Annotated in this window: 51 protein-coding genes and 8 pseudogenes (1 of these 59 running past the window's edge); 33 read left to right on the forward strand and 26 right to left on the reverse strand. The window is 58.3% G+C overall.

Features of this window, described 5'->3' with window-relative positions:
• The coding region (exaA, locus tag GUY40_RS10875) for a quinoprotein ethanol dehydrogenase (protein ID WP_166568963.1) at nt 1–1,510 on the forward strand (1,510 nt) is incomplete at its 5' end.
• Nucleotides 1,511–1,569: 59 nt separating this feature from the next.
• On the forward strand, nt 1,570–2,220 hold the full coding sequence (locus tag GUY40_RS10880; RefSeq protein WP_166568964.1) for a pentapeptide repeat-containing protein: 651 nt from the start codon (nt 1,570–1,572) through the stop codon (nt 2,218–2,220).
• Between the two features lie 49 nt (nt 2,221–2,269).
• Here the strand turns inward: GUY40_RS10880 and GUY40_RS10885 are convergent, their stop codons facing one another.
• From GUY40_RS10885 to GUY40_RS28240, 3 genes are read right to left on the reverse strand one after another with little or no spacing between them, the layout of a single operon-like run.
• Complete coding sequence (locus GUY40_RS10885) at nt 2,270–2,914, reverse strand: response regulator transcription factor (RefSeq protein ID WP_166568965.1); 645 nt, start codon at nt 2,912–2,914, stop codon at nt 2,270–2,272.
• The gene (locus tag GUY40_RS10890; RefSeq protein ID WP_166568966.1) at nt 2,914–4,173 is read right to left on the reverse strand and encodes a HAMP domain-containing sensor histidine kinase; all 1,260 of its coding nucleotides are present in this window, start codon (nt 4,171–4,173) and stop codon (nt 2,914–2,916) included. The genes GUY40_RS10885 and GUY40_RS10890 overlap by 1 nt, the downstream gene beginning before the upstream one ends.
• A 1-nt stretch (nt 4,174) precedes the next feature.
• Nucleotides 4,175–4,297 (reverse strand): hypothetical protein, encoded by a 123-nt coding sequence (locus GUY40_RS28240; RefSeq protein WP_256675701.1) that lies wholly within the window; start codon nt 4,295–4,297, stop codon nt 4,175–4,177.
• 149 nt (nt 4,298–4,446) lie between these two features.
• Between GUY40_RS28240 and GUY40_RS10895 the strand changes: the two are divergent.
• Nucleotides 4,447–4,789, forward strand: a pseudogene (locus GUY40_RS10895) (branched-chain amino acid ABC transporter substrate-binding protein); the annotation flags it as partial.
• A gap of 97 nt (nt 4,790–4,886) precedes the next feature.
• Nucleotides 4,887–5,915 carry an alcohol dehydrogenase AdhP gene (gene adhP, locus GUY40_RS10900; protein WP_166568967.1) on the forward strand — a complete coding sequence of 343 codons (1,029 nt, stop codon included), beginning with the start codon at nt 4,887–4,889 and terminating at the stop codon, nt 5,913–5,915.
• 114 nt (nt 5,916–6,029) lie between these two features.
• Here the strand turns inward: adhP and GUY40_RS10905 are convergent, their stop codons facing one another.
• Nucleotides 6,030–6,170: a hypothetical protein gene (locus tag GUY40_RS10905; protein ID WP_166568968.1), complete on the reverse strand. Its 141-nt coding sequence runs from the start codon at nt 6,168–6,170 to the stop codon at nt 6,030–6,032.
• Nucleotides 6,171–6,439: 269 nt separating this feature from the next.
• Between GUY40_RS10905 and ilvD the strand changes: the two genes are divergently transcribed.
• Nucleotides 6,440–8,122: a dihydroxy-acid dehydratase gene (ilvD, locus tag GUY40_RS10910; RefSeq protein ID WP_166568969.1), complete on the forward strand. Its 1,683-nt coding sequence runs from the start codon at nt 6,440–6,442 to the stop codon at nt 8,120–8,122.
• Nucleotides 8,123–8,207: 85 nt separating this feature from the next.
• On the opposite strand, the gene GUY40_RS10915 is transcribed toward ilvD, so the two are convergent.
• Both GUY40_RS10915 and GUY40_RS10920 read right to left on the reverse strand, forming a co-directional pair.
• Complete coding sequence (locus GUY40_RS10915; RefSeq protein ID WP_166569080.1) at nt 8,208–8,540, reverse strand: YegP family protein; 333 nt, start codon at nt 8,538–8,540, stop codon at nt 8,208–8,210.
• A gap of 96 nt (nt 8,541–8,636) precedes the next feature.
• A pseudogene (locus GUY40_RS10920) lies at nt 8,637–9,005 on the reverse strand (IS630 family transposase); the annotation flags it as partial.
• Nucleotides 9,006–9,766: 761 nt separating this feature from the next.
• Here GUY40_RS10920 and GUY40_RS10925 point away from each other — a divergent pair.
• The 5 genes and pseudogenes from GUY40_RS10925 to GUY40_RS10945 all read left to right on the forward strand — a co-directional run bounded on the left by GUY40_RS10925 (nt 9,767) and on the right by GUY40_RS10945 (nt 13,733).
• Nucleotides 9,767–11,194: an MFS transporter gene (locus tag GUY40_RS10925; RefSeq protein WP_371924786.1), complete on the forward strand. Its 1,428-nt coding sequence runs from the start codon at nt 9,767–9,769 to the stop codon at nt 11,192–11,194.
• Between the two features lie 347 nt (nt 11,195–11,541).
• Nucleotides 11,542–11,844: pseudogene (locus tag GUY40_RS10930) on the forward strand (EamA family transporter); the annotation flags it as partial.
• Nucleotides 11,845–11,869: 25 nt separating this feature from the next.
• Entirely contained in the window at nt 11,870–12,754 is an 885-nt protein-coding gene (locus tag GUY40_RS10935; protein WP_166568971.1) for an aldose 1-epimerase, read from the forward strand.
• Nucleotides 12,738–12,968 (forward strand): hypothetical protein, encoded by a 231-nt coding sequence (locus GUY40_RS10940; RefSeq protein WP_166568972.1) that lies wholly within the window; start codon nt 12,738–12,740, stop codon nt 12,966–12,968. Before GUY40_RS10935 ends, GUY40_RS10940 begins: the two co-directional genes overlap by 17 nt.
• Nucleotides 12,969–13,385: 417 nt before the next feature.
• Nucleotides 13,386–13,733 carry a hypothetical protein gene (locus tag GUY40_RS10945; RefSeq protein WP_166568973.1) on the forward strand — a complete coding sequence of 116 codons (348 nt, stop codon included), beginning with the start codon at nt 13,386–13,388 and terminating at the stop codon, nt 13,731–13,733.
• Nucleotides 13,734–13,778: 45 nt separating this feature from the next.
• On the opposite strand, the gene GUY40_RS10950 is transcribed toward GUY40_RS10945, so the two are convergent.
• Nucleotides 13,779–14,516, reverse strand: a complete 738-nt coding sequence (locus GUY40_RS10950) for a FadR/GntR family transcriptional regulator (RefSeq protein ID WP_166569081.1) — start codon at nt 14,514–14,516, stop codon at nt 13,779–13,781.
• Between the two features lie 607 nt (nt 14,517–15,123).
• Here GUY40_RS10950 and GUY40_RS10955 point away from each other — a divergent pair.
• A complete protein-coding gene (locus GUY40_RS10955) occupies nt 15,124–16,263 on the forward strand; it encodes a lactonase family protein (protein WP_166568974.1) in 1,140 nt (379 codons plus the stop codon).
• Between the two features lie 198 nt (nt 16,264–16,461).
• Here GUY40_RS10955 and GUY40_RS10960 read toward each other — a convergent pair whose 3' ends face one another.
• A complete protein-coding gene (locus GUY40_RS10960) occupies nt 16,462–17,178 on the reverse strand; it encodes a FadR/GntR family transcriptional regulator (protein WP_166568975.1) in 717 nt (238 codons plus the stop codon).
• A gap of 354 nt (nt 17,179–17,532) precedes the next feature.
• Between GUY40_RS10960 and kdgD the strand changes: the two genes are divergently transcribed.
• From kdgD to GUY40_RS11010, 10 genes and pseudogenes are all read left to right on the forward strand, one after another.
• The gene (kdgD, locus tag GUY40_RS10965) at nt 17,533–18,444 is read left to right on the forward strand and encodes a 5-dehydro-4-deoxyglucarate dehydratase (RefSeq protein ID WP_166568976.1); all 912 of its coding nucleotides are present in this window, start codon (nt 17,533–17,535) and stop codon (nt 18,442–18,444) included.
• 80 nt (nt 18,445–18,524) lie between these two features.
• Entirely contained in the window at nt 18,525–19,892 is a 1,368-nt protein-coding gene (locus GUY40_RS10970; RefSeq protein ID WP_166568977.1) for an MFS transporter, read from the forward strand.
• A gap of 41 nt (nt 19,893–19,933) precedes the next feature.
• Nucleotides 19,934–21,286 (forward strand): glucarate dehydratase, encoded by a 1,353-nt coding sequence (gene gudD, locus GUY40_RS10975; RefSeq protein ID WP_166568978.1) that lies wholly within the window; start codon nt 19,934–19,936, stop codon nt 21,284–21,286.
• 164 nt (nt 21,287–21,450) lie between these two features.
• Nucleotides 21,451–23,034, forward strand: a complete 1,584-nt coding sequence (locus GUY40_RS10980; protein WP_166568979.1) for an aldehyde dehydrogenase (NADP(+)) — start codon at nt 21,451–21,453, stop codon at nt 23,032–23,034.
• Nucleotides 23,035–23,158: 124 nt separating this feature from the next.
• Nucleotides 23,159–23,545 (forward strand): hypothetical protein, encoded by a 387-nt coding sequence (locus GUY40_RS27985; protein ID WP_178117770.1) that lies wholly within the window; start codon nt 23,159–23,161, stop codon nt 23,543–23,545.
• Between the two features lie 302 nt (nt 23,546–23,847).
• Entirely contained in the window at nt 23,848–25,098 is a 1,251-nt protein-coding gene (locus GUY40_RS10990; protein ID WP_166568980.1) for an OprD family porin, read from the forward strand.
• Nucleotides 25,099–25,169: 71 nt separating this feature from the next.
• Nucleotides 25,170–25,991 carry an NAD(P)-dependent oxidoreductase gene (locus tag GUY40_RS10995; protein ID WP_166568981.1) on the forward strand — a complete coding sequence of 274 codons (822 nt, stop codon included), beginning with the start codon at nt 25,170–25,172 and terminating at the stop codon, nt 25,989–25,991.
• A gap of 49 nt (nt 25,992–26,040) precedes the next feature.
• On the forward strand, nt 26,041–26,928 hold the full coding sequence (locus GUY40_RS11000) for an SMP-30/gluconolactonase/LRE family protein (protein WP_166568982.1): 888 nt from the start codon (nt 26,041–26,043) through the stop codon (nt 26,926–26,928).
• A 119-nt stretch (nt 26,929–27,047) separates the two neighbouring features.
• Nucleotides 27,048–27,971, forward strand: a complete 924-nt coding sequence (locus GUY40_RS11005; RefSeq protein ID WP_256675703.1) for a TRAP transporter substrate-binding protein — start codon at nt 27,048–27,050, stop codon at nt 27,969–27,971.
• Between the two features lie 62 nt (nt 27,972–28,033).
• Nucleotides 28,034–28,174: pseudogene (locus tag GUY40_RS11010) on the forward strand (TRAP transporter small permease); the annotation flags it as partial.
• A 525-nt stretch (nt 28,175–28,699) separates the two neighbouring features.
• Here GUY40_RS11010 and GUY40_RS11015 read toward each other — a convergent pair.
• Nucleotides 28,700–30,316, reverse strand: a complete 1,617-nt coding sequence (locus GUY40_RS11015; protein WP_166568983.1) for an FAD-dependent monooxygenase — start codon at nt 30,314–30,316, stop codon at nt 28,700–28,702.
• A 266-nt stretch (nt 30,317–30,582) separates the two neighbouring features.
• Between GUY40_RS11015 and GUY40_RS11020 the strand changes: the two genes are divergently transcribed.
• From GUY40_RS11020 to GUY40_RS11040, 7 genes and pseudogenes are all read left to right on the forward strand, one after another.
• The gene (locus GUY40_RS11020; protein ID WP_218585445.1) at nt 30,583–31,509 is read left to right on the forward strand and encodes a LysR family transcriptional regulator; all 927 of its coding nucleotides are present in this window, start codon (nt 30,583–30,585) and stop codon (nt 31,507–31,509) included.
• A gap of 89 nt (nt 31,510–31,598) precedes the next feature.
• A pseudogene (locus tag GUY40_RS11025) lies at nt 31,599–31,799 on the forward strand (MFS transporter); the annotation flags it as partial.
• A 4-nt stretch (nt 31,800–31,803) separates the two neighbouring features.
• On the forward strand, nt 31,804–32,826 hold the full coding sequence (locus tag GUY40_RS11030) for an IS630 family transposase (protein WP_256675717.1): 1,023 nt from the start codon (nt 31,804–31,806) through the stop codon (nt 32,824–32,826).
• A gap of 333 nt (nt 32,827–33,159) precedes the next feature.
• Nucleotides 33,160–33,300: pseudogene (locus GUY40_RS28245) on the forward strand (hypothetical protein); the annotation flags it as partial.
• Nucleotides 33,301–33,651: 351 nt separating this feature from the next.
• Nucleotides 33,652–33,762 carry a CBS domain-containing protein gene (locus GUY40_RS28250; RefSeq protein WP_256675705.1) on the forward strand — a complete coding sequence of 37 codons (111 nt, stop codon included), beginning with the start codon at nt 33,652–33,654 and terminating at the stop codon, nt 33,760–33,762.
• A 54-nt stretch (nt 33,763–33,816) separates the two neighbouring features.
• Nucleotides 33,817–33,996, forward strand: coding sequence for a CBS domain-containing protein (locus GUY40_RS28255; protein WP_256675706.1), 180 nt, complete (start codon nt 33,817–33,819; stop codon nt 33,994–33,996).
• A 123-nt stretch (nt 33,997–34,119) separates the two neighbouring features.
• Complete coding sequence (locus GUY40_RS11040; RefSeq protein WP_166569083.1) at nt 34,120–34,980, forward strand: LysR family transcriptional regulator; 861 nt, start codon at nt 34,120–34,122, stop codon at nt 34,978–34,980.
• 346 nt (nt 34,981–35,326) lie between these two features.
• Here the strand turns inward: GUY40_RS11040 and GUY40_RS11045 are convergent, their stop codons facing one another.
• Complete coding sequence (locus GUY40_RS11045; RefSeq protein ID WP_166568985.1) at nt 35,327–36,187, reverse strand: LysR family transcriptional regulator; 861 nt, start codon at nt 36,185–36,187, stop codon at nt 35,327–35,329.
• A 789-nt stretch (nt 36,188–36,976) separates the two neighbouring features.
• On the opposite strand from GUY40_RS11045, the gene GUY40_RS11050 reads away from it, so the two are divergent.
• Nucleotides 36,977–38,491 (forward strand): FAD-dependent oxidoreductase, encoded by a 1,515-nt coding sequence (locus GUY40_RS11050; protein WP_166568986.1) that lies wholly within the window; start codon nt 36,977–36,979, stop codon nt 38,489–38,491.
• 41 nt (nt 38,492–38,532) lie between these two features.
• The gene (locus tag GUY40_RS11055) at nt 38,533–39,405 is read left to right on the forward strand and encodes a patatin-like phospholipase family protein (protein WP_166568987.1); all 873 of its coding nucleotides are present in this window, start codon (nt 38,533–38,535) and stop codon (nt 39,403–39,405) included.
• A gap of 93 nt (nt 39,406–39,498) precedes the next feature.
• Here the strand turns inward: GUY40_RS11055 and GUY40_RS11060 are convergent, their stop codons facing one another.
• From GUY40_RS11060 to GUY40_RS11070, 3 genes are all read right to left on the reverse strand, one after another.
• Nucleotides 39,499–40,482 (reverse strand): ornithine cyclodeaminase, encoded by a 984-nt coding sequence (locus GUY40_RS11060; RefSeq protein WP_166568988.1) that lies wholly within the window; start codon nt 40,480–40,482, stop codon nt 39,499–39,501.
• Between the two features lie 13 nt (nt 40,483–40,495).
• Nucleotides 40,496–41,908, reverse strand: coding sequence for an amino acid permease (locus GUY40_RS11065; protein ID WP_166568989.1), 1,413 nt, complete (start codon nt 41,906–41,908; stop codon nt 40,496–40,498).
• A gap of 96 nt (nt 41,909–42,004) precedes the next feature.
• Nucleotides 42,005–43,036, reverse strand: a complete 1,032-nt coding sequence (locus tag GUY40_RS11070; RefSeq protein ID WP_166568990.1) for a histone deacetylase family protein — start codon at nt 43,034–43,036, stop codon at nt 42,005–42,007.
• A gap of 124 nt (nt 43,037–43,160) precedes the next feature.
• Here GUY40_RS11070 and GUY40_RS11075 point away from each other — a divergent pair, with 124 nt between their 5' ends.
• On the forward strand, nt 43,161–43,646 hold the full coding sequence (locus tag GUY40_RS11075; RefSeq protein WP_166568991.1) for an Lrp/AsnC family transcriptional regulator: 486 nt from the start codon (nt 43,161–43,163) through the stop codon (nt 43,644–43,646).
• 36 nt (nt 43,647–43,682) lie between these two features.
• Here the strand turns inward: GUY40_RS11075 and GUY40_RS11080 are convergent.
• The 3 genes and pseudogenes from GUY40_RS11080 to GUY40_RS11090 form a co-directional block, all read right to left on the reverse strand.
• Nucleotides 43,683–43,871: pseudogene (locus GUY40_RS11080) on the reverse strand (IS5/IS1182 family transposase); the annotation flags it as partial.
• Nucleotides 43,872–44,111: 240 nt separating this feature from the next.
• Nucleotides 44,112–45,089, reverse strand: coding sequence for a hypothetical protein (locus GUY40_RS11085; protein ID WP_166568992.1), 978 nt, complete (start codon nt 45,087–45,089; stop codon nt 44,112–44,114).
• A 242-nt stretch (nt 45,090–45,331) separates the two neighbouring features.
• Nucleotides 45,332–45,948 (reverse strand): annotated as a pseudogene (locus GUY40_RS11090) (recombinase family protein).
• Between the two features lie 1,178 nt (nt 45,949–47,126).
• Between GUY40_RS11090 and GUY40_RS11095 the strand changes: the two are divergent.
• Nucleotides 47,127–47,483 (forward strand): hypothetical protein, encoded by a 357-nt coding sequence (locus tag GUY40_RS11095; protein ID WP_166568993.1) that lies wholly within the window; start codon nt 47,127–47,129, stop codon nt 47,481–47,483.
• A 140-nt stretch (nt 47,484–47,623) separates the two neighbouring features.
• A complete protein-coding gene (locus tag GUY40_RS11100) occupies nt 47,624–47,944 on the forward strand; it encodes an SOS response-associated peptidase family protein (protein WP_166569084.1) in 321 nt (106 codons plus the stop codon).
• On the opposite strand, the gene GUY40_RS11105 is transcribed toward GUY40_RS11100, so the two are convergent.
• The 10 genes from GUY40_RS11105 to GUY40_RS11150 form a co-directional block, all read right to left on the reverse strand.
• Nucleotides 47,938–48,141: a hypothetical protein gene (locus GUY40_RS11105; protein WP_166568994.1), complete on the reverse strand. Its 204-nt coding sequence runs from the start codon at nt 48,139–48,141 to the stop codon at nt 47,938–47,940. The two genes, GUY40_RS11100 and GUY40_RS11105, sit on opposite strands and share 7 nt — an antisense overlap.
• A gap of 23 nt (nt 48,142–48,164) precedes the next feature.
• The gene (locus tag GUY40_RS11110; protein ID WP_166568995.1) at nt 48,165–48,602 is read right to left on the reverse strand and encodes a DUF2514 family protein; all 438 of its coding nucleotides are present in this window, start codon (nt 48,600–48,602) and stop codon (nt 48,165–48,167) included.
• Entirely contained in the window at nt 48,599–49,237 is a 639-nt protein-coding gene (locus GUY40_RS11115; RefSeq protein WP_166568996.1) for a glycoside hydrolase family 19 protein, read from the reverse strand. Before GUY40_RS11115 ends, GUY40_RS11110 begins: the two co-directional genes overlap by 4 nt.
• 639 nt (nt 49,238–49,876) lie before the next feature.
• Entirely contained in the window at nt 49,877–50,248 is a 372-nt protein-coding gene (locus GUY40_RS11120) for a hypothetical protein (protein ID WP_166568997.1), read from the reverse strand.
• Nucleotides 50,249–50,278: 30 nt separating this feature from the next.
• Complete coding sequence (locus tag GUY40_RS11125) at nt 50,279–52,240, reverse strand: hypothetical protein (protein ID WP_166568998.1); 1,962 nt, start codon at nt 52,238–52,240, stop codon at nt 50,279–50,281.
• A 224-nt stretch (nt 52,241–52,464) separates the two neighbouring features.
• Entirely contained in the window at nt 52,465–52,920 is a 456-nt protein-coding gene (locus tag GUY40_RS11130) for a hypothetical protein (RefSeq protein WP_166568999.1), read from the reverse strand.
• Between the two features lie 27 nt (nt 52,921–52,947).
• Nucleotides 52,948–56,013: a host specificity factor TipJ family phage tail protein gene (locus tag GUY40_RS11135; RefSeq protein ID WP_166569000.1), complete on the reverse strand. Its 3,066-nt coding sequence runs from the start codon at nt 56,011–56,013 to the stop codon at nt 52,948–52,950.
• Nucleotides 55,979–56,392 (reverse strand): hypothetical protein, encoded by a 414-nt coding sequence (locus tag GUY40_RS11140; RefSeq protein ID WP_166569001.1) that lies wholly within the window; start codon nt 56,390–56,392, stop codon nt 55,979–55,981. Before GUY40_RS11140 ends, GUY40_RS11135 begins: the two co-directional genes overlap by 35 nt.
• Complete coding sequence (locus GUY40_RS11145; RefSeq protein WP_166569002.1) at nt 56,385–56,870, reverse strand: DUF1833 family protein; 486 nt, start codon at nt 56,868–56,870, stop codon at nt 56,385–56,387. The genes GUY40_RS11140 and GUY40_RS11145 overlap by 8 nt, the downstream gene beginning before the upstream one ends.
• A gap of 11 nt (nt 56,871–56,881) precedes the next feature.
• Nucleotides 56,882–57,671, reverse strand: the 3' portion of a protein-coding gene (locus tag GUY40_RS11150) for a phage tail tape measure C-terminal domain-containing protein (protein WP_166569003.1). It continues 1,664 nt past the right edge of the window; the window shows 790 of its 2,454 coding nt (coding positions 1,665–2,454); the start codon falls outside the window, past its right edge; its stop codon occupies nt 56,882–56,884.

Raw genomic sequence — 57,671 nt, forward strand, 5'->3', positions numbered from 1 at the left:
CGGCAAACGCCTCTGGACCTACAACCATCGCCTGCCCGACAACATTCGCCCATGCTGCGACGTGGTCAACCGGGGCGCGGCGATCTACGGCGACAAGATCTACTTCGGCACCCTCGATGCCCGGCTCATCGCCCTCGACAAAAACACCGGCAAAGTGGTGTGGAACAAGAAATTCGGCGACCACGGCGCCGGCTACACCATGACCGGCGCGCCGGTGCTGATCAAGGACAAGACCAGCGGCAAGGTGCTGTTGATCCACGGCAGTTCCGGTGATGAGTTCGGCGTGGTCGGGCAACTGTATGCACGTGATCCAGACACCGGCGAAGAAGTCTGGATGCGGCCCTTCGTCGAAGGCCACATGGGCCGCTTGAACGGCAAGGACAGCACTCCGACCGGCGACGTCAAGGCGCCCTCCTGGCCGGATGACACTACCACCGCTACCGGCAAGGTCGAGGCCTGGAGCCACGGCGGCGGCGCCCCGTGGCAGAGCGCCAGCTTCGATCCCGAAAGCAATACCATCATCGTCGGGGCCGGCAACCCGGGCCCCTGGAACACTTGGGCCAGGACCTCCAAGGACGGCAACCCGCAGGACTATGACAGCCTCTACACCTCAGGCCAGGTCGGCGTCGACCCGAGCACCGGTGAAGTGAAATGGTTCTATCAACACACTCCGAACGATGCCTGGGACTTCTCCGGCAACAATGAACTGGTGCTGTTCGACTACAAGGACAAGGACGGCAAGGTGGTTAAGGCTACTGCCCATGCCGACCGCAACGGGTTCTTCTACGTGGTCGACCGTAACAACGGCAAACTGCAGAACGCCTTCCCCTTCGTCGACAACATCAGCTGGGCCAGCCACATCGACCTGAAAACCGGACGCCCGGTGGAAAACCCCGGGCAACGCCCGGCCAAGCCGCTACCCGGCGAAACCAAGGGCAAGCCGGTGGAAGTATCCCCGCCATTCCTCGGTGGCAAGAACTGGAACCCCATGGCCTACAGCCAGGACACCGGTTTGTTCTATGTACCAGGCAACCAATGGAAAGAGGAATACTGGACCGAAGAAGTGAACTACAAGAAGGGCTCGGCCTACCTGGGCATGGGCTTTCGCATCAAGCGCATGTATGACGACCATGTCGGCACACTGCGGGCGATGAACCCCACCACCGGCAAAGTGGTCTGGGAGCACAAAGAACACCTGCCGCTCTGGGCCGGGGTGCTGGCGACCAAGGGCAACCTGGTGTTCACCGGGACCGGCGATGGCTTCTTCAAGGCCTTCGATGCGAAAACCGGCAAGGAGCTATGGAAGTTCCAGACCGGCAGCGGCATCGTCTCGCCGCCCATCACCTGGGAGCAGGATGGCGAACAGTACATCGGCGTGACCGTCGGCTATGGCGGTGCGGTGCCGTTGTGGGGCGGCGACATGGCCGAGCTGACCAAGCCGGTGGCGCAAGGCGGCTCGTTCTGGGTGTTCAAGATTCCGAGCTGGGATAAGGCGACGGCGCAGAAGTAAATGCTGCGGGGGGACGCCATGGCGTCCCTTTCGATGAATTTCCAAGAGAGAGCCCGGCCATGAACTACTTGCCTTTGCTGCTTGCGCTACCTGTGTCGTTGGCGTTTGCCGCCGATGAAACAGGCGATACCCCACTGACCATCAATAGCTGCATCATCGCGCCGGACAGCCAATGCCCCGGCGCGAACCTGCGTGGTGCCGACCTGCGCAACCAGGACTTGCGCAAGATGAACCTCAGTGGCGCCGACTTGCGCGATGCCGACCTGCGCCATAGCCGGCTCGATCTGGCCAACCTGGAAAAAGCCCGATTGCAGGGAGCCAACCTGGCCCGCGCCAGCCTGCAGCAGACCAACCTGCGCCAGGCGGACTTCACCGGCGCCAGGCTCGTCGCGATTCAGGGCTGGGGTTTGTTCGCCCAGGGTGCGCAGTTCGAAAACGCCGACCTGAGTGCCGCTTACCTGCAGTTCGCCCGCCTCTCCGGGGCCAGTCTGCATAACGCCAACCTGCAGGCCGCCGACCTGGAAATGACCTGGCTGAACAAGGCTGATCTCAAGAGTGCGAACCTTGGCGACGCCAACCTGCAGGAAGCCAAGTTAAGCGAAAGCAACTTGGAGCAAGCCAACCTGATTGGCTCGCGTCAGCATTACGCGAACTTTCAGGGTAGCAACATAGAGGGATGCAGCGGCTGTCCGCAGAACTGGGGCAACTGATTCGCCGAGGAGCCCCTGCGGGGCTCCTCGGCAATCTTGAACGCTTGCGCTACGATAACGCCACCCGCACCACGCCCATATCGATCCCCAGATGCACCAGTTCGGCATGGGAACTGACCTGCAGTTTGCTCTTGAGCAAGGTCAGGTAATTGGAAACGGTCTTGGCGCTGATGCACAACTGCTCGGCAATCTGCCGCGCCGGCGTGCCTTTGGCCAGCATCACGAAAATCTCCAGCTCCCGCTGGGTCATGCTCTGCAACCGCGGATCGCTGGCGTCCTGCTGCCGGGGAGTGCACGCCAATTGGGTGGCTAGCGGTTGCTCGATATAAGCGTGGCCGGCGAGGATCCGCCGTACGGCTTCGATCAGCACCTGGGGCGCCGAGTTCTTTGTCAGGTAGCCCGACGCACCGGCATCCAGAGCCTGGCGTACCAAGGGCAGTTCATCGTGCATGCTGAAGAACAACACCCGCAGCTGCGGCAAGCGCTGGCGCAGGCGGCGTGTAGTTTCAAGGCCACTGATACCGGAAAGCCCAAAATCCATGATCACCAGATTGGGCAGTTCTTCCTGGACCCTGCTGATAGCCTCTTCACCGGTTGCCGCCTCGCGCACCGACACCTGGGGCAATACGGCGCGCAACAAACTGGCATAGCCCTGCCGAACCACCGCATGATCGTCGACCAGCAAAATATTCATCATCCCTCCGCCGGAATGCTCAAGGCCAGCGCCCAACCGGCGCCAGGCTGGCTGATGACCCGCAATTGGCCATCGAGGCTGCGGGCCCGTTCGAACATTGAATACAGACCCACGCCGGGACGCTGGGGTTGCGGCGCACCGCAGCCGTTATCGCGGATCAGCAGCCACAGGCGCCCGCCCCGTCGCTGCAGGCGTATCCGCACCTGACTGGCCTGGGCATGCCGGGCAACATTCGTCAGGGCCTCCTGCAGCAACCGATACAGATGGGTTTTGCTCGCCACCGGCAACGCCGGCAGGTGTTTGCCGATCCGCAGCTGGCAGTCGATGCCATGACTGCTGCGCCACTGTTCCACCAGCACCGCGAAGGCTTCGGACAGCGGCAAGTGTTGCACCACCACCGGATACAGATCACGGACTAGCGCCCGAAAACCTTGTTGCAGGTGTTCGCAATCGCGCTCCAGAGCGCACACCGTCTGCTCCAGCACCTGCGGCCGGTCAGCCAGCATGCGCAGCAGGCAGGACTGGGCGCGGATCCCCGCCACGTACTGGCCAAGGTCATCGTGCAGGGTCTGCGCGAGCTGCGTGCGCTCCTGCTCCTGCACCGCCAGCAAGGTCCGGGTCAATTGCCCATTGTCGGCCTGCACTTGTTCGAGCGTCGCGGTCATTCGGTTGAAATGCCCGGCCAGTTGCCGGGATTCGGGCCCTCCTTCGCTGCGCAGTCGCACCTGGAGCTGCCCCCGGGACACCTGCTGCAAGGCCGCAAGCAACGCATCGAGCACGCGCAGCCCGCGACGCAGCGCCCAGCGAATGCTCAACAGGCTGAGCAGCAGTGTCAGGGCGCACAGGCCCAACAGTTGCTGCAAGGAATCCCAGACTTCATCGATTTCATCGCGTGGGTCGACAGCGATCAGCACGCGCCGGCCATCCTGCAGTTCCAGCACCCGGCCGGGATGCCTGGCCTGGGCGAACATTTGCCGGCCGAACCAGGCATCCAGGCTGTGTGGCATCGGCTGGCTGCCGGTCTCGCCGTCGGCCAGCCAGCTCACCCGGACATGCCGCAAGCTGCCCGTCAGGTGCGGTTGCAGGCTGGCCGGGTCACGTTCGGCAGCTTCACCGAGGTAATGGACCACTGCGTCGGCGGCCTGCATTTCCCGTTCGACATCGGTGACGGCCTGATGCAGCAACACGAACATGTAGCCCAGGGTGACCAGTGTAAAAAACCCTGTCACCCATAGATTGATCCGCCACAGCGCCGACACGCTAGCGCCCCCAGCCGGCAGGCAGGGTGGCCGTTGGCTGGGCGAGCGGCCCGTGAAGCCCGTCCACGCCAATCAGGCTCAGGATCAACAGCAACGGCAACAACAGGGCTTTGAAGATGCGCATGGCCAATCCTCTCCCGTCTCATGCCTCCATGCTAAAACCCCCGCGCACGGGCCGGGTTACTACCTTGGTACTGGCCCCACTGGTACTTTCTGCATATTTCCCAGGGCCCCGTCGCTTCCTATGCTGGCGCGACTGCAGTGGAGGGACTTATGCGCCAACTTTTCGGTTACGCCCTGTTCTACCTGCTAGCCATTGCCAGCGCTGCGTTGCTGGCCAGCCAGAGCCAGGCGGCGGAGTTGGTGTTGCAGGTGCGCATTGGTGATCTGGCCTATCGTCCCGATCCAGGGCCGCTGTTGTCCAATGTCATCCCCGAGCCCGTCGACGCCGGGTTGCGCGGTGCCAAGCTGGCGATTGTCGACAGCAACAGTACCGGGCGAGAGCTTGCGCCAGCTCAGCGCCGCCCTGCCCGACAGCCTGTTGTTCAATGCCGGCAGTGCCGATGACAGCCTGCGCAGCAGCAATTGCCTCGCCAATGTGCTGCACACCCTGCCGAGGTGCTGTGGCCTGCCACAACACCCCATTCTCTGTGGCGAATTGGCAAAAACTGGCCTTTACTGATTACCCCGCCCTATATCCTGAGGGACGCGCCATGTCTAAAAAAATGAAGGCCGCTGTCGTTCTTGAGTTTGGCAAACCACTGCAAATCCAGGAAGTGGAGGTACCCACCCCCGGTCCAGGCCAAATCCTGGTCAAGATTGCCGCTTCCGGCGTATGCCACACCGACCTTCATGCCGCCGAAGGCGACTGGCCGGTCAAACCCAACCCGCCCTTCATTCCAGGCCACGAGGGCGTGGGCCACGTCGTCGGCGTGGGTACCGGCGTCAAGCATGTCAAGGAAGGCGACCGGGTCGGCATCCCCTGGTTGCATTCCGCCTGCGGCCATTGCGAGCACTGCCTGGGCGGCTGGGAAACACTCTGCGAAGCCCAACAGAATACCGGCTACTCGGTAAATGGTGGCTTTGCCGAATATGCCCTGGCGAATGCCAACTTCGTCGGTCACTTGCCAGACAACATCGGCTTCATCGAGATCGCCCCCATATTGTGTGCCGGCGTGACCGTCTACAAGGGCTTGAAAATGACCGATACCCGCCCCGGACAGTGGGTGGCGATCTCCGGCATCGGCGGCCTCGGCCACATGGCGGTGCAGTACGCCAAGGCCATGGGCCTGAATGTTGCCGCCATCGATGTGAATGATCAGAAACTGGAACTCGCGCGGCACTTCGGCGCCACGCTCACCGTCAACGCCCTGAACCAGGACCCGGCAGCCTACTTGAAGAAGGAAATCGGAGGAACCCATGGTGTGCTGGTTACCGCCGTCTCGCCAACGGCCTTTACACAAGCCCTGGGCATGACTCGCCGCGGCGGAACCATCGTCCTCAACGGCCTGCCGCCGGGCGAGTTCTCCCTGTCAATCTTCGACATGGTGCTCAATGGCACCACAGTGCGTGGCTCCATCGTCGGCACCCGACTGGACCTGCAGGACGCGTTGAATTTCGCTGCCGAAGGCAAGGTCAAGGCGACGGTCCACAGCGAGCCCCTGGAAAACATCAATGACATCTTCACCCGTATGCGCAAAGGCCAGATCGAAGGCCGCATAGTGCTCGATCTCACAGCCTGATGCCGAAGGCCAGGAGCAGTTCCAAGTGCGGACAGCGGAGGCCGGTGGACTTGCTCAAAGTGTAGAACCTGGCACAACGCCAGCGAGCATGATTCAGCGCCAACCCGCTTCCGCTCAGGTGCGCACGACTTCGCGCCGCGAGCGCACAGGCAACCAGCGCGGGCCGATGCCGCTCAGTCGGATGGCCAAGCCCCACTGGTCGCCGTGGCGGCTGACCAGGACTTCGCGCCCGGCGCCGCCCTCGAGCATCCTCATGAATGCCCTGCCGTATTGATGACCAGGGAAAGGGTAAGACTTGGATGTCCGCATTTTATTCAGTTATCTGATTCTGTATTTCGAAGGAAGCCCGCTTGATGGGTGCAGGTGCCATACGTCACCTTGAAGGGGGAGGAGTCGAGCCCCGCTATACTCAACCAGATCAGCCCTGCGGGGCCCTGACATCCTGGAAAAAATGGAGCAATGCCTGCGTCTGGAAGCGCGGTCCGCAAACGGTCTGCCGATGGTTTGGAGGGGAGGTAAAAGTCATGAGCGACAATGACGATCTGCGTAAATATTCCTCGCAAGTGGTGGACGGTGTGGAGGCCGCGCCCGCCCGCGCCATGCTGCGCGCCGTGGGCTTCACGGATGAAGATTTCAAGAAGCCGCAAATCGGCATCGCCTCCACCTGGGCCATGGTCACGCCCTGCAACATGCATATCGACAAGCTGGCTGTCGAAGCCGAAAAAGGCGCCAATGCCGCCGGCGCCAAGGGCGTCATTTTCAACACCATCACCATTTCCGACGGCATCGCCAACGGTACCGAAGGCATGAAGTACTCGTTGGTGTCGCGTGAAGTCATCGCCGACTCCATTGAAGTGGTCGCAGGCTGCGAAGGCTTTGACGGCCTCGTGGCCGTGGGCGGCTGCGACAAGAATATGCCGGGTTGCCTCATCGGCATGGCCCGCCTGAATCGCCCCTCCATCTTCGTTTATGGCGGCACCATCAAGCCGGGCGCCGGCCGCACCGACATCATTTCCGTGTTCGAGGCCGTGGGCCAGCACGCGCGTGGTGATATCAGCGAGATCCAGGTCAAGCAGATCGAGGAAGTGGCCATCCCCGGCCCCGGCTCCTGCGGTGGCATGTACACGGCCAATACCATGGCTTCGGCCATTGAGGCCCTGGGTATGAGCCTGCCCGGCTCCAGCGCCCAGGACGCCATCAGCAGCGACAAGGCTTCGGATTGCTTCCGTGCAGGGGAGCAGGTCATGGAGTTGCTCAAGCGTGACATCAAGCCGCGCGACATCATGACCAAGAAGGCCTTTGAAAACGCCATTCGAGTCGTGATCGCACTGGCCGGCTCCACCAATGCCGTGCTGCATCTCCTGGCCATGGCCAATGCCGTCGATGTCGAGCTGACCCTGGACGATTTCGTGCGCCTGGGCAAGGTTACCCCGGTGGTGGCCGACCTGCGTCCCAGCGGCAAATACATGATGAGCGAGCTGGTCGCCATCGGCGGCATCCAGCCGCTCATGAAGCGCATGCTGGCCGCCGGCATGTTGCACGGCGACGTGCTCACGGTCACCGGCAAGACCCTGGCCGAAAATCTGGAAAGCGTCATCGACTACCCCGCAGACCAGGACGTGATCCTGCCCTTCGACCAGCCCATCAAGAAGGACTCCCACCTGGTGGTGCTCAACGGCAACCTCTCGCCCACGGGCGCCGTGGCCAAGATCACCGGCAAGGAAGGTCTGCGCTTCGAAGGCAAGGCCCGTGTCTACCACGGCGAAGAGGACGCACTTGCAGGCATCCTCAGCGGCGAAGTCCAAGCCGGCGACGTCATCGTGATCCGCTACGAGGGCCCCAAGGGCGGCCCGGGCATGCGCGAAATGCTCTCACCGACTTCTGCCGTCATGGGCAAGGGGCTGGGCAAGGAAGTCGCACTCATCACCGACGGGCGCTTCTCCGGCGGCTCCCACGGTTTCGTGGTGGGTCATATCACCCCCGAAGCCTTTGATGGCGGCCCCATCGCGCTGATTGAAAACGGCGACACGATCACCATCGATGCCGAAACCCGTCAGATCACGCTCGATGTTTGCGACGCCGATCTGGCCGAGCGCAAGCTCCGCTGGCAACGGCCACAATCCAAATACAAGCGTGGGGTACTGGCCAAATACGCCAGGACCGTGTCCAGCGCATCGGAAGGTGCCGTCACGGATAAATACCTCTAAGACTTTCGGCCCTCCATCAAGCCGCCAGCGGGCGGATGATACCCGCGGACAACGAGCGGGGCTCGTCGTCCGCTGGACACATTGATCAGGCGTTGTCTTTCACTGTCCTGGATGTTCCATTTGCTTTGACCGAGGAGATTCCTGCGTCTCGAGACTGCGAGGATGAATACATCTGGCTTGTGCCGATCACCTGATGGTTGGCTGCCTTCAGGTTGAAGTAGAACTTGCCATTGGAAGATTCCTTCTTTTCGTAGCGATCATCTGAAGAGCAGTTCGCTTGAACGGAGGCGATTCCATTCTCGGCAGAGCTCTTGGACTTGTACAGTTCGCTGGCAAGAATGGTCTCGGCGTTACCAGCCTTGAGAACAAACCTTACCTGACCATCGGTGCTATTGCTCAACTCAAACCAACCTGCCATGTGAACTCCTTTGAAGCAAGTAGATGGCGCGGATGCGCCGTTGGACAAGGTGCGGTATCGAACCAGTATGGTGGAAAATGCCGTTTTTACTACGCGGGCCTGTAGCCAGGACGCACTGGTCGGTGTGAAATGCAATTTGAAGCGCGGATGCTTTTCCAGCCACTGCTTGATTGCAGCCGTCTTGTGAGTCGAACTGTTATCCAGGATCACATGCAGATCCAGTCCAGCGGGTGTGCTCCGCTCAATCTGTTGCAGAAAAGCCAGAAACTCCTTGGCTCGATGACGTTGGGTAATCCGTCCGATAACCTGGCCGGTCATGATGTCGAAAGCCGCATACAGACTCGCCGTTCCATGGCGCTTGTAATCATGTGTCCGACGCTCGACCTGACCTGGGCGCAGCGGCAACATCGGTTGAGTGCGATCCAATGCCTGAATCTGGGTTTTCTCGTCAACTGACAACACCAGACGTGGTCACTTGGTGTGCAGCTTCCCAATACGACTGCGACCTGCACGGGCGTTGAGTCGTGCCTGAATTAGCTTGCGAAGTGATTCACGAAATCTATTGCGATGGCGTCAACGCTATACGGAGCGAAAGACCGCTTTGGCGCCGGTGAGAGGAAGGGGGATGAGGTGGGGGATTCGTCATGAAAGGTCCTGTTTTTATTTTTATTTAAGACATATGTTGTCGTACAACAGTGCTCGATTATCAAAACATCCATACCCTGCTGTCAACACTCGAAAAATCAAAACGGTGACAGCCCCGATCAGCGCTGCTCGTACGAAGCTGGAATGTGGACGGGCGGTCCTTGTCGAGATGAGCGGTCATTAGTCCGATTGACAGCCAGGTGTCGAACTGGGTATAAAGTGGGCAGTTGTACGACGACAGACAACACCTCAATCCTTCAACCCTAAAAATAAAAAAGAGTGTCGGCCCCAGCATGAATTCAATCTGCTTACTCACACCCCTGAATGCCCTCCCTTATGGTTCGACCTTGACGGCCTGCCCGCCCGCACGGTCGGGCCCGTTGTATGCGACTGCCCCACCAGGCGCCTGATCGCACTTGCTACAAGGCCAACTCCAGCCGCTGGGCATGGAGAGCGTACGCCTCCAATAAGTTGATCGGGAGCCGCGCCGGAATCTGACTTGCCTCGCCGCAGACTTATCGCGCTTGGGCGATGGCCTATGGCCAATTGATTTCGGTGGAAACCGAGAGATCATCACCACAATCCAACAAAAAAGTGATGCCATGAATCTGAACGAGTCCATCAACCCGCAACGCGTTGGCCAGGCCGTCGGCAAACATCGCTGGACTATCTGCGCGCTGTTGTTTTTTGCCACCACCGTCAATTACCTGGACCGCCAAGTGCTCAGTCTGTTGGCGCCGGATCTGTCGACGCAATTCGGTTGGAGTAATACCGATTACGCCAACATCGCCGCCGTCTTCCAATTCGTGTACGCGATTTCCATGCTGTTCGCTGGCCGCGTGGTCGACAAGATCGGCACCAAGACCGGCTTTGTAGTGGCGATCTGCATCTGGTCGATCGGCGCGATGATGCACGCCTTTTCGGTGCCGATGGGCGAGGGCATCGCCGCCGTGTGCGGTGCGTTCGGCATTGCCGCCATCCCGGTCTCGATCGCCGGCTTCATGCTGTCGCGCGCCGTGCTGGCGGTAGGCGAATCGGGACATTTCCCGGCCGCGATCAAGGTCACCGCCGAATACTTCCCGAAGAAGGAGCGCTCCTTAGCCACTGGCATCTTCAATTCCGGTGCCAATGTGGGCGCGATCCTGGCGCCGCTCTGCGTGCCGCTGATCGCTGGCATATGGGGCTGGGAAGCGGCTTTCATCGTGATCGGTCTGTTGGGCTTCGTTTGGGCGGGGGTATGGATTGCGTTGTACCAAAAGCCGGAGCAGCAAAAACGCCTGTCGCCGCAGGAACTGGCCCACATCCGTAGCGATCAGATCGCGCAGGTGGTCACCAACCCGGAAGTGTCGGGTGTTGCCGCCAAAAAAGTATCGTGGTCCCAGCTGCTGAAATACCGTCAGACCTGGGCCTTTGTCTTCGGCAAATTCATGACCGACGGCGTGTGGTGGTTCTTCCTGTTCTGGCTTCCGACCTATCTGTCGGCGCAATACGGCATGAAGGGCCAGGCCATCGTGATGCCGCTGGCCGTGCTGTACAGCATGACGATGGTGGGCAGCATCGGCGGCGGCTGGTTCCCCAGCTATTTCATGTCACGCGGCAACGCGCCGTATGACGGTCGCATGAAAGCCATGCTGGTGATAGCCTTCTTCCCGCTGGTGGTGTTGCTGGCGCAGCCATTTGGTTACATCAGTTTTTGGGTGCCGGTGCTGCTGATAGGCGTGGGCGCGTCGGCGCACCAGGCGTGGTCGTGTAATATCTTCACAACCGTGTCTGACATGTTTCCGCAAAAATCCATCGCTTCGGTGGTCGGCATTGGCGGTTTGGCAGGCGGCCTGGGCGGCGTAGTGATGACCAAGATCGGCGGTTGGGTGATCGACCACTACAAAATGATCGGCGATATTCATACCGGCTACATGATCATGTTTACCATCTGCGCACTGGCCTATCTGGTGGCGTGGGGCGTGATGAAGACGCTGGTGCCACGCCATAGGGAAATCACCGATCTGTAAACGGTTGGCACGACCCAGTGAGCTGACAAGCGGGGCAAACTGCGATGCAAGTTTGTCGTAGTGCGTTGCACGACGAATACTCTCGGCGCGCACCGCCATTACGGCAGGGTTTACGCACCCAAGAGGACTTCGAATAACCCGGTTTTTCAGGAATCGACATCATATACGTGCAGTGACTTGCACGAACGATGCCTTGGAAAGCGGCGGTTTTTCGAAGCGCCCTTAACAAGCATTGTGTCCCGCGTCCCGTGTCCCGTCCTGAAAAAGGTTTACACCTGTTTCAGGACTAGACATGAGAAAGATTGCAGGCGCTGACGGAAATTTCGGCGGTTCCGGCTTACAACCCCAGCATGCTGGTGGCCGGCTTCAGCGGCGCGATGCCATCAGGGTTGTCGCTACCGAGCAGCGGCGGTGGCTGGATGGCCCTGGCAAGCCTGGTGGCGCTGCATGGCGTGGCCTTCACCCTGCTGTTCGTCTGCGCGCCACAGCTGAACATGGCGCAGAACGCGCCGGTGATGAATATCGAACCGATCGCCACTTTGCTGCTGGGCTGGGCCTTGCTGGATCAGCGCCTGAGCACCCTGCAACTGATCGGTGGCACCGTGGTGGTGTGCGGCATCGTGCTGCTGACGTATCGCAAGGCGAGCTGACTTTCTCTTTGAACAGGAGCCTTTCATGGCTGTATCCGAACTGCACCTGCAAGATCGTCTGACCCACCTTAGCCTCACGCCCGACTTGGGCGCCAGCCTGATCAATTGGGAAGTGAAGACGACCGGCCAGGCGTTGCTGCGTCATTCCGACCAGGCCGCGCTGGCCAGCGGCACGCCGCGGCGGCTGGCGTGCTATCCGCTGGCGCCGTGGTCCAACCGTATTGCCGAAGGGGGGTTCGAGCGGCCTGATGGCTGGCTGGCCTTGGCGCCCAACACGGAACACGACCCCTATCCAATCCACGGCAGCGCCTGGCAGCAGGGCTGGCATGTGGATCATCACAGTGAACGGCGTGCCCGGCTGACCCTCGACAGTGAGCTGCCGTTTGCCTATCAGGCGACGCTGGACGTGCATCTGCACGAAGGTTGTTTGAACCTCGACCTGCAGGTCATCCACCGCGATCCTTTGGCCGCATGGCACGGCCTTGGCCTGCATCCTTATTTCCCACGGTATCCAGGCACACAACTGCTGGCACCAGCCCGCCAGGTCTGGCTCGGCGATACTGGATGCTTGTCATCGCGCCCTGCGGCGATTCCGGTCGAATGGAGTTTCGATACGCAACGGGCACTCCCGTCGACCGCTGTCGATCATGCATTCAGTGGCTGGGAAGGCGGCTGCCGAATCGTTCAGCCCGAGGCGGGATATGTGCTGGATTGCCAGGCCAGCGGAGCCGAGTACTACCTGTTGTTTTGCCCGACAGGCCAGGACTTCTTCTGCGTCGAACCGGTCAGCCATCCGATCAACGCCCACCACCTGCCCGCTCGGCCAGGGCTGCGCCTGCTACATGAGGGCGAACGGACAAGCCTGAGCTTCAGTATGCAGTACCGCGCGCTGAATGATCACCGCCGATAAACAAATGAGTAGAGTAGAAGAGGCAGATTCACATCCATCGTCCTCTCACCTCCAGTCCTACAGCATTGAAATGCTGGAAGTGACCGGCGGGAAATTCTGGAAGCCCTATACCGAAAACACCACCACAGCTCAACCAGAATCCGCCGAAAAATCAGTCCCTGCAGGCATGGAGCCCTCTATGCCTACCGCCAACCATCCGCAAAGCCGCCCCTAACCTGCTGATCCTCGGACCTAGCTCGGCGGGCGAAAGTGGCGGCGCCTGGGGCGCGAGTTATGGCGAGGTGAAGATGATTGCCAACGCCGACTTGCTCAAGGCTTCTGGCCCTGGCGTTGACGGGCTCTCTTACCACCACTACGGCGCCATCTCAAAGCGTTGCGCTCCGATGGCCCAGACGACAGAACCAGCGGCCTTGTCCGAGGAGTGGTTGACCCGGACCGATCAGACCCTGTCGCCCTACCAAAAGCAACGCGACACATTTGAGGCAGGAAAACCCATGTAGCTAACAGAAACCGCTGACGCAGCCTGTGGCAGCAACCCTACACCCTGGTCACCAGCGACTATGGCCTGCTCGACGAAAAAACCTTTGCTCCTAAGCCCAACTACTGGGGCGCGCTGCTTTGGAGCAAATTCATGGGGACCACCGTGCTCGCTTCGGGCATTACCAATCGGGAAGGCCTGCACGTCTACGCGCAGCGCATGAAGGGCACTCCGGGTGGCGTTGCGGTGATGGCTATCAACAACGATGTAGCGAATAGCCAGACCCATACCCTCCCCCAAGCCTCGCTGCGCTACACCTTCGCCTCGACCGGCGTTCTGACCAGCAAAACCGTCGCCCTGAACGGCAACCCCCTAAGCCTGGGCAACAATGACGAACAGCCTCAGTTGAATGGCGCCCAAACCACTGCTGGTGATATCCAACTTCAACCGGCAACCATTACTTTCCTCTTCCTGCCAACAAGGCCTGCCTGTAAGCCTTGATTAAAAGTCGACGGGCCAGCATTGGCTCGTCGGTTACGCTATCGATCATCCATCAAGCCGGGCCAGCCCCGAGCCATTGCCTGAAAAGCGATCCCGACTACCCGACAAATGCAACACCATGGCCGCACGTGCAGCGTCCGGGTCCTTTCTGCTGATCGCATTGAAGATCGCCTCATGCTCCAGGTGAGCCAGATAACCAAGGTGCGAGAAATCGATAGCACCGCGCTCATCTGCATTGACCTGGGCACGCGGGATCATCGCTTCACCCAGGTGCTGCATTATCTCGGTGAAATACCTATTGCCAGTCGCTTCGGCAATCAATTGGTGAAAGCGCCTGTCCTCTTCTGCGCAGCTATCATTGCTGGCCAACGAGGCCCGGTAGTCATCCAGCGCCTGACGCATGCGCGTCAGCTGCTCATCACTACGGCGCAATGCCGCCAATGCGACGGCCTGCACTTCAAGCCCCATACGCAACTCCAGCACCGCTTTGACACTGGCTGCGGTATCGATATTGAGCTGCAGGCCCAGCTGAGACTCTCGCTCCAGCACAAAGGTGCCTATGCCGTGGCGGGTCTCAACAAGACCGGACGCCTGCAGCTTCGAAATGGCTTCACGCACCACCGTCCGACTGACCCCGTGCTCGCGAACAATCGCGGTTTCTGATGGGAGTTTTTCGCCGGGCGAGAACTGACCCAGCAGAATGCGCTGCGACAGCGCTTCGACCAAACCGTGAGCCAGACTGGTGGCACGCTTGCGGACTGGCATTCCGCGTTCATTTTGCATGTTATGCAATCCAATAAAGAAGGCTGCGAAGAACTTACCACCCTTGATATTACCTAAAGGGATACCTGACAAGCCCCGTTTCACGGGCGCAAAAAGCGCTTAATAACGATAACAGTACAGAAAGTCTTTCCTCTCTAAAAGTCCTGCAATCAACCTCACAGTACGCCCCGCAACATAACGACACAAATATAGATTAATGAGCATATTCTATTCTTTCGAGCAGGATCTTAACCCACTGTAGCGCCAACTCATCCCAAACACCGAATCCCCCTGGTCACAATAGATAGCACCCTATCGTTAAATTGAGCAGGCCTTATCAGTTACACCCTGGTGAAGAGACAAGCGCAGCACACCTAGCGACCTGCCACAGTCATCTTATAAGTAAAGGCAGGATTCTCGTGCAATCGGGGGCTCACAGCTGCGCTCTAAACTCAACGCAAAATGGCATGAATTGCTTCGATATCGCCGCTAACATCAGGCTAACCTTCGGCCTCACTGGGCCTATCGAGCCGCTCAAGCTTGACAAGTCAAGCCAGAAAAACCAAGAATTGATCAACGATGTATGATAACTGACGATATAAAAAACAACAACGCGGAGAAATATCGGATGGACCGAGCCAAAACCCTCAAGCGTCTTGCCAGCGCCGCGCTGCTGGTGGGCGCCTCACAGACCTGGGCCAATACCTTTGTCTACGTCTCCAACGCCGCCGACGGCACTATCAGTAGCTACGAGCTGTCTAAACAAGGGCAATTGCAGCCCCTGGCCACCACCGAAGCCGGAGCAGGCGTCATGCCGCTCGCCTTAAGCCCAGACCACAGCAAACTCTACGCATCCATCCGGGGCAAACCTTACTCAGTAGCAACCTACGCCATCGACCCCGCCAGCGGTGCGCTCAAGCACCTGAAAAACGCCACCGTTGCTGATAGCCTGGCCTATATTTCCACGGACAAGACCGGCCACTACTTGTTCGGCGCGTCATACGGTGAGGACCTGGTCAGCGTTAACTCAATTAATGCCGATGGCGAAGTCACGGATAACGTGCAGCAAGCCATCAAGACCGGCCCGAATGCCCACTCAATCATTGTCGATAAGACCAATCGGTTTGTGTACGCCGCCAACTTGGGCGCCGACAAACTCCTTGAATTCAGATTCGATGCCGCCAGTGGCAAACTCGATACGCTTGGCCACGCCGAACTACCTAAAGACAGCGGCCCGCGCCACCCCGTCATATCACCGGATAACCGCTTCCTCTATCTGCTTAGCGAGATGGCCGGCAGCGTCACCACCTTTGCCATAAACCCAAATACCGGGCAGCTCACTGCACTGGGCGAGGTCAACGCGATACCAGCAGACTCTGGCTTGGTGCACGGCGCTGCCCGACCGATGATCAAGCCAGGGCAACCGGTACCGCCGCCACTGGCCGCCAACCTGATTTGGGCCGCCGACATTGCACTGACGCCTGACGGGCGCTTCCTTTATACCTCAGAGCGCACTGGCAGTACGGTCAGTGTGTTTACGGTAGACCGGGACAGTGGCCTGCCCAACTTCGTGCAAAACCTTAAAGTCGAACAGCAACCACGGGGCATCACCGTAGACCCGTCGGGTCAATGGCTGCTGGTCACTGGCGAAAAAAGCCCTAACGTTGGTGTGTACGCCATTGATCCGAGCCGCGGCACGCTCACTCAACACGCCACCGCACCTTCCGGTAAAGGCGCAAACTGGGTACAAGCCGTCAGCTACCCATGAAATGAAATTCCCCCAATTGTTCATACCCAAGACCGGGGGCGAACCCTTTACGGGAAAACGCTCCACGGGCTCACAGCCTACTGCATGAGCCGGGGCAATCAACTCGACGCGAGAGACCGCCTCGGTGAGCTGCGTGGTACATCCAGAAAGAAGGATGGGCAATGCAAATGCAGGCAATAGCCGATCGATCCCCCTTGCTCACTGCACCCCCCCCGAAAACCTGTCCAGGCTATTGATCAGATGCAGCATCATTGCCGCACGCGCGGCATCAGGGTCTCGCATACTGATTGCCCTGAATATTGCCTCGTGCTCAAGACTTGCCAAAAAGCCAAGACGCGATAGATCCGCGCCCTCTCGCTCCTCTGCCTTCACCTGGGTTCTGGGGATAATGGCATTGCCCAAGTGCTGCATGATTTCAGTGAAATACTCGTTGCCTGTCGCCTCTGCAATTATCTGATGAAAGCGCTTGTCCTCCTCCACGCAACTGTCGTTGCTCTCCATAGAGGATTGATAGTCATCCAGCGCCTGGCGCATGCGCACCAAATGATCTTCGGTGCGTCGTACAGCCGCTAGCGCCACGGCCTGCACCTCCAGCCCCAGGCGCAATTCCAGAACCCGCTTAACACTGGCTACCGTATCGATATTTAGCCGAAGCCCCAACTGAGACTGGCGCCCCAGGACAAACGTCCCGACGCCATGCCGGGTTTCCACCAACCCCGAGGCCTGCAACTTTGAAATGGCTTCGCGGACCACCGTACGACTCACGCCGTACTCGCGAACAATGGCTGACTCTGGCGGCAACTTTTGCCCAAGCACGTAACGACCCAACACGATCTGCCGGGTCAACGCCTCGACCAAGCCTTGCGCCAAGCTATTTGAACCCTTTCGCACCAACGCACTGCTGTCATCTTGCATTCTGCCGCCCCCTCAAAGCTAAGCATGCCTAGAGCTTACACCATTCGATTTTCGACCATCGCGCCCGCGATTCCGCCATCGAACAACAACTCAGACTTGTATGATGACAGCTGCGAACCGACCACTTTCTCGACCGCGGACACTGAGAAACGTTTGAGAATAAAGCCAAAGCACGCCCTCCAACGTACGTAAAGCACCCTAAAAGAAGCCATCTAATAACCTTTCAATCTATTAATTAATTTTGTTATGCGAAATAACCCTGAAAATCAATTTGTCAAAAAAAAACCATGTTGTATGATGTCTATCAACTCAAAGCACTACCCCAACAACAACCAGTGACATAGGTGAAAACTCATGACCCCTCAAGAACTCAAATCCATTCTTTCCGAAGGCCTTCTCTCCTTCCCTCTGACTGATTTCGATGCTGCTGGTGACTTCCGTGCCGACACCTATGCCAAGCGCCTGGATTGGCTCGCGCCCTACGGCGCCAGCGCGTTGTTCGCCGCCGGTGGCACGGGTGAATTCTTCTCGCTGGAGCCTACTGAGTACTCGCAAATCATCAAAGTCGCTGTCGATACCTGCAAAGGCCAGGTTCCGATCCTCGCCGGTGCTGGCGGCTCGACCCGCCAGGCCATCGCCTACGCCCAGGAAGCCGAGCGCCTAGGCGCTGCCGGTATTCTGCTGCTACCGCACTACCTGACTGAGGCAAGCCAGGAAGGCTTGATCGCCCATGTCGAACAAGTCTGCAAATCAGTGGATTTCGGCGTAGTGGTCTACAACCGCAATGTCTGCCAACTGAATGCCGATAGCCTGGAAAAACTCGCTGATCGCTGCCCTAACCTGATCGGATTCAAGGATGGCCTAGGCAACATTGAAAGCATGGTCTCAATCCGTCGGCGCCTGGGCGAGCGCCTGACCTACCTCGGCGGCCTGCCAACGGCCGAAGTGTATGCAGCTGCTTATAAAGCGCTGGGTGTACCGGTCTACTCTTCAGCGGTATTCAACTTCATCCCGAAAACAGCCATGGATTTCTACCGGGCGATCGCCAGCGAAGACCATGAGACCGTAGGCAAACTCATTGACGACTTCTTCCTGCCTTACCTCAATATCCGCAACCGCTGCGACGGCTACGGCGTGAGCATCGTCAAAGCTGGCGCCAAGCTGGTTGGCCATGATGCAGGCCCCGTTCGAGCCCCACTGACAGATCTGCTTCCAAATGAAATGGAAGAGCTGGATGCATTGATCAAGAAGCTCGGTTCTCAGTAATTCGACTGTAACAACCGGCGGCCAAGCCGCCGGCGTCACGCTCAAACCCGCATAAAAATAATCAGTGGGAGATTTGAATTGTGAGCAATTCAAACAACGCATCTGCCGTTCCAGACAGCAATTCGGCCCTGACTCGCGCCGTGAGCAAAGTGAAGAGTCATGTACTCCCACTGTTTGTCATCATGTTTATCCTTAACTACATCGACCGAGTCAATATCGGTTTCGTGCGCACGCACATGGAGCATGACCTAGGGATCGGCGCTGCCGCCTATGGACTGGGTGCCGGCCTCTTCTTCATCGGCTATGCACTATTCGAAGTCCCTTCCAACATGCTGCTACAAAGGGTGGGGGCACGTATTTGGCTCACCCGCATCATGTTCACCTGGGGCATCGTCGCAACGATGATGGCGTTCATCCAGAACGAAACCCATTTTTACATTCTGCGTTTTCTGCTTGGCGTCGCCGAAGCAGGCTTCTTCCCCGGCGTGATCTACTACTTCACTCGTTGGCTGCCAGGTGTCGAGCGCGGTAAAGCCATTGCCATATTCCTGAGTGGCTCAGCCATTGCGTCCCTGATTTCAGGCCCATTGTCGGGCGCACTCTTGCAGATCGAAGGATTTGGCTTTCATGGGTGGCAATGGATGTTTGCCATCGAAGGCTTGGCCTCGGTGTTTATTGGATTCTTTGTCTGGTTCTGGCTTGACTCCAAACCCCATGACGCCAAATGGCTGACTCGCGAAGAGCAGGATGCACTGGTAGGCGCCATCGATCAGGAACAGCGCGAGCGTGAAGTGCTGACCAGTGTCAAACCGACCATTGGCAAGCTCCTCAAAGATCGCCAGATCCTGCTGTTTTGCGCCTTGTACTTCTGCATTCAGCTGACGATCTACGCGGCCACCTTCTGGCTTCCTAGCATCATTAAGAAGATGGGCGAGCTTAGTGATGTGCAAGTGGGCTTTTTCAACTCGATTCCTTGGCTCATCTCCATCATCGCCATGTACGCCTTTGCCTCGCTGTCAGGCAAGTTCAAATTCCAGCAGGCTTGGGTGGCGACTGCATTGCTGATAGCAGCCGCCGGCATGTTCCTTTCCACCACGGGTGGGCCGATCTTCGCCTTTGTCGCCATTTGCTTCGCCGCCATCGGCTTCAAGTCTGCATCTTCGTTGTTCTGGCCAATTCCCCAAGGCTACCTGGATGCCCGTATCGCCGCCGCCGTCATCGCGTTGATTAACTCGATCGGCAACCTGGGTGGTTTCGTGGCACCGACGACCTTCGGTTTCCTGGAACAAACAACCGGGTCTATCCAGGGTGGTCTTTATGGCCTGGCCGGCACATCGGTGCTCGCCGCGATATTGGTGTTCTTTGCCAAAACCTCACCCACACCATCTGCCCAAGTGACGACGCCGAACTCCGCTCCAACGGGTGCGACAGTCAGCAAGTCTCACTGACTCACCGATAGCTGAACCATCTAATTTCGCAGGAATTTGCTATGAACGCTGAACATACTGCCAACACCACCAAATCACCTGTCGTCACCAGTTTTCAAGTAGTACCCGTAGCGGGCCACGACAGCATGTTGCTGAACCTGAGCGGAGCCCATGGTCCGTTTTTCACCCGAAACATCGTCATTATCAAGGATAGTTCCGGTAATACCGGCGTGGGCGAAGTACCTGGTGGCGAACGCATCCGCGAGACACTCGAAGACGCTCGTAGCCTGGTAATGGGCCAGCCCATCGGTCAGTACCAACGCATTCTCAATCAGATGCGTACCACCTTTGCATCACGTGACGCCGCCGGTCGCGGCCTGCAAACCTTTGACCTGCGCATCACTATTCATGCCGTGACCGCGATGGAAGCCGCCCTGCTCGACTTGCTGGGTCAATTCCTGGAAGTTCCGGTTGCTGCATTGCTCGGCGAAGGGCAGCAGCGCGACGCGGTGAAAATGCTCGGTTATCTGTTTTATATCGGTGATCGCAACGAAACCGATTTGGCTTATCGCAGCGAACCGGACGCCGACAATGACTGGTTCCGCGTCCGCCATGAGAAAGCCATGACCGCCGAAGCGGTGGTGCGCTTGGCCGAGGCAGCCAAAGCGAAGTACGGCTTCAACGACTTCAAGCTCAAGGGCGGTGTACTACGCGCAGATGAAGAAATAGAAGCGGTGACCGCACTGGCTGAACGCTTTCCTGATGCGCGCATCACCCTCGATCCGAATGGCGCGTGGTCGCTGAAAGAAGCCATCCGTTTGTGCCGGGATCAGCATCACGTCCTCGCTTACGCCGAAGACCCATGCGGCGCAGAAAATGGTTACTCGGGCCGTGAAGTCATGGCTGAGTTCCGCCGCGCCACGGGCCTGAAAACCGCGACCAACATGATCGCGACCGACTGGCGGGAAATGGGCCACGCGATCCAGCTGCAATCGGTGGATATTCCGTTGGCCGATCCGCACTTCTGGACGATGCAGGGCTCGGTACGGGTGGCCCAGATGTGTCATGAATGGGGTTTGACTTGGGGCTCTCATTCCAACAACCACTTCGATATCTCCCTGGCCATGTTCACTCAAGTGGCAGCAGCCGCACCGGGAGAGATCACCGCGATCGACACCCATTGGATCTGGCAGGACGGCCAGCGGCTGACCAAGGAGCCGCTGAAAATCGAAGGCGGTTTCGTCAAGGTTCCAAGCAAACCAGGCTTGGGCGTAGACATCGACATGGACGCCGTGGCCAAGGCGCACGAAGTGTACAAAGGTATGGGCCTTGGCGCGCGGGACGACAGTGTCGCCATGCAGTTTTTGATTCCAGGCTGGAGCTTCAACAACAAGCAACCGTGCCTGGTGCGCTGAACCACTGCGCTCACGTAGGTACCACAAGCACCGCGATCTCCCTTATAGCGCTTCATCCTCAGAAAAGAAAAAGGGGCACCAAAAGTGCCCCTCCCCTGTGTCACATTATTTAACCGACTTCAGCCAAGCACCCGTTGTTCCACCTGAAGCGAACGGAGACAGATATGCTCACTCTTCTTGGCCAAAATTTTATCGCAGGCGAACGTAGTGCCGACGGCGAGCCGCAACTCAAGAGCCTGGACGCAACCACTGGCCAGCCACTGCCGTATGACTTCTATCAAGCAACAGAGCGCGAAGTAGACCGCGCCGCCTTAGCCGCTGAAACAGCGTTCGTTGAGTATCGCCAATTAAGCCCGGTACGCCGGGCCGAGTTCCTGGATGCCATCGCGGATGAAATTGACCAATTAGGTGAAGATTTCGTAGCGATCATCTGCCAGGAAACCGCCTTGCCCGCCGCCCGTATTCAGGGTGAGCGAGCCCGCACGAGTGGCCAAATGCGCTTGTTTGCAAAAGTCCTGCGCCGTGGCGACTTTCTAGGCGCACGAATCGACCTGGCCTTGCCTGATCGCAAGCCGCTTGCGCGAGTCGACTTACGTCAATACCGCATAGGCGTCGGCCCAGTCGCTGTGTTTGGCGCCAGTAATTTCCCCCTTGCATTTTCTACCGCTGGTGGCGATACGGCCGCTGCTCTCGCCGCAGGCTGCCCAGTCGTATTCAAGGCCCACAGCGGTCATATGGCGACGGCCGATCAGGTGGGCTGCGCCATTATTCGGGCTGCTGAGCGCACCGGCATGCCCAATGGCGTCTTCAATATGATTTTCGGCTCAGGCGTGGGTGAGTGGTTGGTCAAGCACCCAGCCATACAGGCGGTTGGCTTTACCGGATCGCTGGCAGGTGGCAATGCTCTGTGCAAGATGGCGGCAGAGCGTCCACAACCCATTCCAGTGTTCGCCGAGATGTCCAGCATCAACCCGGTCGTGCTGCTGCCTGCCGCGCTGTCCACCAGAGGGGAATCAGTGGCCAAGGATCTGGCTGCCTCAGTCGTCATGGGTTGCGGTCAATTCTGCACCAATCCTGGCTTGGTGATCGGAATAAAATCGCCTCAGTTCGCTCAGTTCCTAGAGCACCTGCAAGGTCAAATGGCGATCCAGGCACCGCAGACCATGCTGAACGCTGGAGGCCTGCGCAGCTACTCCAAAGGACTTGAACACTTGCATGCCCATCCGGGCATCACCCATCTGGCTGGCTCTGAACAGAATGGTAACCAGGCGCACCCACAGTTATTCAAGGCTGATGTGCAGTTACTGCTTAGCGGTGATGAGCTGCTGCAAGAAGAAGTATTCGGCCCGACCACGATCGTGATCGAAGTCGCAGACGACAAGGAGCTCAAGCTCGCTCTGCAATCATTGCGCGGTCAACTGACAGCCACACTGATTGGCGAACCTGCCGACCTGCAGCAGTACCAGTGGCTTGTCCCAGTGCTGGAGCAAAAAGTCGGACGGATATTGGTCAATGGATATCCAACCGGCGTAGAAGTCTGTGAGGCCATGGTTCACGGCGGGCCTTATCCTGCAACGTCGGACTCGCGCGGAACCTCCGTGGGTACGTTGGCGATCGATCGCTTTCTGCGCCCGGTCTGCTTCCAAAATTATCCCGACGCGCTTTTGCCTCCAGCCTTGCAGAACAGCAATCCGCTCAAGCTCAAACGTTTGGTCAATAGCGAGTGGAGTGAGGCCGCAATTAGCTAACCCACTCCTTACTGCTTTTGTTGGGCACGCGGCGCAATCACTTGCGCCGCCGTCCTTTGAAACAAGCCACGCTGAAGGCAATCGACAAGACGTATTACAAGCTGGGGATGATATGGAGACCTTCATGATCGAGCCCTCTCACTCCCTTTATCGCCGGTCCAAGGGTTTCAACCAATCGAGAAACCTGTCTTCCCTTCTCGCTCAGGTGCTTACAGAACGGATTGCCAGCGGCGGACAAACCATCACCGACTCGGCCACCTGGAACCTGACGGCGGACAACGCTCAGAACATGTACGTGGCCGCCGGCCAGCTCACTTCTGGCTTTGTGTCCAATGACACGCTGCTTGGTGCCCACAAGTACGGTTCGGACAACTTCTTCCGCGGCGGCACGCCGACAACGGGGCGCCGACAATGTCGTAGGATGTCTATTCACCAAACTCACGCCATCTGCAACCACATGAATAGACACACCTCTCTAGCCACAACAAAAACCCCTACTGTATTTAGCTAAAAATCACTGTTCGCGAATCATTGACAACGTTTTTTACGACTGGTAGAAATACTGATCTTGTACGACAACATACAACAAATACAACGAGCCTAGATATGACCATGTCGACAGCATCTGCACCTCGCGCCCCCGACTATCACGATTCATCCTACATCGCCCCCACACACTCCCCATCTATATCAGTCAGGGGCGCCGGTCGAGCCACGCCCCAGCCCTGACGAGCTGTAGGCGAACCGCCACCACCACACGTCTGACACATCCAACTGGCGTCGGCTTGTTTCACATTTGGGAGCACAACAATAATGAAAACCCGCAAAACACTTTCCGTGGCCCTGCTTGGTGCCAGCGGTCTTATCGGCAATCTGCCTGCCGTCAGCTTGGCTGCCGGCTTTACCGAGGATGCCAAGATCACCCTCGGCCTGCGCAACTACTACTTCAATCGCAACTACCTCAACCATAGTGGCCCCAACGACCAGCCTCAGGCCGAGGCCTGGACCCAGAGTTTCATCCTCGACGCCCGCTCCGGCTTCACCCAGAGCACCATCGGCTTCGGCCTGGATGTGCTCGGCATGTACAGCCTGAAGCTGGACGGCAACAGAAACGCCGCCAACAGCCAGATGCTACCGATTCACGACGACGGTCGGCCCGCCGATGATTTCGGTCGCACCGCCGTCGCCGCCAAGGCCAAAATCTCCAAGACCGAGCTGAAGGTCGGTGAGTGGTTTGCCGTGCTGCCGATCCTCCGTGCCGACGACGGTCGTTCGCTGCCGCAAACCTTCCAGGGGGCGCAGATCACCTCCAATGAAATCAACGGCCTGACTCTTTACGGCGGTCAGTTCTGGAAGAACAGCCAACGTCAGGACGCCAGTCGGGAAGAGATGTCCTTCAGTGGCTTCGAAGGCGATGATTTCAACTTCGCTGGCGGCGAATTCCGCTTCAACGGCAAGAACACCATGATCGGCCTGTGGCACGCCCGACTGGAAGACGTCTACCAGCAAGGCTACCTGCAGCTGACCCACAGCCAGCCTCTCGGCGACTGGGTGCTGGGTGCCAACCTCGGCTACTTCGACGGCAAGGACGAAGGTGCGGCCAAGGCCGGCAACCTGGACAACAAGGTCTACCAGGGCAGCTTTTCAGCCAAGACCGGCAACAACACCTTCACCGTGGCCTACCAGAAGCTGAGCGGTAACAGCAAGTTCCTGCGCATCGACGGCGCCAGCGGCGGCGAGCTGGTCAACGACGGGTACACCAACAGCTACGATGCCATCAATGAGCGCTCCTGGCAGGTTCGTCACGACTACAACTTCACCGGTCTCGGCATTCCTGGACTGACCCTGATGAACCGCTATGTCAACGGCGACAGCATACATACAACCGATGGTCGCAAGGACGGCGAAGAGTGGGGTCGCGAATCCGAGCTGGCCTACACCATTCAGGAAGGTACCCTGAAGAATTTCACTATGCGCTGGCGCAACTCCGACGTCCGTCGCGACGTTGGCCAGGATTTCAACGAAAACCGTCTGATCTTCAGCTACCCGCTGTCGATCCTGTAATCGAGCGTCCTGCCCGTCACCATGACGGGCTTTTCAATGCTCGCATACGTTAACAATAAATAAGGCCCGCCATGACCACCACCTCCACACATCGCTTCAATCGCCTGCTGCTCACTGGCGCCGCAGGCGGCCTGGGCAAAGTGCTTCGCCTACGACTCAAGGGCTGCGCCGAGGTACTGCGTATCTCCGATATCAGCCCGATGTCGCCGGCCATCAGCCCCCAGGAAGAAATCGTGCCATGTGATCTCGCCGACAAGTCGGCCGTACATGCTCTGGTCGAAGGCGTAGATGCCATCGTGCATTTTGGTGGCGTATCGGTCGAACGGCCCTTCGAGGAAATCCTCGGCCCCAATATTTGTGGCGTCTTCCACATTTACGAAGCAGCGCGTCGGCACGGGGTCAAGCGCATTATCTTCGCCAGCTCCAACCACGTCATTGGTTTCTACAAGCAAGACCAAACTATCGACGCCCATGCCCAGCGCCGCCCGGACAGCTACTACGGTCTGTCCAAATCCTACGGCGAAGACATGGCCACCTTCTACTTCGATCGCTACGGCATTGAGACCGTGAGCATTCGAATCGGCTCTTCATTCCCCGAACCGCAAAACCGCCGGATGATGAGCACCTGGCTGAGCTTTGACGACCTCACGCAATTGGTCGAGCGCGCGCTGTACGCGCCGAATGTCGGTCACACCGTGGTCTATGGCGCCTCAAATAATCTGAACGTGTGGTGGGACAACCGCTTCGCTGCCCACCTGGGTTTTGAACCCAAGGACAGCTCTGAAGTGTTCCGCGACAAGGTTGAAGCCCAACCAATGCCGGCAGCCAATGACCCAAACATGGTTTATCAAGGCGGCGCCTTCGTCGCAGCCGGGCCATTTGGGGGCGAGTAAAGCCTAGCTCGCACGGATAACAAGAAAAACGAACAGAGAACGAGCTGCCATGACCGCTGAACTGATTCTCGATGCACGCAACGCCACGGGCGAAAGCCCGGTCTGGAGCACTGCCCAACAGGCGTTGTTCTGGGTGGATATTCCTGCAAAACGCCTGCACCGCTGGACCCTCGCCGACGGCCACCAGCAAAGCTGGGAAGCCCCACAAATGCTCGCGTGCATTGCTCAAAACGGTGATGGCAGCTGGATCGCCGGCATGGAAAGCGGCCTGTTCAACTTAACACCTCAAGCCGATGGCAGCCTCGACACCAGCCTGTTGAGCCAGGTGTCCCACGCGCAACCGAACATGCGCTTCAACGATGGCCGCTGTGATCGACAGGGCCGTTTCTGGGCCGGCACCATGGTGATGGACATGGCCGCGGGCGCACAGGTGGGTGCCCTGTATCGCTACGTTGCTGGGCAAAGCGCGCCCCTCACACCTCAACTTGAGGGTTTGATTGTCCCTAACGGCCTGGCCTTCAGCCCGGACGGAAAAACCATGTACCTCTCCGACTCGCACCCCAACGTGCAGAAGATCTGGGCCTTCGACTACGACACCGACAGCGGTACGCCTCATGACCGCCGCCTGCTGGTGGACATGAATGAGCATGCGGGTCGCCCCGATGGCGCGGCCGTCGATGCCGAGGGCTGCTACTGGATCTGCGGCAATGACGCGGGCCTGATCCATCGCTTCACCCCCGAAGGCAAGCTCGACCGCTCCCTGAGCGTACCGGTGAAAAAACCCGCTATGTGCGCCTTTGGTGGTGCGAATCTTGACACCCTGTTCGTCACCTCGATCCGACCCGCGGGGGACATCAGTGATCAACCTTTGGCCGGTGGTGTATTTGCTCTGCACCCTGGAATCAAGGGGCTGCCAGAACCTGAATTCAAGCTCTAACTGTTATCCCTGTAATGCTGAACCGACAATTTTTAAAACAAAAAAGTATGGAGTTTCACATGGATTTCAAATGCAAATTACTCATCGTTGCACTCCCTCTGGCGTTCTGCCTTTAAGGCATGGCCCAGGCCGAAATCAAGATCAAGTTCGCCGAAGTTCACCCCGCCGGTTATCCGCCGGTGGCTGCTGAACAGGAAATGGGCAAAAAGCTCCAAGACCAGAGCAAAGGGGACATCAGCTTCAAAATGTTTGCCGGGGGCGTGTTGGGCTCAGAGAAAGAAGTGGTCGAACAACTTCAGTCTGGCGCAGTGCAGATGACCCGCGTTAGCCTCGTCATCCTTGGGCCTGTGGTGACGGAAACCAATGCGTTCAACCTGCCGTTTGTGTTCCGCGATCAGGCGCACATGCGCAAAATCATCGACGGTGAAATCGGCCAGGAGATGCTCGACAAGATCACCAACTCTGATTTCAACATGGTCGCGCTGGCCTGGATGGATGTTGGCACCCGCAACCTGTACACCAAGAGGCCAGTGCGCACTATTGCCGATCTCAAGGGCATGAAAATCCGCGTCCAGGGCAACCCGGTATTCCTCGACACCATCAACGATATGGGCGGCAATGGTATTGCCATGGCCACCAGCGAGATTTTCAGCGCCCTGCAGACCGGCGTGATCGACGGCGCAGAAAACAATCCACCGACCTACCTTGAACACAACCACTTCCAGAACGCCAAGTACTTCACTTGGACCGATCATCTGATCCTGCCCGAGCCGATCGTGATCGCCAAGACCACCTGGATCAAGCTCAGCCCTGAGCAACAGGCCCTGGTGCAAAAGCTTGCCCGCGAAGCGCAGTTCGAAGAGCGCGCCCTGTGGGACAAAAAATCGGCCGATGCAGAAATCAAACTCAAGGCCTCTGGCGTGGAATTCATCACGCTCACCCCAGAACAGAAAAAAGCTTTCTATGACGCTACTCAGCCGGTTCGCGACCAATACGGTGCGGACTACAAAGAGCTGATCTCGCGCATTGAAGCAGTCCAATAAGCCTGTCCTATAACGCCGCGGTGGCGGGCGCAAGTCCGTTTACCGCCGCTGTGGTGAGCCTCATGAAAAATATTGTGCTGCGTTTTAACGACATGCTGTACAGGGTCTGTATCGGAATCGCCGGCTTGCCGGTGCTGACGACCCTGATCATTCCCTGGGGCATCTTTGCCCGTTACGTGCTGGGCAGCGGCTCCAACTGGCCCAGAGTGTGTAAAAACGCTATGGGTGCAGAGAATTGGGTAATCGATAGTTTTTCGCTGCGCAGGAGGTTTCTTGGAGCTTCAACCAAGCCAAATCAATGGTGCTGGTATTGATCGGGTCTTGGGCTAGCGAGGACCTACCAGATGCACATATCGCACCGCTAAAAAGGCCTCAGGCCTTCATCGCCGCCATCAAGGCATCGCGACTGGACAGAGCGCTTGGCACTAGGCCGCGGCCCAAGCGACCGAAAGGCGATGAATAGCAGCTTGTGGAGGCTGCGAGGTGATCGTTGTTGCTCACAGCTGGAAACGACTGCTTTGGCCGGTAGCTGTGTTGGCGCTGATGCCGAATTGACCCGGTTGCCGAAGCATCACTGACCTATCTCTGTGCGGCACAAAGCCAACACAAGCAATAGTTCGCAAGGAATCCAACGGGGTCAGTAATGTCTCAGTACGTGGGTCAGTTCGGCATCAGCACTAACAGGTCACCAAGCGCGGGCTTGCTGGTACATGCCCGGCTTATATGTATTAGTTTTGCTCTCCCTTTACTTTGGAGATCACTGCTTCGGCGAAACTAAGGCTCACATCCTCATTCGCAACCCAAGCAACGAATTGATCTGGGCGAATCAGAACCAAATGCGTGCCATAGCGGGACGCTTCGCTTGCAGTGCCGTCTTCGATAATTGTGAGCGGCAAGCCTTGAGCAGCTGCAGCTTCCTTTAATGCGGAGACGCTTCCAGCGGATGCGCCAATACTGATCAACGTATACCCTTCACCGAGCTTCTCGTAGACATTCTGCCCTGAGGACAGATTTGCGGGAGCGAGGTGGTGACCAGGCTGGGCATTGAACCGGTGCGATCCAACTGCGGAACAAATTGCGTTTGGCTGGCCGAATACAATAGGCGATCCTTCGTAATTGGGCTCAAACGCGTTGATCTCACTAACCGCGCCTTTCGCACGATCTTGCCATGCTTGATCGAACGCAGCCTTGTCCCGGGCCGGGTCGTAAGCATCCAGGAACGCTTTATCGTTCTCGATAGACTTCGCGATGAAATCCTTGATGGTTGAACTGAAGACTGGGCGACGCTCGAGATCGTACGAATCGAGCAAAGCATCAGTACCCCACCCCTCAACGGTGGCTGCGAGCTTCCAGCCGATGTTACGAGCATCCTCCAGGCCGGAGTTGACACCGTAGCCACCGTAAGGTGGATGGCTGTGAGCTGCATCACCGGCAACAAAGATACGGCCTTTGCGGTACGAATCAGCCAGCATGAAGCGCAGATCCCAGAAACCGATGTGCTCGAACTCTACGTCAAATTCGGCACCTACTGCTTCGTGAAGGTAGGCCGCGAAGTCGAAGTTTTCTTTGGTCGTTCCTGGCGGAACCGGTGCATGGAAGAACCAGGTGCTACCCAAGTCAACACGCCCGAAAAATTTCCAGTAACCGTTGAGTTCCGGCTGAAGCACGTTGTAGTACGACTTGCCTGGATAGCATTTGAGCAGCTCATGGAGTTCTGTGGAGCGGAACACAAGCAAGACCATCATGCGGTCATGGTCGGTTCGGGTTTGAGTGATACCTGCCTGTTCCCGTACCAGTGAACGGCTACCGTCACACCCTACCGCGTAAGCAGCCCGAAGCAGCCTACGCTCGCTGCCATCACGCTCGTTGACTTGGATGGTAACGCCGCCGTCATCTTGGCCAACTTCGGATGCCTCCCAGCCATACAGGGTTTTGACACTTGGCAGCTCGGCCACACGCGCTCGCAGCACTTCCTCAGTCGCGTACTGTGGCAACCGTTCGTTGCCCGTGAAGTAGTAAGGCTTAACCAGGTCGCGCTGGAGCCAGTCGTAATGCGGGCCGAGCAGTTTACCGTAAGCCGTAAGACCACCGATGCCGTACTCAGGAGGAATCGTCCTGGCAGCACGAAGGGCTTTCTCTGCACCCCAGAAATGGAAGTGCTCCATCGTGCGCTGAGTCAAATTCTGCCCTTTCGGGATAGGCTGAGGAGTGGGGAAGCGCTCGACAACAATACATTGCACGTTCCGTTGGCCAAGCTCGATCGCCAAACCCATACCGACAGGGCCGCCACCAATGATGATCACTTCTGCATCATATTTCTCGTGATGTGCTTGAACGTTGCTCATGACTTTCTCTCTTATTTGGTCGCAGATCGACTGCATTTTCTAAGTCAGTACCACAGGCTGGTTGGCTCTGCTTCCGCTCAGCCCGAACAGGCTTCGGCTCACCTGAGAAACCGTTTCCCCTCGCCTCCATCACAGCTCGGCTCAGCGTGGACGGGAAAGAAGGGAGGGCGCTAACCCTCACCAAATGCCCGTAAACCTTGCTGTCAGAAGACCTTTCGAACAGAATTAAATGACGAGCATTGATTTAGATCAAACGGAACATTCTGATGAATTATTCAAATAAATTGATGAATGTGAGCAGCCGCCAGCTCCAAGCCTTCCTTGAAATCACTGAGCTCCACAGCTTCGCAAAGGCAGCGGAACGCATTCACTTGTCGGCTTCTGGGATGAGCATGCTGGTGAAGGAATTGGAGGAGCAGGTCGGCGCGCGACTGTTCGACCGAACGACTAGAGCAGTGATCTTGACCGACGCCGGTCGACGCTTGCAGCCAGTGGCCGAACGTTTTCTCAGCGAATTGCGCGGCCTGAGCATGGCACTCAACGGATCTGAGGAAGCAGTCCGTGCCCGCTTGGATTTGGCCGCAACTCCGATGGTCTCAGCCACATTGCTTCCGGACGTAATTGGGAAATTCGAGCTGAGCCATCCTCACATCACTGTGCATCTAGAGGACGTGGATGTCGCCACCGTTCAGAGCAAGGTACTGGGGGGAGAGGTGGATTTTGGGCTCGGTTTCTTTGTGAAGCCTGCGGTAGGGCTTCAGCGGGAACCCATTTGCAAATTCCGCCTCATGAGAATCAGTCCGCCGAAAGACTCTAAATCGAGGAAAGACACGGTTCCCTGGGATGAGCTTACCGACGCTCCGCTGCTAAGCTTGCGTGTCGAAAATCCTATACAAGCGCTAATCGAGAAACACTTACCCCGTACCGGACGAGCCCAACCGCTACAGCGGCGCACGCGGCATAACCTGATTGGTACCATCATGGCCATGGTTCGAGCGGGCCGGGGCCATGCGGTCATCCCCTCCTTCGCTATGGACGAATGCCGGCGGCAAAACCTAGGGGTTTCTCTACTCACCGACCCGCCGGTGTATCTTGAGCTGTTCCTCGTTTCCCGTCGAGGCGCGGAGCTGAAGGCATCGGTCACCGCTTTCACTGAAACTCTTAAGCAAGCTGCCGCTCACATGTCCGATTGATCGATCGGGTTGTCGTTGTCTCTTCCTATTTTCCGTAGGGCCTCCAGGATGCCGGCCACGGCCCCTGTGTCTCCGAAATCCCTACGTAGAACATCCTGTGGATGCTGGGGTGTTCGGCTTTTTGTATGGCATTCCTTACGGGGTGAACGCCACTTACATGACTGAAAGCTTCGAGGCTGCGGGTCAGCCGTAGGCGGCGCCTACAACATCGGTCGCCTGGGGCAGCGATTGCTCCGGCTGCTATCGGTTTCCTTGCTTCTCACGGCTCGATCGGTGTCGGCTTCCTGGTCGCGGATGGGCTCGCTGGCACAACGTCTCGGGCAACGGGCCAAAATTCTGCTGTTATTGGCGGATGGATTAACGCCCAAAGACGTCAGCCATCAGCTCCAGGTCTCGGCGCCGGTGGTGTTCAAATGGCGAAAGCGCTATCTGGAGGCGGGTCTTGAGGGCTTGAACGACCTGCCTCGAAGTGGCCAACCTCGCAAGCTCAGCACTCAAAAAATGAAGGAGATTCTTACCCTGACCACCCAGCGCGTGCCTCGTGAGGCGACGCATTGGAGTGTGCGCTTGATGGCCAAGTATGCCGCCGTTACGGCTTGGCAGGTGCGACAGGTCTGGGCTGCTTCCGACCTTAAACCTCATCGTTTGAAGACGTTCAAGATCAGCAACGATCCGCATTTTGCCGATAAGGTCGTCGATGTCGTCGGGCTTTATCTGAACCCGCCGGATAACGCCATCGTGCTGTCGGTTGATGAGAAAACCCAGATCCAGGCACTGGATCGCACACAACCGATGTTGCCCCTACGCCCCGGCCAGATCGAGCGACGCACGCATGATTGCAAACGCCATGGCACCGCCAGTCTGTATGCCGCTTTTGACATCCTGACCGGCCAGGTTATCGGGCGGATAACCCAACGCCACCGGGCCAAAGAGTTTCTGGCCTTCCTGCGACAGATCGATCGCGCGACGCCCACAGAGCTTGACCTGCATGTGATTCTGGACAACAGCTCGACGCACAAAACACCGGCCATCAAGCAATGGTTGGAGAAGCATCCGCGTTTCAAACTGCACTTCACGCCGACCAGTGCTTCGTGGCTGAACGCCGTGGAAGGCTGGTTCGCGCAGCTGGAAAGGCGAGCACTGTATCGGGGTGTATTCACCAGCGTGGCCGAACTGAAAGTGGTTATTCGTCAATTTATCGAGGCCCACAATGACCTTTCGGCTAAGCCCTTCAAGTGGAACAAGACGGCTGAATCCATCATCAGTTCTGTAAACAAAGCAAAGCTGGGGGCGATAAAAAATAAGTTATTGAATTAACCGCTCATGACACTAGGCACGCCCGGTTAGTGAAGTTAAATGAATTTTAATAGCCAGATAGTTCATTATTTTTCAGGTAAAGCCAGTATTTCTACGGTGCAATTCACCCGGCCACCGCCCTGAGCTTCTGCCATTGGCACGGCCCTGCTCGCGCTACGGCCATCTGGCGCGGCAACTTTATTATCAAAATAAGTTTAGAGAAGCCTCATTATTATTAGTTTGTTGCATCCCGCTTGGCTCTGCAGACTGTCGCGGTTCTCCTTCGAAGCAGCCGTGAAACTCATCGACAACAAGCGTGAGCCCTTCGCAACTCAAGAGTACGACGGAACCAAGATGGCCAGCGCGATTCCCCTCGACACAGACAGCATCTACAACTACGAAATCGTCCGCCGCTTCACCCTCTCCACCCTCCTCTGGGGCATCCTGGGCATGGGCATGGGCATGGGCGTCTTCATCACGGCCCAGCTGGTCTGGTCGCGCGTGCTCCCGGCACTGGCAGGCGGCGCCTGCCTGCTTGGCAGCGCGCTGCTGTATAACAATCTGACGCGGGTTCGCTATCCCCGACTGCGCGCGAGCCGCACCGAGCCGCGCCTCACGCGCGATCCCCTTCCCAGCGAAAGGGTCGGCATCAATCCCGTCGACCTCGAGTAGGCACTCGATGAGTTGGGCGAGTTCGTCGACGTCACCCGGGAAGACCTCGCAATGATCGTATGCAGTACCGAAAAGCACGCGTTGCGGCGCAGCATGGGGACTATCCGGGCGCGGCAGTCATGTCCCGCGACCTGAATCTGCGCGTCGCCCGATACCGTCGAACAGGGGCTGCAGTTGCTCACCGGGCATCACTCGAAGGCGCTGCCGATAATCGACGAGGAGCGTCGCCTCGTCGGCATTGTCAGCCTGATCGACCTGGTCGGCTCCGCCCAGCAGCGCCAATAGACGAACCTGTTGGGTGTGCTCGGGCTGCGTCGTGATCGGGTGCTTGGACAGCTGATGAGCAGTCCGGTCAGCACGATCGACGCGGGCACCCATGCGGTCGACTTGATCCCACTGCTCTCCGATCGCGGCTTACACTGCTTACCCGTTCTCGAGAACGGGGAACTGGCCGGCGTCATCACGCAAACGGACCTGGTTGCAGCGCTGCACCAGGACCTGCTCGCTCACCTGGGCTGATCGATCAAGTGCCCGCGAGGGCACGAGCCGCTATGCTGCATGCGTCCACACCTGTCTTTTGAAGGAGGCGAACTGGAAGCGGAGCGCTTGCTGAAGCCCCCGTTTCCCCGCCCTGCCACGCCGATGGATATCGACCTCACCCGCACCTTTCTGGAAATCGTCCGTCACGGCAGTTTCGTCGCCGCGGCTGAACGTTTGCACCTCACCCAGACCGCCGTCACTGCCCGTATTCAGAAGCTGGAAAACCACCTCAACTGCACGCTGTTCGTGCGAAACCGCGCCGGCGCGAGGCTGACCGCCGATGGCGAGGCCTTCGTGACCTATGCCAATCAGATCCTGCAGACTTGGGAGGCGGCGCAGCGCGACCTGCCCCGGCCGGACGGCTATCGCAACATCCTGCACATCGGCGGCGAGGTGAGCCTGTGCAACCCGCTGATGCTGCGCTGGGTCAGCCGTATCCGCGAGACCATCGGTGACTACGCGGTGCGTGCGGAGATCGGCGACGGCCAGACCCTGCTGCGGCAACTGGAACTCGGGGCGCTCGATGCCGTGCTGGTCTACCAGCCGAACTACTGGCCAGGCATGCAGGTGGAGCAACTGCTGGAGGAGAAGCTGATTTTGGTGCGGGCGAAGAATCCTGAACCCTATGTCTACATCGACTGGGGAGAAGGCTTTCGCCGCCAGCACGACCGTGCCCTGCCCGAGAAAGCCAAGGCCCCGGTCTCCTTCAACCTGGGCCCGCTGGCGCTGCAGTACATCCTCGAAAATGGCGGCTCCGGGTACTTCCGCACCCGCGTGGTACAGCACTACCTGGACAAAAAGGTCTTGCGCCGCGTGTCGAAAGCTCCGGAGTTCAGCTGTCCCACCTACCTGGTGTATTCCCGGGAGCGCGATTCGGCCCCCCTGCAGCAGGCAATCACACTGCTCCGCGAGGTCGTGGGCCAGGACACCGACTGGTCCCAGCGCTGGGACCCAATGATCTGAGCAAGGGCTATTGTTCCGCTATTGCGTCGAAAGTCTAAGCGGGAAGGCGCTTGCCGGCCTGCCAGTTACGCTCTGATCGCCAACCATTCGCCACCGCAAGAATTCCCACGCGAACTCGAGTTCATGTCTCTTAGATGGCCAGTCGGCGGCCCCCCAGTCGGTAGTCGCGAATCTTGTCCGCGCAGCAGAGCGCATTGACGGAGCCAAATGTGCCAGTAACGAACAAACAGCGATGAAAATGCCCCTCGGGGCGTTGCCCTGCATGTGGGACCTTTCAACCGCGGTGTGCGGATTCACAGGTTCACGGGGAATTGCAGAACGTCGGCCGGGTCCTGACAACGGCTGGTTACCCACGCTGATGCAGAATCTCTGCCGTGACCTCACGCACGATCTTCAGCACCAGCCCCAGCGTCTCCGGCGGCGGATCGGCCGGATACACCAGATAGGCCGGCAACCGGAAGTCCGGAGCACCAGGGTGCCGGTGCAGTCGCCCGGCAGCCAGCTCATGCTTGACCAGGCGCAGCGGGAAATACCCGGCGCCGCCGTAGGCCAGGATGTGGGTCAAGCCCAGCCAGCCGATATTGGCGCTCAAGCCCGGGCCGAGGAAGTCGGGGAAGGCGGCACTGTGCTTGCTGGCGAATTCCGGGCCCCAGTCGATATACACATAGTTCTCACCCGGTGGGTCGGGAGTGGCGTCGCCGGTGGTCACGTAGACTAGTTGCTCGTCGAGCAGCGGTTCAACCACCAGCCCCGGCCGGCTTTGCGGCGTGTACATCACCCCGATCTGGGTGCGCCCCTCGACCAGCCCCTGGATGAGGTCATCCTCGAAGGCCATCTCGGCGCGTATGGCGATGTCAGGGGCTGCGCTGCGGATTCGCGACAGGCAGACAAACAGCAGGTCATCCCACAGCCCGAAACGGCCGCCGAGGGTCACCGAAGCCCGAAAGCCCAGGGCCACGCCGATATCGTCGCGGGCACGCTCCACGGTGCGCACGAGCGTGGTTGCGTAGGGTTGAAAGGAGCGACCGGCTGGGGTCAGCGCCGTGCCGGCCTTGTTGCGCACAAACAGGCTGCAGCCGAGTTGCTCCTCCAGTGCGGCGATTCTGGCACTGACGGTCGATTGCGTGACGAACAGCCGCGAGGCGGCATTGCGGAAGTTTCCCGCGGCGATGACCGTCAGAAAGGTTCGGGCAAGTTCGGTATCCATAAGCTGCTGTCCCCTTCAGTCGGTGGCCAGGCCGGAGCACCCTCTGCCCCGGCTACGTTGCTTGCGACGTCGATAACAACCCCGCTGCTCGACCAGCCAACTGCAGGAGAGTCGGGGGCTTTCTGGGCTTTTGTCGAGCGCCTTGCGGTGCCGGCGCTGAAGCTCAGTTCACCGGTTGGCTCGCGGCAAGACCTGGAGTGAGGTATGGAGCCGGGCGTGGCAGCCGTCTTGAGCTAGGGAAGGCCCCACGCGCCCATTTAGGTAGCGGTGCCGCCAGTTGTCAAATGAATTCGATGTTGCCGATATAATTGGCCAATATTTATCGTTATTAAAATGCATGAAGGCGGCGTAACGTCGGGGGTGACATCCCAAATAGGCTCCTGCCGAGGTGGTCAAAATGCATCTGCTAGGCTCAGAGGATCGACAATCACTGCGCAGCGTCGCGATTGTGCTGATGGGCTGCCTGTTGGTCATTGGCCTATTGCTCGTTGTCGCGGTGGCTGCTGGCTGACAACAAGCGAGTTGCCGATATCGTGATCCGCGACCTCAATGGACGCAAACGGGCGTTAACGATGGACGCCGGGACCTGTCCGGATGGTCGCTTCATTTAAGATGAAGCTCTGGGCTTCGTTGACGCGGCTCTGCGTGTTCGTAGATGTGTTCGAGCAGCCGCTATATCGGGTCTTTCTGAGCCAGTCGCGAGGGGCTCAGAACGGCCAAGAGCAGCGATGCGGTCCGTGCAAAACGGCTGCAGGGCAAGCGGATTTCCCACACTAAAGGAGTCGCGCCATGGCTCAAACCGACACCACCCCCTCCGGTCCAGATCTGGCCAAAGGCGTGCCCTTGGCCAGTGTGCCGGCCGCTGGCGTGCTCGCCGGCCACGTCGATGGAAGCCCCGTCCTGCTGGTGCGAATGGATGATGGTCTCCATGCGGTCAGCGGGCTTTGTACCCACTACGGTGCGCCGCTGGCCGATGGCCTGGTGGTCGATGACGAGATCCGCTGCCCCTGGCACCACGCGTGTTTCAGCCTGCGCACGGGCGCCGCGCTGCGGGCGCCCGCATTCGCTGCGCTGGCAACGTGGCGTGTGGAGATCGTCGGCGAGACCGTGCTCGTGCGTGCCGGGGAGACGGCCGCGCGGCCGTCGCGGCCGCGTGCACCACACAGCCAGCCCGGACGCATCGTGATCATCGGTGGCGGCGCCGCGGGGTTCGCGGCGGCCGAACGGCTGCGCGAGCTGGGCTATTCCGGCGCCTTGTCGATGCTCAGCGCCGATGCTTCGGCCCCCTACGACCGGCCCAATCTGTCCAAGGACTACCTGGCCGGGACCGTACCGGAAGACTGGATTCCACTGAGGGGGCCGAAGTTCTACGCCGATCGCCAGATCGACCTGCGCCTAGGCTGCGACGTCACCGCGATCGATACCGGTGCACGGCAGGTGCTGACCGGATCAGGCGAGCGGCTGGCCTATGACGTCTTGCTCATCGCCACCGGTGCGGAACCGCGGCAGTTGCCCGTGCCGGGTTTCGACCGGCCCAACGTGTTCATGCTTCGCACGCTGGCCGATGCCCGGGCCATTGTCGAGGCAAGCAAGGGCGCGGCTTCAGTGGCCCTGGTCGGCGCCGGCTTCATCGGCATGGAGGCGGCGGCGGCCCTGCGTGCGCGCGGACTCAGGGTGCATGTGGTGGCACCCGAGGAGGTGCCAATGGAGCGTGCGCTCGGTCGCGACCTGGGCCGCTTCATCACCGGCCTGCACCAGGAACAGGGGGTGGTGTTCCACCTTCGCTCGGTGGCCAAAGACTTCGATGGCAAGGTGCTCACACTGGGTGACGGCACCCGGGTTGCCGCGGACCTGCTGATCGTGGGCACCGGTGTCGCGCCGCGAACGGAACTCGCAGCCGCGGCCGGATTGGCGGTACAAGACGGCATCTTGGTCGATCCCTACCTGCAGACCTCGGTCGCCGGCCACTTCGCTGCCGGCGATGTGGCGCGCTATCAGTACGGTGCGGACCTGATCCGGGTCGAGCACTGGGTACATGCGCAGCGGCAGGGTCAGGCTGCCGCGGCCAATATGCTGGGCGCCGGGCAGGCGTTCACGGATGTACCGTTCTTCTGGACCCACCACTACGGCCTGGATCTTCGCTACACCGGCTACGCGGGCGGTTGGGACAAAGTCCGGATCGACGGCACGTTGTCAAAACAGGACTTCACGGCGCGGTTCTTTCGCGCGGGGATACTCGTCGCGGCGGCATCGGTTGGGCGTGATCTGGAGAACCTGTCCATCGAGGCGACGTTGCAGGTTTGACTGCGTCCCCGCGGGGGCGGATGAGTCTTGGGACGGTTTACATGAGTCAGCATAAAGCTCGAAAGACCGCGTTCGTGCTGGCCGGCGGCGGCAGCCTCGGTGCCGTGCAGGTCGGCATGCTCAAGGCGCTGAACCGCGCGCGCATCACCCCCGACTTTGTCGTCGGCGCCTCGGTGGGGGCGATCAACGGTGCCTACTATGCCGCTGCCCCCGATGAAACCGGCATCGCCCGCCTCGAGCGCATCTGGCTGGACTTGCGCCGCCCGGATATCTTCCCGTTCTCGGCGTTTGGCACCGTCCTGTGCCTGCTCGGCCGACGCGACCACCTAGCGCTGCCCCGCCACTTGCACGCGCTCATCGAGTCGCAGCTTCCCTACCGGCGCCTGGAAGATGCCGCATTGCCCTGTCACGTGGTCGCCACGGACGTGCTCGATGGCACGGAGGTCATCCTGTCCTCGGGAGAGGCCACGCCGGCGCTGCTCGCCAGCACGGCCATCCCGGCAGTGTTTCCAACGGTGGCCATCGCGGGCCGGCCGTTGATGGACGGCGGTATCGCCAGCAATACCCCGATCTCCGCGGCGGTTTCCCTGGGGGCAACCCGGGTGGTGATCCTGCCGACTGGAACGCCGTGCGTCCTGCAGGCACCGCCACGTGGTGCGCTGGCCACCGCGCTGCATGCAATCAACCTGCTGGCCATGCGCCAGTTGCTGGCGGACGTCGATCGCTTCGCCGATCGCTGTGAACTGATTGTCGTTCCGCCGTTGTGCCCGCTGGCCGTCAACACCTACGACTTCTCACAAACGGGTGAACTCATCCGTCGTGCGGAGACCGCCACCGGCCACTGGCTGGAAGACGGTATGCAGGGCAAGGATCCCCGCTGGGCCCTGGCACCGCATCGCCATCGTGCGGGTTGAGGGGTGTTTTGCGGCCATGAATTAAGCATGTCTGCAACCAGCATCGAGGAATACCCATTGAGGCCCTTCCACGCCGAGCCAAGCCTCAGAGCGTCAGGCAATTCGACGTACGGATTTGCGCGACTTACCGGACCGGGTGTACCTGAAGAGATCTTTCGGGTCGTTAGCATCGTCGTGCTCGCCCCATGGGACCAGCTCGATTCCGACGCCCAGGTTGCCAGCTTCAGCCTGGGAGTTGATGTAACGCAACACCGAGTAATCCTCAAGGGCGAACCCGACTGAATCGAATACCGTGATTTGCTCGCGGTTATCCCGCCCAACAATATGTCCTGCCAACACACGCCAGAGATCGACCACAGGAAAATCCGCCGGCATTTGCTGAATATCACCCTCAATACGGGTTTGCGGTTCGTATTCTACAAATACTTTACCGGCGCGCAGCACATCGGCATGCAGCTCGGTCTTGCCCGGACAATCGCCACCTACCCCGTTGATATGCATACCCGGCTCGATCATTTCAGGCGTAATAATGGTGGCGAAAGTCTTGTCGGCAGTCACTGTGGTAACAATGTCGGCGCCACGCACCGCCTCGGCGGTCGAGGCGGCGCGGATGACTTTGAGGGTCGGATGCGCAGACAGATTGCGGATGAATTTTTCAGTAGCCAGCGGATCGACGTCATACACCACAACCTCTTCGATGCCTAGGTGATAGTGGAAGGCCAGCGCTTGGAATTCACTCTGTGCGCCATTGCCGATCAGCGCCATGCGCCGCGAATCAGGCCGGGCCAACGCACGGGCCGCCATCAGTGAAGTGGCACATGTCCGCAGGGCTGTGGCCACGGTCAACTCCGAGAGCAGCACTGGATATCCGGTCTCGACGTCCGCGAGCACACCGAATGCCGGCATGAGCTCGATCACGCCAATCTCGGAGTGGTTCGCCACCCGGGCAGACTTGTCGAACGCCGGCCAGTTGATGAAATCTTCCTGGATCGCATCGGCGAGCTCTCCGATGAACCGGGAAATCCCGATGTGCTCGACCAGTCGGGACATGGTGGGGACATCTACGAAACGCGTCATGAGGAACAACCTCTCAGGATGTGATCGACGCCGCCTTACGGCGACGATAGGTAAGCAACAAGAAAATGAACCAAAACGGCATGGCACACAGCGCCATCCGCGTATCAGGTTCGAGGGCCAATAGCACCAACACGAAACCCAGGAAGCCCAGCGTCGTAACCGCCATCGGCACCCCGCCCGGCGACTTGAAGACCGACCTCTGGTGAGCGGCAGGGTTGTTCTTTCGGTAGGCGATGTAGGAGGCCAGAATCATCGACCAAGTAAAGATCACCAGGATCGCCGAGATGGTCGAGATCAGCGTGAACACCGTCATGACCTCAGGGATGATGAACAACAGGGTCAATCCGGTAAGCATGCACACCCCGGAGAACAGCAAGCTGTATACCGGCACGCTCAGTGTCGATAGCTTGGCAAGGATGGCTGGCGCGTTGCGGCGCTCGGCGAGCCCGAAAAGCATCCTGCAGCCTGAGTAGACCCCGCTGTTCGCAGAGGAAGCCGCTGAAGTCAGGACCACGAAGTTGATCATGCCAGCGGCAGCGGGGAAGCCGGCCAGCAAGAACAGCTCGACGAAGGGGCTGCGGTTGGCCGGTACTTCTGCCCACGACACCACACTGATGATGCACACCAGGGCAAGGATGTAGAACAGCAAGATACGCAGGGGGATGGTGTTGATGGCCTTAGGCAGCGTGCGGTGGGGATTTTTCGCCTCGGCCGCAGCTGTACCGATCAGTTCGGTACCGGCGAAGGAAAACACGGCAATCTGGAACCCGGCGAAGAAGCCGCTGATGCCATGCGGCAGAATCGCTCCCGGCGCCACCACGTTCGAAAGCGAGGCGACTACACCATTGGGTGACGTAAAAGACGTCGCAATCATCACGGCCGCAGTGATGATCAACATCACGATGGCCACGATTTTGATGAGCCCGAACCAAAACTCCACTTCACCGAAGATCCGCACCGCCAGCATGTTAAGCCCAAGCAATACGAACAGAGTGAAGAACGCCGGCATCCAGGCTGGCACATCTGGATACCAGTACTGAAAGAACCCAGCTACGACAACTACGTCCCCGACCACCGCGACGCTCCAGCTCAGCCAGTAGGACCAGCTCAACACGAACCCGGCACGCGGGCCTAGATAATAGGCGACTATGTCAGCGAACGATCTGAAGCGCAGGTCGGATAACAACAGCTCCCCCATCGCGCGCATGACGAAAAACAGAAAAAATCCGAGGATGGCGTAGACCAGAAGGATCGAAGTACCGGAAAGGGCAATCACCTTGCCTGAGCCCATGAACAGGCCAGTCCCGATAGCGCCACCGATGGAAATCAACTGGATATGACGGTTTTCCAGCGTTCGTTTTAAGTGCCCGTCACGGGCCGGTTCTGACGGATTACTTTCATCAAGGCTTGCGGACATGTTTTTCATGGGCGACCTCTTGTTATTGTTAGTGATTAATCGTGCTGCCGGACGAGGCCCGCACGGGGCCCTGCCTCGGTATTGCCGCTATCACGCAGAGGGGGGTCAGGTCCTGCTTTCAAAACCTTGCAAGGTGTTCACGGCATTGATGCCGATTTCGTCGACCATGTAGCCGCCCTCCATCACGAACAGGGTCTGAATGCCCGCGCCGGCGATCTCGGCCCCCATGCGCAGGAAGTCTTCGCTGGTGAGTTTGAAATGGCTGATCGGATCGTCTTCGAAGGTGTCGACACCAAGCGACACGACGAGAAAGTCGGGCTTGTGCGCAACGATCCGCTCGAGCGCGCTCTTCAATGCGCGCTGGTACTGCTCCCAAGTGGTACCTTTGGCCAGCGGATAATTCGCGGTAAAGCCCTCTCCCGCGCCAACGCCTTTCTCTTGGGCATACCCTGAGAAGTACGGATAGGAAACGTGTGGATCACCATGGATCGATGCAAAAAACACATCAGGGCGATCATAGAAGATGTTCTGCGTACCGTTACCGTGGTGAAAATCCACGTCCAGCACCGCAACACGCTTCGCGCCTTGGCTCAGGCAGTGTTCAGCGGCTATAGCGGCATTATTGAGGTAGCAATAGCCGCCCATATATTCGCGAGCAGCATGGTGTCCTGGCGGGCGGCACAGGGCGAAGGCGCTATGCTCTCCATCGATGATCCGCTGCATGCCGGTCAAGGCTACGTTGGCGCTGCTGCGCACGGCTTCCCAGGTACCGCCGGTAATCGGTGCTCCAGCGTCCATGGCGTAGAAGCCAAGCTTGCCATCGATGAAGCCGGGCTCACGGTCGATGGCTAGGTCGCGTACTGGCCAGACTAGAGGTAGCGCATCATGTGTCTTGCCCGTGGCCACCCACTCTGCCCAGGCATTTTCCAAAAAACTCACGTAGCGCTCACTGTGCGCCGCGACGTAGCAGGAACGATCAAACGCCTGCTCGGCAATGACCTCTCCAAGGCTGGTACTCTGGACGCGTGCCAGTACGGTATCGGCACGCTGAGGATTTTCGAACGACGGCTTCACCGCACCGTCCTTGAGCTCGGAGCCATGGTGCAGCCGATGGTTATTGCTAAAGACTGTCAGCACGCGAATGTCCTTTTATCAGGGTCTTATTGGATAGCTAATTTTCGCGATTAACGCGTGAAAACTCTTTGCTTTATGCTCGATTAATGACGATTATTGAGAAAGGCTTTAGCGAGTTATGGCAAATATGAGCAAAGATTTTGCTTCTAATGAGCTCGACAATGTGGACCGGGATCTACTGCGGTTACTGCAAGAGGACGGCACTTTATCGAGCGCAGCGTTAGGCGAACGCTTGTCGATGACCGTCACGCCTTGCTGGCGGCGGCGCAAGCGCCTAGAGGAGCTGGGATTCATCAAGGACTACCAGGCAAATCTGGACCGGAGAAAACTCGGGTTCGACGTCATGGCGTTCGCCCAGGTGCGCTTCGGCAACCATTCGGCCAACGCTCCGGATGACTTTGAGCAAGTGATTTTGAAATTGCCGCAGGTACTTTCCTGTCACAAGGTCACGGGTGAAGCCGATTATGTCCTGACGGTGCTGGCCACCGATCTGGAGAGTTATGGACGCTTCGTCGAAGACGTGTTGCGTCGGCAACCAGGTATAGCCTCGATCCAGTCGAGCCTGGCACTGCGGGAGGTCAAAGCGGTTACTCGGGTACCTGTCATGAAATAGAGAGCTTTGCACCAATGTGGAGGCGGTTGGGGCTTAGCGGATCATCAGTTCAGGATCAATCGACGGACGCCCAATCGGGCTATAGAAATCGGCGAGGTAATGGCGCAGGTCGGTCAGATCGAGACACCGATCAATGCTGCGCAGAAGGTGATTGGCTGGAATGTGACCTTCAAGGTTGAACGAGTAAAACAGTCGCTCCTGCCCACCCGATAACTGTCCCAGCATGCTGCGTACTTACCTGCTGGCCAATGCAGAGATTTTGCCGGAGGCCAAGCAAGGGAGCTACTTTTTCAACAGAATCGGCCGACTTCAGCCGGTCGTAACAGGCAACAATCGGCCAGAAGTGGTCAGTCAGACTTGTATCGTAAAGCGGACAAACGAGCGAGTTGGCGTGCAAACCAAAAACTGCGCGGTCGCTATCGCTCTTCGCAGGTGCAGCGAGACATTTACTCCTGGCGCGCTCTTCTATTGAGAGGCGTCTGTCGTCAGCGCCGACGGGGGGAGATGCCGCTTCATAAAACATGCCAGGTCATACATTCCGTGCGCGTGTACAGAACCGGACGGGAGTAATGTTCTCCATGTCCAATTGTTCTTATATCGAATGTCGATCCAAGTTTGCCCCTGCTCTCTGGAGTTGCTTGGGTTGGAGAGCTGCAAGATAGACCGGATACTCGCGAGAATTTCTCCCCGGTTGTAAATGCGGTAGATGGTCAGTCCATCGGCCTGCTTCTCGAAGCCTGGGACGCTGCGCTTACCCGACACAGGAGATGGATCGAACGCGTACACTTCTCGTACACCGGGAACGCCTGAATCTCGGTGCAGCGAGTACGCGAATCTTTGGGCCAAACCGCCCCCAAGGGAGTGTCCAGTAGCAACCACCTGCGCGGTTTTGAGCCATTCGCCGCCCGGCTCTTCGCTCTTCCTCTTATATTCCTTTACAAATTCTGGCACGAAAACATCGGTCAGTACTTCGTACGCGTCGTGCGGATGAAATGGTGCCAAGAACCAGTGGAGGTTTGATTTCCAGTCATCAAGGCTAGAGATCACCGTTCCTCCAAAGGCAACAATGACCTTGTGGTGCTCGGGGCTTGACCACACCTCGGCACGAAGGTGCGCGCGGCGCATCTGGTCAGCAGCAGGCTCTGGCTCGTCTTCCTTTTTTCGCAGCAACGGAAGTTTGTCCCAGCGAGTCCAACCTTGGCCCGCTAAGAAGTCGTGCGGTTCAGGGCATTCGGCTGTGGTATCCAACGGCTTGCGCTTGGGGTCATCGGAGTCCTGATAGGCAGCCACTGCCGCCCACGCGAAAGGCCAGTGCAACAATGCAGCCTCCTGCACTGATAACCACGGTTCGAGCTTTTCGCCGCTAAAGCGTCTGTAGACTTGCAAGTCGGTCTGCTCGAAGCTGGCGCATCCACAAAGAAGCACTATCGTCGAAATCGCCATGAACCGCCTGGAGTACATGCATACCTCCCGTACTATGTTGTTCGCTGGCAAACTTCCAGTCTCGGGTATGCTCGTAATGATCTTCACAGTGCCGAGGTCCGCATGGTGAATCGAGACAAGATTTCATGCGGTTCGTCTTTTACACGATAGCTTACGAAGTAGAACGCCGGCGGCCTGCGGCTCAAGCCTGAATGTCCGCTATTTCGTTAGCTGATTGACCGCTTTGGGTCGTTTTGAGCCACTCATTGGACTCTCTCCAGTAATTTCGCTCCGTCAGGCCGCAGCTCGCCCTTGGGCGAGACATGTCGATAGAGCGTCTGATGGGTAATACCCAGCTCTTCACACAAAACCGATACCTTGGTTTCCGGCTGCCCCATGGCCGCCATCGCCAGGCGTAGTTTGGCAGCGGTCATCTTGAACGGGCGCCCCCCCTTTTCTGCCGCGAGCACGCGCCGAAACGAGCCCGGCGACCGTCCGCTCGGAAATCAGCTCCCGCTCGAACTCTGCCAGTGCCGCGAAGATCCCGAACACCAGCTTTCCCGCCGCAGTAGTCGTGTCGATGGCCGCACCGTGGCCGGTGAGCACCTTCAGTCCTACGCTACGCGCGGTAAGGTCGTGGACAGTGTTAATTAAATGGCGAAGGCTACGTCCGAGTCGGTCGAGCTTCCAAACCACCAGGGTATCCTTCACGCAGGGCCTTCAGGCATGCGGCCAATCCGGGCCGATCATCTTGCTGTCCCGAAGCCATGTCCTCATACAGATGTGTAGCGGCCACTCCAGCAGCGATCAGAGCATCCTGTGGCAGATAAGTCGCCTGGGAGCCATCCGCCTTCGATACCCGCATGTAGCCGATCAGCATACCGTCTCCATTGTCACAAATACGTTCGATTATGTGACGGTTTGCGCCGGAAACTTCCGGCCGTCAAAATTTGTCACTTATCCCGTAATTTAGTCTAAGACATGCAAGCGGCTCTTCTGGATCGTAATGTGACAGATATTCGAGATGAACTGATCGAGGAGATGGACAGGCCCTTGTCATTTCCAGAAGTGCAATCAACTTTTGACATCGGGTGCAGTCGTCTTCTGAAAATGACATGTCCGGATGGTCATGGAATCCGCAGCAATAGGCTTGCTCACCGCAAAATCCCAGTTTCGGTACGACAAAATTATCGGTGGGGCAAAATGTGGGGGCAAAATTCTAAACTGGTAAAAAATGTCATCCATAAAAAAATCCAAGGACCGCTAAGTCCTTGGATTTTCTATAAATAAATGGTCGGGACGGAGTGATTCGAACACTCGACCCCTTGCACCCCATGCAGCGGATGAAATACGCGTAAGTCATTGATATAAAATAGAAACACCCTTTCTCAAGCCCCACCAAAAACCGTGATTTCCGCGCTTTTGCAAACGGAAGCACGCGGCTTCCAGCCAGGGTTTTGCGCACAGTCGACGGTTTTCAAGACCGATACGAAGATGCCCGCCCGCCGCCCCCTTGGAACGAATTTCGGTTCCAAAACTTTTGGATTACCGCCCTGCTACAGGGCGCATTCCTCAAGGATGCCGCCCTTGAGTTTTGGAACCGATTTTCACCCCTCCTCCGGCGTCCTGCCGACCGAACACACTCCGCATATGCTTTCCATCGGTTGAGCTATGCTGAAGGTACGATTTCAAAGCCCGTAAAGAAAGAGATACACATAGGAATCCATCAAGCATTTAACGGTGCCCATTTCACGTCAAACTTGTCGAATCACCTGCCATTGGAAAACCTATGGAACAAGGAATCAGATCCAGAACTATAATCCTTGTGCAGTTCGCGACTCAGATCCTAACGGGTTGCACCCTATTCGCCATAATTGCACTTTCCTCTCTCGGTGCCAGTTGGCTGGCCCAGTATTTCACGTCTCTCCAATACCCAAATTTCTTGATTTCATCTCTATTTATCGTCGGAAAAATTATAATAATAATAGACGCACTCACACTATTTATATTCATCCTTATTTCTATTATGCGCCTGATTCATGGCTTCAGGAGCATAAAATGAATGGGAGCCCAGATACCCGAACGGGCTGGCGTCGGATTTTTGGTTCCTTAGCAACAGCAGAAGATGTTCATTTCGCTAAAGAGATGATTCATAATGTTTTTTGGTTCCTCACTATTGGATTAGCAACGCTAGGGCTCGAACACTTGGTCCAGATAGCTGAAGACAGAGGCACAAGCCAATCTATTATTGTGACATTCATAATTGTTAAATATGCCATGCTTGCCGCAGATGTAATCTGGTTTTTATCGCGACTGATCGTCGGGACCTATGGAGTTTGCGCACGCGCATACAAAGACATGCTCGCCATCAAACTCGCCATTAAAAACAAATCCGAAAAACCTCCAGCCGAGTGATCAGAACGTTGCATCTAATTTCACTGCCAACGGGCAAATCAAAACAACTTAGCGTTCCACATTCTTTGGGGGATCAATCCCCCCAAACCCCCAGCGTTACGCGGGCATCAAAACAGACCGCCAAGGGCTTCTGGCGTCCAATTCATGATCATCAATTCACCTGTCACCTCGGCATCGGCCAATTCCCGATCGAGAGCGAAGAGCAGCAGGAACGCCACGGCTTCGTCATCATCACTGCCGACTCTGCCGGTGGCATGGTGGACGTGCACGACCGGCGACTGGTGGTCCTGGCCCCGGAGCTGGCCCGAGAATGGCTGGACCCAGCTACACTCAGAGAGCGTGCCGAGCAGATGGTGCTGTTACAGGGAGAGCCGGCCGAGACCTTCGAATGGTTCAAGGTCGACTGGGCTGTCGGCAATGTTCGGAATCAAGGAGCCCATCTGATCCAGCCAGTTCAGTGAAGTGTCTGTGCCGGGCCACCAAGCACGCGGAACTGGTACTGCTGAACCGCAGCCATGAGCGACTCAGCCTCAACGCGCAGTCGCTCAACCTCCTCGGCCGGAAGGATGCCCTTCGCATCTTCGTATTCGCGCCACGCCTGCAGCGCCTGCTGCCTCAATGGTTCGCCTGCCGCAATCTTCTCCCCGAGTCCCTTCATACGCCCTCCCTCCCATCATTTGGTCAGGGCAGTATAGGCAGCTCGCAGGCCAGGCCTGCTATTCGGGCTCCGTCATAAGCCTTTGTCAGCTCTCCCGCTCGAGCGTCAGCCCATGTGAGCAGGTCGGAGAGCACTATCACGGCGCGGCCGGCTGCCTCGCCTCGTCGGGCAATGCCGAGATCGACGGTGCGGTTACCGGCAGCGACGGTCAATCCGTCGGCTGCGTTGTGCGCGCTCTCACCAGCAACATCAGCGCCAGCAGCATCAACGGCCGCCACCTGGCTCTGTTCTTTGGCATCTGCCCTCAATCCTTCTACGGCTGTCTGCCGACGTTGCTCTTCTGTCCGCGCCGACGACTCAGCCCGCTGACCCGTCTTGGCCTGAAACTCGCCCCGCTCTACCCATCGCGCACGCCAGTCAGCATCGGCCACGATATCGCCGGGGCCCCACTGGAAAATCACACCAGCACCTTGAGGCCAAGGTCATACAGCGCCTTGCGCTCAGCGGCACCGTGCGGAACGCGCCCAAGCTTACCGGTGTTGATCAGGCTGCCAATGTCCTGAAAGCGCCCGGCGTCCGCCAGATCGTTCAGTCTGTTGGTCGACCAGTACCAGGCTGCCGACAGCGCAGCCTGCTCCGGCTGCTCGAGCAAATCAGGTTCGTCTTCCAGCGGCAGGCCCAGGGCTGCGCCGGCCGAGCGGTAGTTGCTGCGACCGGTCAGTTGGATCAGGCCGCGGCCCCGGTATCGCCAGCCGTCACCGGCCTGGATGTTGCCATTTCTACCGGCATAGGCGTCGTTGGCGATTACCTCTGGGCGCTTGGCCAAGCTGAGGGCTTTGGAGTTCGGGTTGCTATCGGCGGCGCGGTAGCGGTTCGGCCAGGTGGCTGCCAAGCCCTTTGCGTCGTAATTCAGATTTTCCACCAGTCGGCGAAGCTGGCCAGATTCATGGCCGACCTGGGCAATGAACGCCGCCTGACGCACGCGGCTCTCGATCTCGAAGCGCGCCATTGCCCGGTTGAGCGCAGGAACAAAAACGCCCGCGACCGGGCGGGCGTTCGGGAGAATCTGCAGTAGCTGTTGCTCGGTCATCGGCATACTTTTCTCCAAGCGTAAAAAAGCCCGCACTTGGCGGACTTAAGGAGGATCTTCAGCAGCAACTTCTGCTACGTGATCATCATGCATTATTCAAGTAAAAGAGAAACCTGAGCTTCTCTAGAGCGTTTTTTGACGCCTGAAATCAATCGTTGCCATTAATTATCTCCAAGCTACCATCAGGAAATGGATGATAAGCATGTGGGGGAAAGGATGAGCACCTCAACAAAAAACGGCTGGAAATGGGCCTACCACAAAATCGCTATTGCTTCATCCTCACCCGACGCGCACAACTGTGATCCATCTCACATTTTGCAACTGACTTAGCAAGCGAGGTTTCAGGGATGAATCAGCACGAACTCCAGTCCTCCAAGGGCTTTAGGTGGGCCTATCGAAAGCTTCGCGATCTGCATTGCTCGCGACTGACAGCCGCTTACCGTGCGGCGCTACTTGCTATTCGAGGCGACTCAGGCTCATTCAAGAACAAGGTAAGCAGGCAAAAAATACACCTTCGGCGCTAAATCTGGCGCCCCGCCGAGGGGATTTAAAATCCCTTCTGATATCTGTCTTAGGTGCGCCATCGCTCGGCTGAGCGCAGGAAGCGCCCGCTACGGGGCGGGCGCTGTCTGTTGATCTGCGTGATCAATCTGGTTTGGGGTACTCGTCTTTCACTGCCCGAATAATTGCAGCCATTTCTTCCGCCGCGGCCCCACCCTTCCACAGAGCATCAAGTTGATCGCTGATAGGTGGGTACGCCTCAGCACGCAGGTTGTAATAGTCGGTGGCCAAAAGAACGCGACCGCTGTTTGCTGTAACAATATCGCAGCCCATCTGTACTGCTCCTTCTGGTATCGGATTTCCGATTCGCTCCTCAAGGACAATACCGCTGTCCCAATCAGCAGGCGCTATGCCAGGACCTGGGTATGGAGTAGTTGCAACAGGCTCCTGATACACTTGGTAGTCCCATTCGCCAACCTTGATGATCTCACCGTTGAGAACTACTACTTGAGCCATGATTCCTCCTAAAGCCACGATTTTTCTATTTCACATGACGTTGATAATCACATCATCAAAGTCAACGACAGCACCATTTTGGGCATTAATAGTGACTCGTGCGCTGACCGATCCAACCGGTGCATACCTAGTCATTGAGGAGCCGACCACAACCCAGGACGCGCTTGCCACTGTTTCTGCCACCGACAAAATTACGTTTCCGGCTACATCCAGGAACGCCATTGAGATTTGCCCGCTGATGCCAGATCCGGCAGGGGTTACAACTATGGCCCATGCTCCGGGAGCAACCATTTGACCCGGCTTCACAGCTACAGACTGGACGGTATTGATCCCAGCTGACGCCCCTGACGAGGTCAGCCTGGCACCAAACGAACCCAACTTGGCAGCCGCACCGCTGGCGACCGCTGTCGAACCGGCTGTACCGAAGGTCGTTGAAGTCCATGCCGCCAACGTTCCGGCCTCGAAACCACCGTTGGCCAAATTGTTTGCCAGCTTTCCAAGCGTCGGTTTTTTTGCACCAGCCAAGGGCTGGAAGGTACTTCCGTAAGCGACAGCAATACCGGCGCCGCTCACATAGCTCAAGTTCCCAGAGCCCTGCTCGAAAAGAAAAGCCCCCGCTGGCCATGTGATCCCAATGAAAACGACAGATGAGTTTGCGCCAACCTTGAAAGGCGAGTCAGTAAACAGCGGGGGGTTGTTCATGATCAGCGTGGTTCCGTCATACACCACCACGTTTGTCGTTCCGGTGATATCGAGGTAATCGTAATAAATGGTGGCTCCTGGGTTTTCTATGTTGCCGCCTAAAAAAACCACACGGTTGCTGTTGCCGGGAATGCTGAGCTTGATGTTAAGTACGGAGCACCCGTGCAGGTTTAGGCAGAACCCGTTTGCCTCGAGCGTAATGCCGCCGGTGCCATCAAATAGCTGGCAGTGGAAAAAATCCATAACCTCGCCCGAGTTGGTAAGTCCGGCAGGCGCGTACCAGTTATGGGTCAGCCCGTTTGTGAAGTTGCAATTCCAGAAGCTGTAACGCCACGCGTTATGTGTGCAATGAACATTTCTATCAAACTTTGCAAACGTAACATGCCATATAGAGCACTGGCCGCTGTATGTGAATGTCGGATGACCAATCAGGAGGCCGTAACGCCCCAAAATTTTGTCGCCTATGAAAGCCATTCCTTTGAATTTATTTGCCGAGTTGTGGTACGCCGAGTCTGGGTATGCAAGCGAAGAATACACATGAACAGCCGTAGAGCCGGTGAAGGCAGAGCAGTCGATTTTAACATCCCCCTCACCCTCAAAGCCGAATTTACCCAGATCAACTTCAAAAGTTGTCGACCCTGCCCATCGATAGTTGCCGGCCGGGACGATCAACTTGGCTCCAGTGTTCATTGCATGGGCTCGGGCCAAGAGAAAAGCGGGTAGATGGTCAAGGGCTGGACTATCAGTTTGGGTGTCGGAAATCATCGCCTGTGACATAAAATCAAGAACGCTGACGCGCTCTCGCACCTTCCTAAGCAATGTACCCCCGATGGCTCCGACACCTGCCGGCATGAATACAACCAAAGCCGATGACTTATCGGGGTTTGCCAAATCCTGCCGCAACACATCATCCCCGAGCAGAACAAAAGCGTCGCTTTCGGTCGCCCAGTTACCGGTCGTGGTGTAAGGAACCGTCGCCAAGGATGAAAGTCGGTATGGCTGACCATCCTTCATGACGTACTGATTGAAGCGTTCAATCAGCAACCCAGGAGCGTATTCGCCCACTAGGGAATAGCCAGTGGACTCAAGGAGATGATCAAACTGCTGTGTACGAGCTACTTGAGACTGGTCAAACTCAGCAATCATCCCAGGGATGCTTTTTCGGTCCACACCAAGCCGATCTTTGTACGTTGGCCCGGGCCCATTTGCGAAGCTATCGAAGCATTTTGCGTTGTCGAAAAGATCCTTCGGATTTGTGCTGCCGATCGGATTGCCGGTGTTGTAGCTCATGGTCATCTCGCTCACGGAGTAAGCCGTCGGCGCCGCAAACGATGCGGTACCAAGTGCGCTGAGTTTTATCAATTGCCGGCGATTTACCATTACGACCAACCTCAAAACAGGATCGGTCGGCAGTGTACCGGCGCAGAATTTGTAGGCCGAATGAAGAATGTGTCAGTCGTCGGAAAAGCTTGAGACAGACACCTTGTGTTGGCGGCTTGTGAACCGGCGCAGGTCTAACCTGCGGGCCATTCGCGGTTTATGGCGCGGTCGAAGATGTCCGTCATGGCGACGTAGTCGGGCACGGTGATGATCCAGTCAGCATCCAGAATCGGTCGCTTGAACAGCTCCACCTTTGCGGTAAAGCGCCATTGGCTCACGCCGACCAGGTTCGGGCCGTCATAGATATCGACAAACCGAGCTCGATGCTCATCCATGCCCAGCGGGGTCTTGAGCGGGCACTGGAACCACAGGCTGCCCGATATCAGGATGTGTTCGAACCATCCCTCAAACAACTGAGCCTGGGCATCGCTGAATAGCCACGAAACCGTGGCTACGGTGGGGACGTTCCTGAACTTGCGCCGCTGAATCGCCCTCCCGTTCGCTAGCTGCGTTCTCGATATTGGGCTGACTGGCTGGAAGCCGTAACCATCACGCTGCGGCAAGGGCAGAAACTCGGGGTATGCAATCATTTACTGCCTCTTTATCCGCTGGCTAGTTCACGCCGGCGCGCTGTTGTCGTAGAGATAAACCCTGTCGTCATAGGGCATTCCCTTCATGGAAACGTTGCCGTCGGATGGATCGGATCGCGTCACCAGAACCGGGTAGGCCCATTTTGAGTTAGGGCCGAACAGGATCTGCGGCAGATTGATATCCATGCTGGTGTCCGGAGAAAAATCCAGGTCGGCGATCATCACCTGGTATTCATCTTCCTGAGTCGCTGGATAGGGGCCTGAAAGCGTGCCGTCAGGCCGGCTGAACCCTATCTTGTGCGCGCCTCCTGCAGACCAATCCAGCGGCTCGGTTGAGGTGATAATGAATCCACCCGCTACCGGCTCAACCGCTTCGACTTGCGCGCTCTGACAGTTTCCAGGCATGTTGCCGGCCACTGCGCAGAAGCTCAGGTAGCCCGAGTTCATGCCGGCCAGTTCCGTCTCCCAGCTGTAGGTATCCTGTCGGTATTTCTGGTGCCCGCGACGGCGCATGCCGAAGCGGAAGGCCTGATTCTTGCTGCCCACGCCTGGGAGCTTGACCTTCTCAACCTTGAGCCCCGCGTCTCCCGGCCAGCGGCACTGCACGGTCTCCCATGCCCAGGTGGCCTGCGAGTAATACTCGACGTCCACGCCGTCGAAGTCGTTCGCGGACGACATAGGGCCGCTGATGGTCAGCGCCTTGGTCATGTTCTGCGGCGAGTAGGTCTGCGTTTTCGGACCGTACTCGCGGTCGAACGCGGCGCGAGGCTCATCTCGAACCAGGCTGACCAGGCCATTCTTGATGGTCAGCTCGGCCCAGCCGCAGGCCAGTGCATCGTTGAGTCGGTCTTTAGCGGTGCTGCCCTCATCAATCGTTTCATCGTAGGTCTGTCCGGCCGCCACGAACACATCATGCAGGCGGTCCCACTCGGCCAGGTCAATGTCGGCATCCTCGTAACCCAAGGCCTTCAGCACATACAGGCACCACGGCACAATGTCTCGGGTCTCCTGCGCAGGAAGCCAGGCGCCGCCCGAGCGAACCGGTAGCTTGCGGGTCGCCTCGACGCTGACCTGACTTTCGGATTGCGCCGAAAGCCGGTCGCCGCCACGAACTTTAACGGACATGATTGTCATGCCGGGGTAGCTGGCTGGGCGGGTCTGGCGAAGCCCTCTCAGGCCGTACCAGTTGACGTTATCGTTCCACTCCGAGGAGTTACCGCCGCCGCCCTTCGGCATCCGCTTGATTCGGCATTCCGCCTTCATCGGGTAGGGCAGCGTGTGCCGGAAGGTGAATCCCATCGTGTCTCGGCTGGCGCCGCTGACGGTCTGCGGTAGCACTGTCCAGGCCCCGGCGATATCCATGTCCCGGTACTCAAAGTGATGCGTCGAGGTGATCTCGTATTCCCATCCGCCTGTTTTCCCGAGGCCGATAATGCCGCTAGGGAACTGAATCGAATACTCGATGTGCGTGATCAGCTCATTTTCTGGTCCGGCAGCGAATGGACCTCGATACCCCCCTTCAAGGTTAGAAGCGTCCAGCGTGACCAGACCGCCAACCGTCTCCATCACATCAAACCCAGGCCAGCCGGTATCGACGGCCCCGGATGAGGTTAGGCGCTCGACCGTCATGATTGACGGGGCAAAGGCTGTGATCCGGTAGCGCAGGCCGCGAGGGCCGATGGCGGCAAAGTCGGGGCCTAGCGCCAGACCGGCCACAGGGGCGCCGCCGTCATAGTTCAGGGTCATCTGCGCCGGGACTTCGGGCGTTCCGCTGGTAGCCGCCGTGCCGGTGGTGTTGATCGGACTGGAGCCGAGGATATCGGCGCCACCACTGGAAACCATCGTTTCACCGCCAAAGGTGCCGAACTGGGTAATCAGCAGAAGACCACCCGAGGCGCTGGCCAGGAATGGCGCGGACCCCTTGGCGGTGTTGAAGGCGGAAACCAGCCCGGCCAGATCAACCGCATCCGTCGTCAGGTTGACCACGTAGGGCGTAGCGCCCAGCGTCACCGTGACCGACAGCGGTGTGACGTCGAAGTCATAGCGCGACGGAATACTGGAGCCCAAAATCGTCGAAGCGGTGCCCGATGATGGCGGCACGGCTGGCGCATACGGCGTAAAGGTGTGCACGACGTAATTGCCGGCGTTCGCCCCGGCGATCTCAATCACTTGCCCCGGAAACGGATTCAGCATCTCCAGCGGGCCTTGCACAATGTCACGCCCGGCGCCGCCATCGACGACGGTGTAGACGTAGGGCGACAGCACGCGAATAACCAGGCCCGCCTCCCAGTCGGCCGGGAATGAGCCGTTGCCCGCAGGGATCGAGATGGCGTCATCATTGAACTGGTAGGCCGACGCGGTGGCTGAAGGCGTCAGGCTGGTGGCGACGGTCAATTCCAGGCCGGCCGCACCGCTGGAGCTGGCGCCAACCTCGGCCACGTTGAACCACAGCATCGAGGCGGTTTCGCCGGATACGTCAGATCCGGGCGGGTAGACCTGCACCACGGCATCGGAGCCCAGCGAGATAATCGGGGTTTCGCCTACCTTCATGCGATTTAGCGGCACAGCACAGTCGCCATCGGACACGTACAGCAGCATTTCTACCCACTGCTCGCGCGGGTCAGCAAAGTAGGTTCGCGGCTCGGCCAGGTACGACGGGAAGACCCGCTGGAAGCCCGCCACATGGCGGATGGTGTCGCCCAGCTTGACCTTGTTGCCCTTGGCGCTGGCCTCGTCCAGGGGGCTGCCCTGCTCGGTGCCGGCCGTCGATGGCGTGCCGGGCATTTTCGGCGTCAGGAATTTGCTGACTGCTTTGGCGCCCGCCACCAGCAGGACCGCCATCGAGAACGGGTCAGTGCCTTTCGGCTCGCGCCAGATCTGCACGCTGTCGGACGGCTTGAACTTGACCTTGTGCCACAGGCGCGGCTCGATGATCTCGTCGTTCAGCGCGATGCTGATCGGGGCGCTCTCGCGGCGCTTGTAGCTGGGCGCCTGCGAGATCAGCCACTCCTCCAGTGTCATGCGGCGGTCGGTCTTGAAGACGGCCAGCGGCGCCGAATCAGCGACCTTGTTGGGGAAAAATTCGACTGTCATTGTAGTAAACCACTCTCGGGTAATCGGACTCAAAGTCCCGCACGGTGCGGACGCGGACGCCGCCCGGATTGGTATCGATGATTTTTAGCTGGCCTTCGACCTCGACCACGACGCCGACGTGCGCCATCAGCTGACCACGGAAGGCCCCGGCGATGGCACCAGGCTCAGGCGCGCATTCCTGCATGCCGATTTTCAATTCGCGGTAAGCCTCGGTGTTGTCGCGCAGGCGGTTGCGGCCGACATTGCCGAGACTGGGCAGCAGTTCCAGGCCGAAGACCTCATGGCGGATGGCGATGCAAAGACCCCAGCAGTCGTACGCCAGCGGCCCGCGCGCGCCGTCCACATAGGGGGCGCGCATGTACTTGGCCAGGTCAGACATAGATCAGGCCCGGCGCGGCATTGGCGGTCAGCTTCTTGCGCGGAAACTCGGTCCCCAGCAGATCGAACAGTCCGCAGGTGAGCGTGGCCGTCGTCTCGTCGTACTGCCGGTTGAGCAGACTCAGGTGAAAGCGCTCGGCCGGGAAGGTCAGGTCGCTTTCCAGGTAGCGACGATAAGTGACAGTCACCCGCGCTTCCGCCACCCTGGCCTCCTCCAGCTTGGTCTGCACCATGCCAGAGGTGTTATCCAAGGCGATCGTCAGGGTCTGGAATGCGCTGTTGTCGCGCTTGGGCAGGGCCTCATCGAAGCCCATGGCTGTAAAGGTGAGGGTCCGGCTGTCTTCCGTTCCGCACACGTAGTCGTCAAAGCCCGCGCAGATAGTGATCGGCTCAGCCCAGATGCTGCACACGGCCTCCAGGGTGTTAATGATCAGGTCGCTACCCGCCGAGGCGTAGCAAATCTCAATCGGGGTAGCCATTCCTTTTCCTCTTATGCTCCCTGCGAGCGCAGGCCATATTTCGATGAGTTGGCGTCGTGGATCTCGCCCTCGCCCATGATGTTCGAGACAACCACGTCGATGACCCATTGGCTGTCCTGCATGCGGCTGGACGACTGCCCGGCGCGGCTGCTGTCTTCGATCAGGTTGACGACGGGCGCCTTCCCTGAGCCGCCGCCACCGGAATCCCTGGACACCCGGTCAAGCGTTCGATCAAGTTTTGCGCTCGTCTCAGCAGTGGTGACGCGCTCACCTCTTTTCAGGTTCCACGTTCCGTCAGCTGGAACAAAATCAATACCATCGTGCGCCTGGCCGTCTAGGGCCGAGCCTACGGCCGTCATCATCACCCCCGCCGCAGCTGTCGCTGCGATCGCCGCGCCAGGTGCAACAACGGGCCCAACAAAAGGAATACCGATCATGGCGGTGAACGCACTCAACCCGGCCATGGCGACCTGAGCAGCTGCATAGGAAAGAAGTGCGTGCCCAACCGACTGGATGAAACTCGCAGCGAGGCCTTTGGCATCCAACTTTCCAGTCTCGGCCCATTCGGTCATGGCATCTGTAAGGTTTGAGAACGTGTCGGCGCCGACTGCCTTCATGTTTCCGTAAAGATCCATGCTGGCCTGAGCCTGGGTGGCAAACCCACTGATGAAGCCCGCAGCGCCGTTTTTCTGGAGGTCGTCGACCTTAAGGTAATAATCCTCCTGCATCTTTTTGCGATCATCCAAAGCTTTCCGCAAAGCCTCGGTTTCACGCTCGAATACAGAATCGGACACATCCCCA

It is taken from the genome of Pseudomonas sp. R5(2019) (assembly GCF_009905435.1).
Lineage (GTDB): Bacteria > Pseudomonadota > Gammaproteobacteria > Pseudomonadales > Pseudomonadaceae > Aquipseudomonas.

Bases quoted from the DNA above. Each gene is read 5' to 3' on its own strand.
- GUY40_RS27985 (WP_178117770.1), top strand. From the start codon at position 23,159: ATGATCGAGCCCTCTCACTCCCTTTATCGCCGGTCCAAGGGTTTCAAC.
- kdgD (WP_166568976.1), top strand. From the start codon at position 17,533: ATGACCCCTCAAGAACTCAAATCCATTCTTTCCGAAGGCCTTCTCTCC.
- GUY40_RS11030 (WP_256675717.1), top strand. From the start codon at position 31,804: ATGGGCTCGCTGGCACAACGTCTCGGGCAACGGGCCAAAATTCTGCTG.
- GUY40_RS10915 (WP_166569080.1), bottom strand. From the start codon at position 8,540: ATGGCAGGTTGGTTTGAGTTGAGCAATAGCACCGATGGTCAGGTAAGG.
- GUY40_RS10995 (WP_166568981.1), top strand. From the start codon at position 25,170: ATGACCACCACCTCCACACATCGCTTCAATCGCCTGCTGCTCACTGGC.
- GUY40_RS10880 (WP_166568964.1), top strand. From the start codon at position 1,570: ATGAACTACTTGCCTTTGCTGCTTGCGCTACCTGTGTCGTTGGCGTTT.
- GUY40_RS10940 (WP_166568972.1), top strand. From the start codon at position 12,738: ATGATCACCGCCGATAAACAAATGAGTAGAGTAGAAGAGGCAGATTCA.
- GUY40_RS10950 (WP_166569081.1), bottom strand. From the start codon at position 14,516: ATGCAAAATGAACGCGGAATGCCAGTCCGCAAGCGTGCCACCAGTCTG.
- GUY40_RS11065 (WP_166568989.1), bottom strand. From the start codon at position 41,908: ATGAAAAACATGTCCGCAAGCCTTGATGAAAGTAATCCGTCAGAACCG.
- GUY40_RS10990 (WP_166568980.1), top strand. From the start codon at position 23,848: ATGAAAACCCGCAAAACACTTTCCGTGGCCCTGCTTGGTGCCAGCGGT.
- GUY40_RS10960 (WP_166568975.1), bottom strand. From the start codon at position 17,178: ATGCAAGATGACAGCAGTGCGTTGGTGCGAAAGGGTTCAAATAGCTTG.
- ilvD (WP_166568969.1), top strand. From the start codon at position 6,440: ATGAGCGACAATGACGATCTGCGTAAATATTCCTCGCAAGTGGTGGAC.
- GUY40_RS11105 (WP_166568994.1), bottom strand. From the start codon at position 48,141: ATGAAGGGACTCGGGGAGAAGATTGCGGCAGGCGAACCATTGAGGCAG.
- GUY40_RS11040 (WP_166569083.1), top strand. From the start codon at position 34,120: ATGGATATCGACCTCACCCGCACCTTTCTGGAAATCGTCCGTCACGGC.
- GUY40_RS11130 (WP_166568999.1), bottom strand. From the start codon at position 52,920: ATGATTGCATACCCCGAGTTTCTGCCCTTGCCGCAGCGTGATGGTTAC.
- GUY40_RS11115 (WP_166568996.1), bottom strand. From the start codon at position 49,237: ATGCCGATGACCGAGCAACAGCTACTGCAGATTCTCCCGAACGCCCGC.
- GUY40_RS11055 (WP_166568987.1), top strand. From the start codon at position 38,533: ATGAGTCAGCATAAAGCTCGAAAGACCGCGTTCGTGCTGGCCGGCGGC.
- GUY40_RS11020 (WP_218585445.1), top strand. From the start codon at position 30,583: ATGAATTATTCAAATAAATTGATGAATGTGAGCAGCCGCCAGCTCCAA.
- GUY40_RS11015 (WP_166568983.1), bottom strand. From the start codon at position 30,316: ATGAGCAACGTTCAAGCACATCACGAGAAATATGATGCAGAAGTGATC.
- GUY40_RS10905 (WP_166568968.1), bottom strand. From the start codon at position 6,170: ATGAGGATGCTCGAGGGCGGCGCCGGGCGCGAAGTCCTGGTCAGCCGC.
- GUY40_RS11125 (WP_166568998.1), bottom strand. From the start codon at position 52,240: ATGAGCTACAACACCGGCAATCCGATCGGCAGCACAAATCCGAAGGAT.
- GUY40_RS11095 (WP_166568993.1), top strand. From the start codon at position 47,127: ATGAATGGGAGCCCAGATACCCGAACGGGCTGGCGTCGGATTTTTGGT.
- GUY40_RS11135 (WP_166569000.1), bottom strand. From the start codon at position 56,013: ATGACAGTCGAATTTTTCCCCAACAAGGTCGCTGATTCGGCGCCGCTG.
- gudD (WP_166568978.1), top strand. From the start codon at position 19,934: ATGAACGCTGAACATACTGCCAACACCACCAAATCACCTGTCGTCACC.
- GUY40_RS28255 (WP_256675706.1), top strand. From the start codon at position 33,817: ATGAGCAGTCCGGTCAGCACGATCGACGCGGGCACCCATGCGGTCGAC.
- GUY40_RS11000 (WP_166568982.1), top strand. From the start codon at position 26,041: ATGACCGCTGAACTGATTCTCGATGCACGCAACGCCACGGGCGAAAGC.
- GUY40_RS11045 (WP_166568985.1), bottom strand. From the start codon at position 36,187: ATGGATACCGAACTTGCCCGAACCTTTCTGACGGTCATCGCCGCGGGA.
- GUY40_RS11145 (WP_166569002.1), bottom strand. From the start codon at position 56,870: ATGGCTACCCCGATTGAGATTTGCTACGCCTCGGCGGGTAGCGACCTG.
- GUY40_RS10955 (WP_166568974.1), top strand. From the start codon at position 15,124: ATGGACCGAGCCAAAACCCTCAAGCGTCTTGCCAGCGCCGCGCTGCTG.
- GUY40_RS11005 (WP_256675703.1), top strand. From the start codon at position 27,048: ATGGCCCAGGCCGAAATCAAGATCAAGTTCGCCGAAGTTCACCCCGCC.
- GUY40_RS11060 (WP_166568988.1), bottom strand. From the start codon at position 40,482: ATGACGCGTTTCGTAGATGTCCCCACCATGTCCCGACTGGTCGAGCAC.
- GUY40_RS11050 (WP_166568986.1), top strand. From the start codon at position 36,977: ATGGCTCAAACCGACACCACCCCCTCCGGTCCAGATCTGGCCAAAGGC.
- GUY40_RS10945 (WP_166568973.1), top strand. From the start codon at position 13,386: ATGGGGACCACCGTGCTCGCTTCGGGCATTACCAATCGGGAAGGCCTG.
- GUY40_RS11120 (WP_166568997.1), bottom strand. From the start codon at position 50,248: ATGGCTCAAGTAGTAGTTCTCAACGGTGAGATCATCAAGGTTGGCGAA.
- GUY40_RS11085 (WP_166568992.1), bottom strand. From the start codon at position 45,089: ATGGCGATTTCGACGATAGTGCTTCTTTGTGGATGCGCCAGCTTCGAG.
- GUY40_RS11075 (WP_166568991.1), top strand. From the start codon at position 43,161: ATGAGCAAAGATTTTGCTTCTAATGAGCTCGACAATGTGGACCGGGAT.
- GUY40_RS10980 (WP_166568979.1), top strand. From the start codon at position 21,451: ATGCTCACTCTTCTTGGCCAAAATTTTATCGCAGGCGAACGTAGTGCC.
- GUY40_RS10935 (WP_166568971.1), top strand. From the start codon at position 11,870: ATGGCTGTATCCGAACTGCACCTGCAAGATCGTCTGACCCACCTTAGC.
- GUY40_RS28240 (WP_256675701.1), bottom strand. From the start codon at position 4,297: ATGCGCATCTTCAAAGCCCTGTTGTTGCCGTTGCTGTTGATCCTGAGC.
- adhP (WP_166568967.1), top strand. From the start codon at position 4,887: ATGTCTAAAAAAATGAAGGCCGCTGTCGTTCTTGAGTTTGGCAAACCA.
- GUY40_RS11140 (WP_166569001.1), bottom strand. From the start codon at position 56,392: ATGTCTGACCTGGCCAAGTACATGCGCGCCCCCTATGTGGACGGCGCG.
- GUY40_RS10885 (WP_166568965.1), bottom strand. From the start codon at position 2,914: ATGAATATTTTGCTGGTCGACGATCATGCGGTGGTTCGGCAGGGCTAT.